The sequence below is a fragment of the Actinoplanes couchii genome, assembly GCF_016862075.1.
GTDB lineage: Bacteria > Actinomycetota > Actinomycetes > Mycobacteriales > Micromonosporaceae > Actinoplanes > Actinoplanes couchii.
Window position 1 is genome coordinate 1 of sequence record NZ_BOMG01000081.1, and the last position, 41883, is coordinate 41883.

Sequence of the window (41883 nt, forward strand, 5' to 3'; positions counted from 1 at the left end):
GGTCGGACTGCCGCACTGTTGTGGATCGCCGGCTGGGGTGCCGAAGTGGATCTCGGCGCCTGCCTCGGTCGCGGCGCGGTGCAGGGCGCCGAGCAGGGCCGGCCGGGACAGCAGGTGGGTGTGGTCGCCGGCGGTGGAGTCGATGGTGGCGATCCGGGAGCCGTCGGGGCGGCGGAACTCGCCGTGCCGCTGCGCCCGCCCGAGCAGCCGGACGTCGTTGCCGATGCCGAGGGTGTCCAGCGCCCGCAGCGCGGACGGCCACATGCCCAGCGCGGTGCCGGCCGCCGGTAGGGCCTCGTCCCGTTCGTGCACCGTCACCCGCCAGCCGTCGTTGCCGAGCGCCGCCGCGGCCGCCAGCCCACCGATGCCCCCGCCGATGATGAACGCGTGTCGAGCCATGCTCCGACCGTACAACAAATGTTGTTTTTGAACTATGGGTGTTGTGCTCGTTTAGGGTGTGCGGGTGCCATCCCGCCAAGAACTCCTGCTCGACGCCGCCATCGGGATCCTGGGCGATCAGGGCCTGCGAGCGCTGACCCACCGCGCCGTCGACGCCGCCGCCGGGCTCCCGGCCGGATCCGCGGCGAACTACTTCAAGACCCGGGACGCGCTGCTCGTGGCCGTCGTCGAGCGGTTCGCCGACCGCGACCGCGAGGCCTGGCGGACGATCGCGGCGTTCGTCCGCCCGGTGAACCCATGCGAACTCGCGGAGGCGCTGACCGCCTACGTGCAGCGGGCCCTCGGACCGGAACGGACCGTCACCGTCGCGCGGTACACCCTGTTCCTCGAGGCCGCGGTCCGCCCGGAGCTGCGCGAACCACTCGCTACGTCGGCCGCGGCGATCCGGGTGTGGGCGGCGGACCGGCTGCGCGAGGTCGGCACCGGCGACCCGGAACGTCAGGCCGCGGCGGTCCTCGACTACCTCGACGGCCTGATGCTGCACCAGCTCGCTTTCCCCGGGCCGCTCGACGACATCGAACGCAACGTCCGGCGCCTGTTCGACCGCGATCCGGGTGACTGACGGGACGAACTCCCCGGTACGCCTCCGCACCGAATGGGCGCGGTACCGACCCTGACGGGTGATCCCGGTTGCCGGGTCGGTGGACGCCGGTGACCGTGTCGGTTCGCATTCCGGACCGATCCACGGAAGGCGCCCGGGGCCCCGATCGGCTTGAGTGAGGGCGCGGTCGGGTGTTTGGACGGGGAACCGGCCGCGACCAGGTTCGTTCCTCGTCCGTGGAGACACCGACCTGTGACTGAGCAGCCGTACCCGCCCGGACCCGACCAGCCGTACGTGCCGCCGGCCCCGTACGGCGCGCCGCCCGGTCAGCAGGCGGGTTACCCGGCTTATCAGGCGGGCTACCCGGCGCCGGGCCAACCGGGCGCACCGGGTCAGCCGGGCTATCCGCCGGCACCGGGTGCGCCGGGCTACCCGGCCGCGCCGGGGCAGCCGGCCTTCGCACCCCCGCCGCCGCCCGCCGGCCCGGGCAAGTCCGGGACGAAGATGGGCCCGCACAAGCTGGGTGGCATCGTCGCCGGTGGTGTCTTCGCCGTCGCGGCCGTCGCCGGCATCGCCCTCGGCGGAGGCGGTGGCAGCACCCCCACCACCACGTCCATCGTGGCGAAGACGACCGCCACCACGGAGTCCGGCACGGCCGGAACGACCACTATCGACAAGCTCCAGCTGTGCATGGAGATCACCGGGGGCACCCGGGAGTACGACCCGAAGCTCTGGGACACCGCCCTGTGCGGCGAGTACCAGGGTTCGCTCGGCTCCACCACGCCCACCACCGAGCCGGCCGCCGACCCCACCACCCAGGCGGCCATCGACCAGGCCGGCAAGAAGCTGACCGTCTCCCAGCAGAACGCCGTCGACAAGGCGTCCAGCTACCTGGAGTTCAGCGCGTTCTCCCGGACCGGGCTGATCAAGCAGCTCAAGTTCGAGGGTTCTCCAGAGACTTTGAGATGTCTCAGGTGAGCCTCGGCCAACGCGCGTATCTGGTCCGGATCGAGCGCCGTTGAGCGATTGTCATGCTCATCGATCGCTCGCGAGGCCCACATGTACCTGTTTTTCACGGACGTGCACAAGACCCGTTCCGTTGGTGACGTTACTGGGCTGAGCGCGGCTGATGTCGTCGCGGTGCTCGGGCGATCGGCGCCGATTCCAGGTACTCCGGTGCTGTTGTCGAAGTCGATGTTGCCGGTCGAGCCGTTGTGCAGCTGGTTTCGGGAGCTGAGTCTGAACCGCCGCAGCGTCAAGACGATGCGGGCATACGCATACACGGCGTTGATATTGTTGCGGTTTCTCCGAGCGAGGGACCTGGACCTGAGCTCGGCTGCGGAGCAGGACGTCCTGGAGTTCCGCCGGTGGCGGCTCGACGACGGCGGCGAGACCGTCAGCGAAGCGGCTTGGGACCGGGACGCGGCGGCGATCGGTTGCCTGTACGACTTCCTGGTACGTCAGGGTGTGGTCGCGCGGCGGCCGTGGCGCAATACGCCGCGACGACAGACGTCGCTGGCGAGCCGAACGCGCCGTGACCTGCGCGTCCGGCATATAGATTTGCAGCAATACCTGCACTTACGTGACGTCGGCTTCGGCGGGATCGTCCCGGACGGCGGCGTGGACGACACGTTCCGGGGATGGCGGCCGCATCGCAACCGCGCGGCCTGTGAGCTGGCGTTGCTGACGGGGATGCGGCTCCAGGAGTGGTCGACGCTGCTGCTTCCCGAGCTGGGCTTAATCGATGGCCGGTCCCGCTCGGCTCACGTGGGGTTGGGGGCGTGCGCGAAGTCAGGTCATCCTCGGTCGGTCTACGTACCGACCGATGCGATGGATCTGCTGGACCCGTATCTGCGGCTTGAGCGAGCTGAGATTGTTGCCAAGGCGCAGAAGTCGCTACGGCGTGCCCGCCAGGATCTCTTTGTCGTCCGGCGGCTGGAGGCCGACGGAACGAGGGTGTCCGGGATCCTTGACGGCCACGCAGTCACCAGGTCGATCCGCGCCATGGACCCTGGGCTGCGCCGGATCGCGGTACGGGAGACCGGTGACGGCCTGGATCCGCTGGCGTTGTTCGTCGGAACAGGTGGCCGGATGCTGACCGCCTCGGGGTGGGACCGGGTGCGCTGGGCGGCGTGGTCACGGATGACCGGGCAAGCGGTCACCGGGGTGAGCGTCGTCCTGCCGCGCCGCTGCTGGGTTTACCACGATCTGCGGCATACCTTCGCGTTGCGGTTGCTGATCTATCTGACCCGGTTGGTGCTCGACGATGACCGCCGGCGGCGGACACCGATGTCGACGCTGCTGGACCACATGAGCGGGAACCCGCTGCTGCAGGTACAGCGCAGACTCGGGCACGCCAGTCCGTCCACGACCTACCGCTATATCCGCTATCTCAAGGACCCAATGCGTGAGGTTGACCAGGCGTTCCAGGACTGGACCGTGGCGGGCGGCGCTACCTACGCCGACATCGCCGGTCAGGCGATGACGCTGGGGGGCGACGATGCCACGCAGGGGTGAGCACCGGGCCGGGTTCCCGACGGCACGCGGGGTCACGCCGACGGTGCCGAGAATCGGAGTGCGGCAGGTGACAGTGCCAGCGACAGGACGGGCGGCGTTGGCCACCGCGACGGTGGTGCTCTCATTTCGGCCTGATGCGTTCCGGTGTGCTGGGCTGGCCGGCGAGCTCGCCGACGAGTGGGTCGAGCTGGTTGAGGCGAGCCGGGTGGGTGAAGGCGCGGGCCGGGTCTACATCACGGCGATGCGGGCGTTCCTCAATTACGTCGATGCCGAGGTCGCGGACGCTGAGTCGGCGTCCCTTAGCCGTCGCGAGCCGGACCTTCACCGAGCGGTCACCGAGTGGATGCGGATTCTGCCGTCTCAGCACGCCGCAGGCTCTCGGGCGCCGGGCTGGTATGCCGGCCGGATCCGGGCGCTGGTGGCCCGCCGGGTCCAGCATCCGTCGCGGCCGGTTGCCGGGCATCTGCACGGGTGGGTCGAAGGGGCGGTCGGGGTTCGCCGCGGTGGGAGCACGGAGCTGGATGAGTTCAGCCGCGCCGACAAAAAGAAGCTGATCCGGGTGGCTGAGGCAGCTCGGCTGGCCGCGAAGGCCAGGGTCCGGCACGGTCGGCAGCTGGCCGCCGCTGGTATGGACCCGGCCGTCGGTGGCTGGCTCGTCCTGGAGAATCTGCTGTGGGCCATGGCGCGTGACATGGGCGGCGCTACCGAAGTGCTGGCCCGGCTGCCGCAGCCGTCGTCGTCGTTACCGCGTTCGCTGCATGACTTGGCGCCAGAGGGGCTGGGCTGGCAGAGCACGGTGCAACTCGTGCGGTTCTTGGTGGCTCAGCTGTTTCTGACGAGCATGGACCTGCACGCCTACCGGATTCTGCTGATGGCCGCGACCGGGCGAGCGCCGGAGGAGGTCACAGCACTGACCGAGGACGACATCGAGTTCGGTGTCGGTGGCGTCACGATCGATTTCAATAAACGCCGCGCGCATGCCCGGATGCGACAGGCGTTCACCAGCGACGTCTCATCTGCGGGGTTGCTGCATCCGTCCGGGGCGAGACTGGACGCCGCCGAGATCATCCGGGAACTGCTGGAGCTGAGCCGGCCTCTGGCAGCGCTGGTGGGGATCTCGCCGGTGCCACTGTTCCTGCGAGCTTCCCTGGTCGGTTCGTCGCTGCAGGTCGCAGCGTTGAGCCGAACACGAGGGCAGAACTTCACTGACTGGCTGCGCAACAATGAGTTGACGGTCGACGGGGTCGCTGACATTCGCCGGCTGCGCAAGTCCGTCAAGGTGGAGAAGACGATCGCGTTCGGCGGCCGCATCAGTGATGTCGCTGATGATCACTCCGAAGCCACCTTCAGCGGCCACTACGCGCATGGCACGACGCTGCGGGTGATCGCGGGCAACGTCATCACCACCGCGCAACAGCGGTGGCTGGACCAGGCCCTGGCGGGGCCGACCGTGCTGGACGAGCAGGCGAGCGAGTCGCTGGCTGACCCGCAAGCCGCGACAGCGCTGGGATTGAGCGCCGCCGAGGTGGAGGCGTTGCGCACCGGACAGCTGGACATGGGTGTCACCGACTGCACGGATCCGTTCGCGTCACCGTTCGGCCGGCCAGGACAACTGTGCCCGGTCGCCCCGCTGCGCTGCCTGGAATGCTCCAACGCTTTCATCCTGCCGTCGAACCTGCCGCAACTGCTGCTGTTCGCCGATCACCTGGAGCAACTCGCCCTGCGGCTCGAGCCCCGGCACTTCCACGCCTTGTGGGGGCAGAGCCGAGCCAACCTCGCCGAAGTACTGCAGTCCCGCACGGACGTCGAGATCGCCCGCGCCCGGGCGCAGATCGCCGAGGAACGCATTGTGGTGCACCTGCCGCTGTCGAGCCGAGTGGAGTTCGACGCGTGACCAGCGCAGCCGCCCTCGAGGGCGAGCCGTCGGCCTTCTACCGCGACGACGAACCGGTGGTCTCGTCACACCCGCTGTTGCCCGGCGCGGTCGTGCCCCGGTTCGGCGACACCCGCTGCTGGGACTTCAACGGTGTGCTGCACAGAGCCCCCAATCACCCACCCAGCGCCGTCCGGGTGCTATTTCACAACCTGCCGCCGCGCTGGAACCTGATGGCCCGCGAGCTCGCCATGCTGTGGCTCAATCCGCGCCACCCGGCGATCCTGGCTGCCAGCGTGCACCTGCGCAGCGACCCGTTGTCGCCGATGACCGTCACCCAGCGAGTCGCTCGCCTGCGCCCGCTCGCCGCGTTCGGCACCGCCAACGCGCTGCCGACGGACCTGTCCGCCTGGGCCGCTGAGGACTTCCAGACCTACATCCGCGACCGCCTGGCGGCCGACGAACCGGGCAGCGCCTGCAACCACGTCGTTCTGATCAAAGCCCTATACCGACTGCGAGCAGCCTTGACGTGTGCGGGTGTCCCCAGCGATCCGTGGCCCGGCGTGTCGACGAATGCCGTGGTCAACCATCCGATCGTCGCGCCGTTGAGAACCCCGGCGATCCCACCGGACATCTGGTTCCCGCTGGTGCGCAACTGCTGGACCTACATCGACGTATTCGCCCTCGATATCGTGCGCGCCGGCGCCTACTGGAAGGAGATCGACGCCCGGCCGGTGACCGACCCGGCGGGTGAGGACCGCTTCCAGTCCTGGCTGCGCAGCTCTACGGCCAGCGTGCCGATGCGCCGGCCCCGGTCCAGTGAAGGACCCGGACCGATGGCGAATCTGCACGTGCTGACCCGCATTCTGGGTGTCTCCCCGTCGTTCTTTCAGCGCGACAGAGTTCACGGCCGGCGCCGCAGGGACGCGGTCGACCGGCTTGTCGCCGCCGGCCGCACCCAGCCGGGCCTGCTGGCCGACCTAGCGCAGGTAACCCGGCCCGACGGCACCCGCGGACCTTGGCACGACGGGCTCGGCTCGCGCGAGCTGTGGCTGGAGACCGTCATGCTGCGCAACGCCTGCTTCGTGTTCACCGCTGCCCTCTCGATGATGCGCGACAACGAAAACGGAGCGGAGTTGCATTTGACGCAGCATTCCGCTCGGGCTTGATAATCGCGTTTCACCAGGTCAGCGGTTCGCGGCACCGTCATCCTTCCGCAGTCGCAAAAGATCCACCAGCGACTCTTGCGTCCCGCCGATCTCACCCCAACAATGTTGCATCTAACGCAACGGAGGTTGGAGTGGCGGAAACGGCCGATCTAGCAGGTGCGGCACACCTGGTGCTCGTCGACGGGGTGTCCTACCTGGATCCTGCGCCCGCCGTGTTCGAGGCGATGCTCGAGGGCTGGACCAAGCAACAGCGGGCCCGCTTCCTCAAATGGGACGGGACCATCAAGCCGCGGTTGTCGCTGGTCCGCCGGTTCGCCGAGTTCTCCAACCTGTATCCCTGGCAGTGGCAGCCGGCGGAGTTCGAGGCGTTCATGGATCACCTGCAATCAAGGACGCCGACGTTCACGGTGTCGAGCGGCCGCAACTACCAGAATCACCTGCGGATGTTCTGCGAGTACATCACGGATCCGCGCTACGGCTGGATGGCTGTCTGCCAGCAGCGTTTCGGTGAAGTTCCGGTCCAGATCCTGCACGAGTGGAACACCGTGACCCACGTCAGCGCATACGAGGGCGACCCCCGCCGCCGGCCGCTGACCTACGACGAGATCCAGGCCCTGTTCGACGCCGCGGACGGACGGGTCGAACAGATCCGCAAACGCGGACGCAAGGGCGCGTTGACCGCGATGCGCGACTCCGCGCTGCTCAAGGCCTACTACGCCTACGGGCTTCGGCGTCGGGAGAACGTCGGCCTCGATCTTGCCGATCTGCGGCGCAACCCGAAGGCTGCGCAGTACAAGCGCTACGGCGCGCTGTTCATCCGCTGGGGCAAATCCTCCAAAGGCAGCCCGCCCAAGCGCCGCACCGTCTTCACCGTCCCGGAGATGGACTGGATCGTCGACGTCATCGACCACTACCTGACCGAGGTCCGGCCCCGGTTCGGTGTGGGGACCCACCCCGCGATCTGGGTCACCGAACGGTCCGGGCGCTTATCACGCCGGTCGGCGAACGAAGCGTTCGAGGCCGCTCGAGAGGCCGCTGACCTGCCTGAGGAGCTCGATTTGCACTGCTTGAGGCATTCCTACATCACGCATCTGGTCGAGTTCGATTACCCCGAGCGGTTCGTCCAGGACCAGGCAGGTCACGGTTACGCCAGTACCACGGCTATCTACACCGGCGTCTCGGACGAATACCGCAACCGGCTGCTGCACACCAAGCTGGGCCAGCGTTTCCCTGGCATCTGGGAGGACCCGAAGTGATCAAGAAGATGGGCTACCGCTGGAACCTACGCAAGCTCATGGCCGACCGCGACATGTTCCAGACAACCGACCTGGTCCCGCTGCTGGCCGAGCGCGGCATCAACCTTTCCCGTGAGCAGGTTTTCCGCCTGGTCACGCAGCCGCCCCAGCGGCTGTCGATGGACATCCTCGCAGCGCTCTGCGACATCCTGGCCTGCCAGCCTAACGACCTCATCGAGATCCAGGTCGTCAACGAACAGGTCCGCAAAACCGCTGGCGGTGACACGGGCGGCCCGCTGCCGGCGGTACGCCGGACCGCGATCCGGCGTCCGGAGGGCCTGTGAGCGCCTCCTGGCCGACGGCCCCGTCGACCGTCGCCCGGCTCGCCGCGCAGGCCGCGCGAATGGAAGCCGCGACGACCAGCGCCGTCGGCCAGCTGATGGTGGCGTTGCCCGTGCTCGACCAGCAGCAGGCCGGCGCCGCGTTGGTGGCCGCTGTGCCGATTCCCGTCCGCGGAGCGGCCCGCTTCCTGGAGGAACTCGCCGGCCACCTGTCCGCCCACCCCGATGCGCTGACCTCGGGCAGTTCCCTCTGCCCGCCGGTCCTGCTGCGGCTTGCCGAAGTCCTGCACACCGCCGGACACCCCGTGGTCCGTCCCGGCTGCGCGAGCTGCGGGAAAATACGCAGCGACCTGCGCCAACTCCGGCCCGAAGGACGGCTCTGCGCCGTCTGCGACGCCCGCAGCCGGTCCGCTACATGCGCCCGCTGCGGACGCGAAGGCGTACGCATCGCCGCCCGCCGCCCCGAAGGCCGCATCTGCTACACCTGCTACCACTCGGACCCGGAAGTCCTCGAGCCGTGCACCGAGTGCGGCAAGTCGCGAGCTCCGGCCGTCCGCCGCGAGGACGGGCAAGCCCTCTGCCGCAGCTGCTGGAAGCAACCGCTGCACACCTGCACGAGCTGCGGCAAGACCGCAGCCGCCGCACTCCTCAAGTCCGGCGGCGCGATCTGCCACCTCTGCTACAACCGCCACCACCGCCCTCGCCGTCTCTGCGGGCGCTGCGGGCAGCTCAAGCGCATCGCCCGCAACGCCCGCGACGGACAGCCCGATCTTTGCGACGGCTGCTATCAAGGCCCCGAGGTCACCTGCGCGAGCTGCAGCCGCGTCCGGCCCTGCGCCAGCCGAGACCAGAACGGTCAACCGATCTGCGCCACCTGCTACCAGCGCAACCGCACCGGCGAGCCCTGCGCCCGTTGCGGTCGGACCAAGCCAAGCACGACCCGCTGGCCCATCGGACCGGTCTGCCACACCTGCTACACCGCCGTGCTGCGCTCGCCCGCCCCATGCCCGCGTTGCGACACGGTCCAGCCCTTGATCGCACGCGACGACCACGGCACCGAGGTCTGCGGGCCATGCGTCGGCTTCGCCGCCGACTACAGCTGCCGTCAATGCGGCCGGGCGGGCAACCCGCACAGCCGCGGCCGATGCGCGTCCTGCGTGCTCGCCGAACGCGTGACAGCCCTGCTGACCGGGCCGGACGGCACCATCGCCCCGCAACTCGAACCGCTCGCCGCCGCCCTGGCAGCCGCCCCTTCACCGTTTCCCGCAATCCAGTGGATCAAGGAAAGCCCGAACACCGAGCTTCTGGCCCAGCTCGTCGCCGAAGGGCACAGGCTCACCCACCAACTGCTCGACGCTCTACCGCCCAGCCGCAACCAGCGCTACATCCGTCAGCTCCTCGTCCACACCGGCATCCTCAAAGAACGCCACGAGGATCTTGAACGCATCCCAGGCTGGCTCGAACACGAACTCGAGGACAAGCCGGCCGCCCACGCCAATCTCGCGCGCCCGTTCCTGCACTGGTTCCTGCTCCGACGCGCCCGCCAACGCGCCGCCGTCCGCCAACACCCCGCCTCCGCCGACCGCGACCTTCGGCGCCGCGTCAGCGTCGCCCTGGACTACCTGGCGTGGCTCGACCAACGCGGCCTGGCCCTCGCCGACCTCACCCAAGACCACATCGAAGACTGGCTTGCCGGGGCCACCAGCCAGCGCCACTATCTGATCCGCTACTTCCTGAAATGGACCACGAGCCGGCGTCTCACCCGCGAACTCAACATCCCCACCATCCCGGCACAGGAACCCCAAGATCTGCTCGATGACGACGACCGATGGCAACTCCTCCAGCGCTGTCTCACCGACGACTCCATGCCCACCGACGTCCGTGCCGCCGGCGCGATCACTCTGCTATTCGGCACCTCCTGCGAGCGCGTCTGCCACCTCACGCACGAGCACCTCACGTTCGGCGACAAGCACGCCCGGCTGCTCCTCGGCCGCCACCCCGTCCTGCTACCCCCGCGCCTGGCCGAACTGCTTCAACACCTCGCGGACCAACCTCAGCCACGGCCGCAACTGTCCCGAGCCCACCCAGGTCCTCGATGGCTCTTCCCGGGCATGGTCCCCGGCAAGCCGACCTCAACCCACGGCATGACCCAGAAACTAGGCCGCCACGGAATCCCAGTCCGCACCGCCCGCAACGCCGCGCTCGCCGCACTCGCGACGGACCTCCCCAGCCCGATCCTCGCCGACCTGACCGGCATGCACCGCCACACCGCCATCCGCTGGGTCCTCTACGCCCGACGTGACTGGGCCGAGTACCTTGCCGCCCGCGCAAAGGAGGAGGCCGACGTCAGCAAAGAGGGTAGGCCAACGCAAGGGGCGCCGGACTCCACCAAGACGGTCAAAGGCGCCCCACAGGACTCAGCTACAGATGGTGATGGTGACCCTCTTCGCGGGCGCCCGGATCTGCCGATGAGCGGATGCGGGCAGGACTCCTCCGGCATCATGATCGAATAGTTGGGCCGCGGTCACACGCCTGCGGGCTCGGCCATCTGTGAGCTGGCCGGGCATCAAGTTGAAAAGGAGTGGAGATGTCGTGACAGGCGCGTCTGATGCACCGGATATCACGATGTTGAGACTGCCTGGCGTCGACTGGTGGTTGCAGTGGCGCGGCGACGGTTTCTGGCGAGAACTCAGCGACCTGCAGCACCGCGACGAACTGAACGGCGTCCACACGCCAGACGATGATGAGTGGGTGCGCTGGAGCGGTCTGCCGCAGCCGCAGGCTCGTGGTGGGGCATGGTCCGGCACGCCGACCTGGTGGCTCGTCTATGGGGAGCTTCCCGGCAGCGTGGCTCCCACCGTTGAGCTCGCCGACGGCACACGACCCCCGGTACTGGTACTCGGGCGCGTCTGGGCATGCGAATGGCGCACCCACGCCCAGCCGGGAACCGTACGCGTGGAAGGCGAACAGTTCGAGCTGCCCTTTGCCGAACCGTTCTACCGGCGACCACCGAGTCCAACGACCGGACCTGGACGGCAGGGCCAGGAGCCACACGGATGGTTCCGCACCTAGCGCAGCAGCCCGTCAGACCCAGCGGCGGGCAAGCTTCGGAGGCTGCGTCCTACCCATCCGCTTCTGCCGCTGGTCGCGCGCCAGCTCGTCACGGTCTGTATGCAGCTCGGCCAGACAGTGTGCGTGGCGAGCCTGGTGCTAACGGGAATCCCGCCGAGTCGGTAGAGGCGGCCGTGCATGATGGCAGCGTGGCAGAGTTGACCTTGTTCGCGGACTACCGCCAGATTCACGTCTTCGATGAGGGCTCCCAGACGGATCTAGGCGATGCGTGGACAGACCAGGCGGATGAGGATCGTCTGGCGGTCGGCGAGGACTCCGTCGCGCTCGGCACGACGGTGAACGTTGACGTGACGGTCAGTGTAGAGGCGTTGGACGGGCCGCCGACGGACGACAACATCGACTTCGACCACGTCGTGGAAGCCAGCCTCCATTGTTCATCGGGCCGGCTGGTGATCATGGGGTGCACCGACTATGAGCCGGACGCGGCGCGCTTCTCGGTGTCCAAGGGATGGCTGCGTCTACGAGCGTCGCGATCCAACCTTGACCGGGCATACCAAGCAGACCTTGATTCCGCAGACGATTTCGCGACGATGGAACGGCTGCGTCTACAGGTATGGTCGGCAGGTGCGGCGGCTCCCTCCGTAGTGGTAAGGCGCTGGATAGAGCCGGAGTAGCACCATAGATCAACAAACGGACGACATCCGCTTCTGCCGCTGACCGCTAGCGCGGATCATTCGACTCGCAGCGAGTCTGTCGTCATAGCGCACCTCTATAGACCGCGACGTTGATGGCGAAGCCTGCGAAAGCTATGAGGTAACCAGCGCTGAGCCATGCCCAGCGGGCTCGACGGGGCCAAACCCAGGCTCCGAAGACAGCTATGCCGAGACCGCCGAAGGCTGAGTAAAGGTGTCCGTCTGAGGAGAACCAGAAACCACTTTCAGCGCAGCCGGCAGGCGGTCGGTCCTCCCTGTCACAAGAGGCCAGGGCAAGCCCGAAGAGACTCGTTCCCCAGAATGATATGACCGCGAGCAGCACCGTCGCCGCCGCAGCAGCGACTGGATTGAGCCTCGTCTTCCAATCGTCCTCAGCGAGACCGTTGCCATCAGCGAGCCATACCCAGCGAACCTCGGAGAGCAGGAATATCGGCCCCTGCGGCTGGTGCCTCCAAACATCGCCCGACCAGCCTGCCGGCCCAAACGCGCGCAGCTGGCCGATGCAAGCCGATGCGCTGTCGGTCGGTGTCAGATCGACGTTGAATTCCAGAAGCCGATGATTCTTCGCGTAAGTGCCGATTTCGTGCACCTGGACTCGACCGTAGCCGGCGAGGCGGTCGGCCAGCGCCGAGGCCAGTTCAGTGCTTCGGTCCGACGATGCCTCAACGAACAGGCGAATATGAATCCGGTCGGAGATGCCCACCAACGCAGCTTGACGCCTGCCGGAGGGCCGCCGCACTCATTTGCCGCGATCCGGGCGCCAGCCTACGTCCAACGACTACCGCATGTGATTGGCGCACGTCGGTCGCTGGCGCTGGGCCGCCGCCTTCGACCGAAGCCCGGCAAGGTGCCACCACGTCAGCCATCGGCTTGTCAGCGCTGGGCTGCTCGAGGATTTGCCTGTCGGACTGCTCGTCGGAAATACGCTCCAGCCCTCTGTTCGACGGAGAACAGCGCACGATTGGAATAACCCCCTCGCGCCAGTACTACGCCAGATCACCCGAGGCACCGTTGTCGACTACTACGGCAGCCCCGCGGTGAAGTCGACCAAGCAGAAACTGGATTCGAGCCTGCCGGTCAAACACTGGTGGATCACCCCGCCCGTGGCCCGCGCGATCGACCTGGCAGGCCGGCTGTCCCTGCACGAGAGCCTCACCTTCGCCGCGGTCAGCGAGCACCGTCCCGGCGACGGGTTCGCCAGCATCGCCGCGATCGAGGACTTCATCAACCACATCAACCGCTGGCGGCACATCAGCGGCCTGGAGCCGATCCCGGACTGCAAGATCACCCCGCACATGTTCCGGCGAACCATGGCCCTGCTCACCCGAGACTTCCCCGGCGCCGAGATCGCGGTCGGCATGCAACTCAAACACGTCACCACCCGCGCCCTGGCCAACCGTGTCACCAGCAGCTACATGGACAACAACCCGGCCTGGGCCCGCCATCTGGACGACGCCATCAGCGATCGGCGCTTCGACAGGCTCACCGAACTTTTCAACGCCGACACCAACGGGCAGAGCATCGGCCTCGGACCCGGCGCCGACCGGCTGCGCGAAGCCTTCACCGCAGTCCGGGCCCAGGCCGAACACCTGCGCGCCACCGGCCAGACCCGGCGCGGCGACACCCGGGTCGAGCACGACCTGCTGCGCCGCACCCGGATCTCGATCCGCTTCGGCAAACTCAACCACTGCACCATGAACGACGACGACCCCGCCGGCGCCAAATGCCTGGAAGACACGATCGTCCCGGACGGCCACCGCGGCCCGCTACTCGACCGCTGTCAGCCCGCACGGTGCGCGAACAGCATCATCGCCCCCGCACACCTACCGATCTGGAGCGCCGAGCAATCCTCCCTGCACCGCCTGCTCGATACCGGCACGCTCGCCCCCAACCACCGGCGCAACATCGAAGTCCAGCTCAAAGACGTCGACCGCGTCCTTGGCCGGAGTATCCAGTGAGCGGGAATGTATCGCCGGCCACCCGACAGCGGCTGCGGGAGGCGATGCAGCGCCTGTTCGCCGGCAAGCCACAGCACACCGACGGCACGCTCACCAAGAACAACCTCTGGCGCGAGGCCCAAGTCAGCCGAGCCACCATGAACCGCGCCGTAGACATCCTCGCCGAATGGGACGCCCTGCTCGCCGACAGCCCCGCCGGCGTAGCCGTTCGCCGCCGCGACGAAGAAATCGAGCATCTGCGGTCCCGACTGCGCGACAGCCACCGGGAACGCCGCCAGCTACAGGAGCAGCTCGACGCCGCCGCCACCGTCATCGCCGCGCTACATACCGAGAACACCGTACTTCACCGGCAAGCTGCCAACACCCGATCGCGTGTCGTCCCGCTCTCTCGGACATCGGGCCGTGACGGCAGCCGGCAATGACCACGCGGGCGGCGTTACTCGGGCAGTTGTACTGGCGGAGTAGCCGTACTTACCAGACACCGTATTCGTCATGGATCACTCGCTCGAGCTGCTCATCCCTAACCTTAAGCCGCATTGATCTTGTCGGGCGCTCAGGAGCCGCACTCTGCCCAATGCGCCAGCCGTTCTCGGCTCTGGACCCGTGCTGCTTGACGTCCTCGACGTCAGCTGGCGTGGGCGGCTGCTGGGGCACCACGTCGGGGCGGGGTGCGCACAGCACCGATGTTGGCGGCGATGACCAGCATGATGGCGAGCACTTCGACAGGGGCGAGTCGCTGGCGTAGGACGACGTAACCGGCAAGTGCAGCGATAGCAGGTCCGAGGCTCATCAGGACGGCGAAGGTGGTTGTGGGCATGCGGCGTAGCGCCAGCAGCTCCAGGGTGTATGGCAACACGGAAGACAGCAGCGCCACCGCAGCGCCAACTGCCAGGATGGAAGGACTCAAGAGCGTGGTTCCCGCCGTGCCGGCCCCCATCGGAAGGGTGATCATTGCGGCGCCGATCATGGCTAGGGCGAGGCCGTCGGCCTTGGGGAAGCGTTGTCCTACCCCCCTGCTGGCCAGAATGTATCCGGCCCACATCGCGCCGGCTGCGATCGCGAAGCCCGCTCCGGCCGGGGAGAGCCGGTCGAAACCGGTGCTGCTGAGCAGTGCCACTCCGGTAGCTGCGAGGCCGGCCCACAGCCAACTCGCCGCGCGGCGGGCGGTCGCCACGGACAATACGAGCGGTCCCAGCACCTCGAGCATCACTGCGGGGCCGAGCGGGACCAGCTCGATCGCGTGGTAGAACAGCGTGTTCATGCCAGCGAGCGCCACGCTGAACGCACCGATCAGTAGCCAGTCGGTGAGCCGGTATCCCCGGACGCGGGGCCGGCATACCGCCGACAGGACGATCGCTGCGATCGCCAGCCGTAAGGCCACGACACCGTCCACCCCGATCCGAGGGAACAGCAGCGCCGCGACGGCGCCGCCGAACTGGACGGAGAGCACCGCTGCCAGTATCAGGCCTACCGTCCCGGCGTCTGCGCTGGGGCGCTGCATCGTCGGTGCAGGCAGGCCAGAAGGCATGGTGGCAGATGAGCCGGGATTCGCAGCGATTGCCATGCCATTGACGTTATGAGCCGCCTCATGGCATCGGAAATGCCGCTTTCGCTGCGGTTATGCTTCGCAGTTATGACCGTGGAGCTGCGGCATCTACGCGCTTTCCTTGCCATCACTCATGAGGGCACCATTACCCGTGCAGCGTCCCGGTTGCACGTAACTCAGCCCGCTCTCTCGCGAACCGTGAGCCAGTTGGAAGCCCATCTCGGCGTCCGCCTGATAGACCGATCCACCCATCATCTACGACTCACTGCTGCCGGCCGGGCGTTCCAGCCGCGGGCCGCCGCCGCGGTCGCGGCCGTCGATCAGGCTCTCGACCCGGCCCGAGCCGGGGCCTGGCCGTTACGCCTCGGCCATGCGTGGTCAGCGCTCGGCGAACACACGCCGCCGCTGCTGCGACGCTGGAAGCAGGATCATCCGCAGATACCTCTGCAACTGCTCCGAGTCGACGATCGCACCGCCGGGCTCGACCACGGCACCGTCGACGTCGCCGTCATCAGAGGCGAGGTGAACTTACCCGCCGAGGTCGAGACCGCGGCTCTGCTGGCCGAGCCACGCGTCGCCGCTGTCGCGGCTGACGGTCCATTGGCCGGCAAGCCGCGACTGAGCCTGCACGATCTCAGCGCTGAGCTGATCGCCGTCAACACCGTGGCCGGCACCACGACCCTCGACCTCTGGCCCGCGGAACAAACCCCGTTCGACACCATCGAGGTCGCCATCACCGACGACTGGATCGCTGCGATCACCACGGGCCAAGCTGTCGGCGTCACCACCACTGCCACCGCGGCGATGTATCCCAACCCCGCGGTCGTCTACCGGCCACTGTCCGACGCGCCAGCCGTCACCGTCCGCCTCGCTTGGCGGCTGCCGCCGAGCCACCCGTCCGTATTGGATCTCGTCGCCCTCGCCCGGCAGATCGTCACAGCACCACAAACCAAAACCGGCGGCAACGGTTGATCTTGAGCCGAATGATGCGGCCAGCCCTCTCAATCGCCGACCACTCCAGCCCCCGTCGTTGAATCGCCCGGCGATGAGCCGTCGTCGGCCTCAGGACCACAGCGAGTCTGTGCAGACCCCACGGTTGAGCGCAGCCACCGGTTGCGCTCAACCGAAGATCTCGTGCCAGGTGTCGTACGGTCACCACCAAGGATGTTCAAGGGATCGATTGGTCCAGTTGGTGCGGTCGAGGGCGTCCAGGCTGGTCATGTCGTCGTCGGAGAGGTCGAAGTCGAAGACGTCGGCGTTGGAGGCTATGCGGTCGCGGTGGCTGGATTTCGGCAGCGCGATCAGGCCCCGTTGCAGTGACCAGCGGATGAGGATCTGGGCCGGTGTGCGTTCGAGGCGGTCGGCGATCGTCGTGACAGTCGGGTTACGCAGGTGCTGGCCGGTACCCAGAGGGCTGTAGGCCTGCACCGCCACGCCGAGCCGCTCGCAAGTGTCCTTCAAAGCGCGGCGGTACTCGAACGGGCTGAACTGGATCTGATTGACCGTCGGCAGGCTGTCGGCGACGCCGAGCAGGGTCTCGATGTCGGTAGCGCTGTAGTTGGAGACCCCGATCGAGCGGGTCAAGCCTCGTTCCAGCGCGCGTTGCATGCCGTTCCATGCCCGGGTCGGCCCCCCGCCGGGCCAGTGCACGAGGTACAGGTCGACGAAGTCGAGGCCCATGCTATCCAGGCTGCGTTCCAGCTCAGCTGCAGGGTCGCGGCGCCCGGGATCAAATTTGGTGGTGACGAATACTTCGTCGCGGGGCAGGCCGCTGTCGCGTACTGCCCGGCCGACACTGCCCTCGTTGCGGTAATACTGCGCGGTGTCGACGTGCCGGTAGCCAGCCTCCAGCGCCCACCGCACCGCGTCCTCGCAGGTGCGCCCGTCGCGGACCTGCCAGACGCCCAGACCCAGGATCGGGATCTCGGTGCCGTCAGCGAGAGCCCGCACGGTTCCCGCTGCCTGTCGTGCCGTCATCGCGTGCTCCTTCGTGTCGTCCGGCGTTTAGTCTCTCGTCACGGGCGCAGGAGCACCTTGATGGCGCGGCGTTCGTCCATGGCCTGGTAGGCGTCGGCGGCCTGGTCGAGAGGCAGTTCGAGGTCGAACACCTTGCCGGGGTTGATCTCGCCGCGCAGGATCAGGTCGATCAGGTGGGGAAGGTAGCCGCGCACGGGGGCCGGCCCACCGTGCAAGTGGACGTGGGAGAAGAAGAGCTCCTGACCGTCGAGTTCGACGCCGTGCGAGACGCCGACGTAGCCGACGTGCCCGCCGGGCCGGGTGGAACGGATGGCCTGCATCATCGACTCCTGCGTGCCGACCGCCTCGATCACCGAATGTGCGCCGAGCCCGCCGGTCAGCTCCTTGATCTTCGCCACGCCCTCGTCGCCGCGTTCGGTGACGATGTCGGTGGCGCCGAACTCGCGGGCCAGGGCCTGCCGGTCGGCGTGCCGAGACATCGCAATGATCCGCTCGGCGCCGAGTTGCCTGGCCGACAGGATTCCGAGCAGGCCGACGGCGCCGTCACCGACCACGGCCACGGTCTTTCCCGGTCCGACCTCGGCGGCGAGGGCGGCGAACCAGCCGGTGCCCAACACATCGGAGGCGGCCAGCAGCGACGCGATCTGGTCCGGGGCCGGCTGCTCCGGGGTGGCGACCAGAGTGCCGTCGGCCAGCGGAACCCGCATGTACTCGGCCTGAGCGCCACCGACGCCCTGGCGGTGTACGCAGCCGGACTGGTAGCCGGCCTGGCAGATCTCGCAAGTGTTGTCGGAGGCGAAGAACGAACCGATGACGAACTGGCCGGGCTTGATGCCGGTCACCGCCGAGCCGACTTCCTCAACGACGCCGACGTACTCGTGGCCCATCGGGGTCGGTTCCTTGACGTCCTCGATGCCACGGTAGGCCCACAGGTCCGAGCCGCAGACGCAGGAGGCCGCGAGTTTGATGATCGCATCGGTCGGTTCCTGGATCGTGGGCTTGTCGCGCTGCTCGACGCGGACGTCGCCGGCTGCGTAGATGATGGTTGCGCGCATGATGCTGTCCTTCGGGTTGATCGACAATTTTTCGGGTCGAGCACGCAGGGGGTTTCCCTACCGGCTCGAGTGCACTCTGTTCAGGGCGCTTTCGGTGGTTGTTGTCCGCGATGGGCGAAGACACCGAAGGCGAGGGCGGCTAGGGCGACGCAGACGGTGGCGACGACGCCTAGGGGCAGGATGGCAGTGGCGCCGGCGATACCGACCAGCGGCGCGGAGATGCCACCGAACCCGAACCGGACCACGCCGAGCAGCGACGAGGCGGTGCCGGCCATCTGCGGATACTCGGTTAGAGCCAGGGTGGTCGCCGGTGTGCTGGTGATCGACCCGCCGCTGGCCAGCAAGAACAAAGACACCAGGACAACCACGACGGGTACGTCGACGATCCCGGCCAGCACGACACCGAGCGCCCCCACCGCGGCCACCGCCAACCCGACGTAAAGGGTGCCGCGCAGGCTCCACCGCTCGGCGGTCCGGGCGGCCAGGAACCCGAACACCACCGACCCGACCGAGTTGAACCCGAACGCGAACGAATACTGCTGCGGCGACAACCCGTAGTGCCCCTGCAGGACGTAGGTGGCCCCAGCCAGGTAGGCGAACAGCGCGGCGAACACGAAGCCCTGGTTGAGGACCGCGCCGAGAAAAATCCGGTCACCGGCCAAGACCCGGAAGTCGCGGCCGGTCTGGGCCAAGCCACCGCTCGTGCGGTTCTGCGGTGCAAGCGTCTCCGGGAACCCGGCCAGCGTCACCACCAACAGGACCACGCCGATCACGGCAAGGAACACGAACAGGCCTCGCCAGTCGGTGACCTGCGCGAGTTGCCCGCCCAGCAACGGGCCGACGATCGCCGCGCTGCTGCCCATCACCGTCAGCCGGCCGTAGAACCGGATCAGCCGCGGGCCGGAGTACACGTCACGTCCGGCCGCGGAAGCGATGACGATCCCGACGCCGCCGGCCAGGCCCTGAACGAGCCGGGTGAGCACGAGCAGCTCGATCGTCGGGCTCAACGCACACAGCAGCGACGTGAGAATGTAGGCCACGATCCCGGCGATGAGGATCTTGCGGCGGCCGTACCGGTCGGAGACCGGCCCGGCGATCAGCTGCCCGGCGGCCAGGCCGATCAGGCACGTCGTCATCGTCAGCTGCGCCATCGACGGCACCGCGCCGAGCTCGTCGGTCAGCGCGGGCAGCACCGGCAGGTACAGGTCCATCGAGATCGGCCCGAACACCACCAGGACCACCAGTAACACCGGCAGCAATCGCGGCGCCGAAGCCACCATGCCGGCCGGCTCGCGTCTCGGGACCGTCACCTCACGCACAGGTCTACCCCATCAGTTTCCGCAGTTGAGCGCCGTAGGAGCCGCAGATCCGCGGTCGGCGCCTCACCTATGAAAGCCCGCCGGGTCCGGTGCCTGGGAGGGCTTGTCAGGACCCCCCAGCCCGCACGGGTGAGGGGTCCTGACAAGCCCTCCCAGCCTCAGCCCCGGGCGAGGTTCGATGGACGGGCAGGCAGATCTATCGTCGAAGCTGTGAGGTGAGGCTGTGAGCCACAAAGACGATGTGCGGGAATTCCTGATCTCCCGCCGCGCACACGTGACCCCGGAACAGGCCGGGCTGCCCGACTACGGCGGCGAACGGCGCGTGCCCGGGCTACGGCGTGAAGAAGTCGCAATGCTCGCAGGGGTCAGCATCGACTACTACACCCGCCTGGAACGCGGCAACATCCGCGGCGCCTCCGAAAGCGTGCTCAACGCGATCGCCCGGGCACTACAGCTCGACGACGTGGAACGCGAATACCTGTTCGGTCTGGCCCGCCCCGCGCCCAGCAAAGCCGAGAAACCGGCCTCGAAACCGGCCGGCGCGACAGTGCGGCCGTCGGTACAGCGGGTCCTGGACAACATGGCGGTGCCCGCACTGGTGTTCAACCCACAGCAGGACGTCGTCGCCTCGAACCTAATGGGCCGCGCCTTCTTCTCCCCGGCGTTCGAGGCCGAGCACCCGAACATGTGTCGGTTCTTCTTCCTCGACCCCCGCGCCGAGCAGTTCTGCACCGACCTGCCCCAGGCCCGCAGCATGAACGCCGCGATGCTGCGCTTGCACGCCGGCCGTGACCCGCTCAACAGCGAGCTCACCGCGCTCATCGGTGAGCTGTCGACACTGAGCCCGCAGTTCCGCACCGACTGGGCCGACCACCACGTCCACGAGCACCGCCACGGCCAGAAGGTCTACCGGCACCCCGTGGTCGGGGAAATCGAGATCACCTTCGACGCGTTCGACATGCCCGGCGAGACCGGCCTGATGATCTGCACCTACACCGCCGAGGAAAACAGCCCGTCAGCCGAGCGGATGGCCCTGCTCGCCAGCTGGGCGGCAACCCAGGATTTCAGCATCGACCCCGCCACGGAACCGACAGCAAGCACGGCGCAGAACAGCCGGAACGGCTGATCCCCGAGGTCGCCGACCGCGGCCAGTTCGCACCCATCACGCACGCCACCACCACGCGGGAGCAGCCCTCCCGCCAGTTTGTGCTGCGTCCTGCCCGCCGAAACCCGTCGGTTGCTGGCGACGAAGGAGAATCCGCAATGACCTACCGAGGACCGCTCGCCCTGCTCACCGCGCTTGCGTTGACCGCAGCCGGCTGTGGCAGCGCGGCCGGAGCACCCGAACCGGCCGGACCGGTGGCGACTATCCTCGCACCCAGCGCCGTATCCGGCACCCCGGACCTCGACGCACCGCAGGTGATGGCCGAGGGCCTCGATGTGCCATGGGGCCTGGGCTTCCTACCTGACGGCGACGCACTCATCGGTGAGCGCAACAGCGGCAGGATCCTGAGGCTGACCCCCGGTGCCGGACAGCCGCGGGAGGTGTTCCAGGTACCCGGCGTCACCCCGGCCGGCGAGGGTGGCCTACTGGGCCTGGCAGTCTCACCGGACTTCGCCCGCGACAACCTCGTCTACGTCTACTTCACCGCCGAGAACGACAACCGGATCAGCCGCTTCCGCCTCGATACCGGCAACCTCGAAGTCGTCTTCGACGGCATCACCAAGGGGACCTATCACAACGGCGGGCGCATCGCGTTCGGCCCCGATGGCATGCTCTACGCCGGTGTCGGCGACGCCCAGAACACCGCCACCTCGCAGGATCCGGACAGCGTCAACGGCAAGATCCTGCGACTTACACCCGACGGACAGCCGGCACCCGGCAACCCCACCCCCGGCTCGCCCGTGTTCAGTCTCGGCCACCGCAACGTCCAGGGCCTGGCCTGGGACTCGGCCGGCCGTATGTTCGCCGCCGAGTTCGGCCAGGACGAACTCGACGAGGTGAACCTGATCGAGGCTGGCCACAACTACGGCTGGCCCGACATCGAAGGCGAAGGCGACACCCACGGCGGCCGATACACAAACCCCCTGGTCACCTGGAAGGTCGCCGACGCCTCCCCGTCCGGCATCGCCATCAACGGGGCCACCGCGTATGTCGCCGCGCTCCGCGGACAACGGCTGTGGACACTCCCGCTCAACGGCGCCACAGTCGGTGAGCCGGTCGCCCACCTGCACGAACGGTACGGGCGGCTCCGCACTGTACAGATCGCCGCCGACGGCGCTCTTTGGGCAACCACCTCCAACACCGACGGCATCGGCAACCCGAGCGACGGCGACGACCGCATCCTGCGCTTCCCCGCCCGCTGAACGAGACGTCGTGACGCACAATCCCGCGACCCGGCCAGACCACCTGCGCCGCATACGACGACCTGCTGCCGCCGCCGAGTGGTGGGACAGGGTCTGCCTGAAGTAAACGGTCATACCGCTGCTATTGAAGTCCCGACCCGCCGCACCCCATTGATGTCTCGTGAGACACCGCCGAGTCTGGAGAACGACGGCTTCAGCACCAAGGACGCCACCGTCGGCGTGGACGCGCAGAAGGCGAACTGGAACGAGCAGGCCGCCAAGAAGGCCCAGCAGTACCTGGACTTCAGCTCGTTCTCCCGGGCCGGCCTGATCAAGCAGCTCAAGTACGAGGGTTTCACCACCGCGCAGGCGACGTACGGCGTCAAGAAGGTCGGCCTGTAACCCACGGATCAGATCAACAGCAGGGTCTTACCGACGGCGGTACGGTCCTCGACGGTGGCGTGGGCGGTGGCGGCCTCCTCCAGGGGGAAGGTCTGCCCGATGAGCGGCCGGATCTGTCCGGCCGCCGCCCGCGACATCATCCGCCGCGCCCACCGCCGGACCTGCGGGCCGAAGACGAAGAGCTGTTCGATACCGATCACCGTGACGTCCCCGCGGCTCGCCTCCGCGGCGTTGATCAGTGTGACGGCGCCGCTGGAGGCGCCGTGCACCGAGAACCTGCCGCCGCGGGCCGTCGCCTCGAACACCTCCCGGCCGATCTGCCCGCCGACACCGTCGAACACCACGTCCGGGCCGGTGCCGCCGGTCACGCCGAGCAGGTGAGCGGTCCACCCCGGCACCGAGTAGTCGACCACCTCGTCGGCGCCCAGGTCCCGGACCACGCCGAGTTTCCGGGTGCCGCGGGCCGCGCCGACGACCCGCGCGCCCATCGACCGGGCGAGCTGTACCAGAAGGCTGCCCACCCCGCCCGCGGCCGCCTCGACCAGCACCCGGTCGCCGGGGCGGATCCCGGCATTCTCGATCAGGCCCTCCGCCGTGCTGCCGTCGCTGTAGAGGGTGATCGCCTCCGGTAGGCCGACACCGTCCGGAACCGGGAACAGGTCGTCTGCCCCGGCTACCGCCCGTTCGGCGAATCCGCCGGTCTCGCCGGTGCTCGCCACCACCCGCCGGCCCCGCCACGCCGGATCCACCCGGTCGCCGATCGTGCTCACCCGCCCGGCCACCAGACCACCCGGCACGTACGGCAACCGTGGTGGCTCGTGCCATCGGTCGGTGCCGCGCCGGATCTGGGTCTCGACGAACGAGATGCCCGCCACCTCGACCTCGACCAGCACCTGACCCGGGCCGGCCACCGGATCCGGTGCCTGTCCCGGGACCAGCACCTCGGGGCCACCGAGTCGGGTCGCTCGCACCATTCGCATACCTGCCTCCCTCCGTTCACGCGGCATCATGCAATCTGAAGTTCGATTGAGGTCAATGCCCTGGGGGGTGGGAACGGTCCTGTCCTGCCGCCCGGCATCCTTGACGGTGTGATTCCGGAACCGGACGACCTGCCGCTCGACGTGTTGCTGCGGCTGGCGCTGCGCGAGGTGGAGGACGATGGGGATGCTCCGATGCCGTCGCTGGTCGCGTTGCACCGACGGTCTACCCGGGAGGTTTTCGAGCGTGCTGTCGCGCTCGCCGGTCACCGTGACTCCGCACGGCGTGAACTGGGGGTGCTGATCCTGCGGGAGTTTCCGGCCTTCGCCGCGGAGACGGTCGTGCTGTTGCGGGAGCGGCTCGCGGTGGAGATCGAACCCGTGGTGACACGCTGGATCGTCTCGGGGCTCGGCCGGCATTCTGCTCGGGTGGCGTTACCGCAGGTGGTGGCGCTTGCCGATCATCCGGACGAGCGGGTGCGTTTTCATGTGGCGGCCGCGTTGCCGAGCCTGGTCGACCTCGACCGGGTGGAACCCGAAGCCGTCGAGGCGCTGGTCCGGCTCTGCCACGATGCCGACGCCGACACCCGGTACTACGCGCTGTACGCGGCGACCCGCGAGATCGCCGGGCTGGACGTGGGCCTGGTGACGCGGCTGACTGCTGCACTCGCCGACGACCCCGACGACCAGGTCCGCTCCATGGCGACCCGTCACCACGAGGCGATCCACGAGGTCCGGCGGATGATCGCCGACGACAGCCTGATCGGTCCGGTGCTGGTGACCCTGGCTTGTGAGGGCGACGCCGCGATGCTGGCCGAGCTGCTCCGCCGCCACCTCGACCCGGCGGCCGCAGACGCACTTGCCGAACGACTGGTCACCTGGTGGACCGACCGGGAGAGTCGCGTCGTGTGGGCCTGACCCCACGTCGCGCGGATCAGCGTCCGCGGCGTGTGGGCAGGCCGGCCAGCAGGGCGTCCAGAGCGTCGGTGTCGGCCCAGCCGTTCACCGACACGTCGCCGGATGCGGTCACCGTCACCTCCAGGCGGTCCGGGCCGGACACGTTCCGCAGACGGTCGGTGAGATGCAGGAACTCCTGGTTGGTGGAGCCCAGCCACGGGCGTTCCCGGTCGACGAGATCCTGCCGGAACGGCCCGGCCACCAGCAGATCGGTGTGGTCCAGGAGGGCGGCCACGGCACGGTCGCCGTCCGATGCCCGGGTACGCAGGACCGCGTGCTCGTAACCGGTGAAGGTCATCACCGTGAGCCCGGCCGCCTGGATCCCGGCCGCGACGGCGGCCAGTCCGGCCGGCTGTTCGAACGGTTCACCGCCGAGCAGGGTCACCCCGCTGGTGCCCGCCTCGGTCACCCGGGCGACCAGGTCGGCGGGGTCGATCAGGGTGCCTCCCCGCGTACCGAAGAGGTGGGGGTTGAAACAGCCCGCGCAGCGGATCGTGCAGCCCTGGACCCAGATCGCGCTGCGCTCGCCCGGCCCTTCGGCGGTGGTCCGATCCAGGAACCGGGCCACCCGGACCGCATCCGGCGCCGGTCGCGGTCCGGCACCGGGGTCCGTCTCCGGTGGGCCGTCAGACATCGACGATGCGTCCGAACGGCTGGTTCTGCAGGTGTGGCGGGGGTGGTGGGGGACTGCACGACAACCGTTCCCGGATCGCCACGAACTCGTGCGGGGCCAGGTTCACCGCCGCCGCGAACTCGGCGATCGAATGGAAACCGCCGCGGGCCAGGCGGGCCGAGACGGCTCTGGCGGCGACGTCCGGGCCGATGCCGGGCAGGGCCGAGAACTGCGCCGCGTCCGCGCGGTTGACATCGACGAGCCCGGACGGCCCGGACCGGTCGACCGGGGACGGCGTCGCGGACCGGCCGGCCGGGGGCGGCGTCGCGGGCTGGCCGATCGGGGGCGGCGTCGCGGGCTGCTCACCGAAAGCGGGCATCGGGTCCGGCGGCACCGGTGGCTCGGGTGCGGCGGGAACCGGTGACGGGGCACCGGGGTAGGCCGGCGGCGGCGGGAAAGCCGGCCCGGTGGAGCCGGTGTAAGGCTGCGGCGGGAAAGGGGCCGGCGCGGGCGGTGCCGGGGCCTGCGAGTAGGGCGCGTAGAACTGATCCGGCGGCGGGACCAGACCCTGGACCTGTGGTGGCAGCGGCGCCGGCGGCCCGGCCGGAGCGGGCCACGGCATCGGTTGCTGCTGCAGGTACCACGGCTGCTGAGCGGCCCGCCACCGTAACCAGTCGACGTTGATGATCAGAGCGTGCACCACCGAGGCGATCCAGACGATCAGCACGCCGAACGCCAACAGCCCGGACCACACCGAATCCTTCGGTTGCTCAGGTCCCAGGAAGAAACAGACGTTGCCCACCACGGTGTAGACCAGCCCAAAGATCCACCACATCGGACGCCGGGCCCGGATGCCGACGTAGCAGAACCCGGCCGCGCTCAGGCAGCCGAGACTGAAGATCGGCAGCAGCACCCAGGCGCTGTGCCCGAGCCGCCACCAGATGCTGACCGGGCCGAGCCGGGGCCGGCGTTCCGGTTCAGGCGGGATCCACGTCACGGTTCACCTGCTGATCCGGTACGACCGAGGTCTGGCGTGTGTAGTCGCCGGTGAAGGCGCTGCTCTGCACCTTGCCGTCGATCAGGTCCTCGAGGACGGCGATGTAGTCCAGGCAGTTCTCGCCGAGGATGTCCAGGGTCTCGGCGCTGACCGTGCCGTCGGGGTTGACGGTCACCACGATCCGGGGTCGGTCGGTCATGTCCGTTCCACCTCGAAGACCAGTCGCACGCCGGCGTTGTCGTCGACGGTCTCCGACTCCAGCCGCAGCCCGGCGGCGGGCGCCTGGTCCCGCAGCCGCTCCAGCACGGCCCGCTGCACCCGCCGGCCGTACGCCCCGTCCACCGCGGTGACCAGCTCCATCGCCCGGGCCTGGTCGGCGCCGGTGAAGTGGGCGCCCCAGATCCCCTCGGTGTCGCGGGTGAAGACGGCCTCGACGGCCTCCCACCGCGCGGTGACCCGATCGGTCCCGGACACCACCGCGGCTCCGGTGTCGCGCAGAGCATCGGCCAGCAGAGTGACGTCACGCATCCGGGTGCGGACCTGGCACACCCCGTCGGCGCCCCGGTCGGACGCGGCCTTGACCGCGGCCGCCCCGGCCATCGCCAATGGCACCAGTAGTAGCGAAACACTCACCGGAGACCCCCCTCCGTCGTCGGTGTGCCGACACCCTACCGTCCGCCCAGGTCCCAGTCCTCGGTGCCGGTGGCGGAGACCGCCCTTGTCCGGGCCCATCCGCGCAGCGCGTCGAGCCGCTCGGCCTGGGTGACGCTCAACGGGACGATGCTCATCACCGCCCGGACGAGGTCGTCGCGGCGCACCGGCCGGCGCTCGGAGAACGCGTCGAACAACCCGGCCGTGACGGCCTGTTCGATCTCGGCCCCGGAGTAGCCGTCGGTCAGCCCGGACAGCTCGAGGAGCAACTCGTCGTCGACGGTCAGTTCCCCGGCGGCCCGCGGATGGCGCAGCGCCCGCCACAGGTGCACCCGCCACACCGCGACCCGTTCGGGCCGGCTGGGCAGGTCGACGAAGAACGTCTCGTCGAACCGGCCCTTGCGCAGCAACTCCGGCGGCAGCCCCTCGAAGTCGTTGGCGGTGGCGATCACGAACACCGGATGCCGTTTCTCCTGCATCCAGGTCAGGAACGTGCCGAACACCCGGGAACCGGTGCCGGAGTCGCCGGTCCCGGAGGCGAAACCCTTCTCGATCTCGTCGATCCACAGCACGCAGGGCGCGATCGCCTCGGCGGTGCGCAGCGCGGTGCGCATGTTGTGCTCGCTGGACCCGACCAGGCCGGAGAACACCCGCCCGATGTCCAGGCGCAGCAGCGGCAGGTTCCACACCGTGGCGACGGCTTTCGCGGTCAGCGACTTGCCGCAGCCGGGCACCCCGGTGATCAGCACCCCGCGCGGTGCGGGCAGACCGTAGTCGGCGGCGTCGGCCAGCCACGACCCGTTGCGTTTGACCAGCCAGGCCTTCAACTTCTCCAGCCCGCCGACATCCTCCAGCCTGGTGTCGGTCGAGACGAATTCCAGAAGACCCGATTTGCGTACGGTCTGGCGCTTCTCGTCGTGCACGATGTGCAGGTCGTCGAGGTCCAGGACGGTGCCGTTGACCATGGCCCGGGCGTACGCGTTCTCCGCCTCCTGCATGGTCAGCCCGGCCGCCGCCGTGACGAACCGCTCACGTCCCGCCTCGTCCAGGTCGACCCGCATCCGCCCGCCGGCCGTGTTGGAGCTGATCATCGTCTCCAGCAGGACGCGGCGCTGGATCTCGCCGGGCAGCGGGTAGTCCACGATCGTGACGTCCTTGGCCAGCTCCGCCGGGATCGCCAGCACCGGGGAGAGCAGCACCAGCGTGCGCGGGTGCGGGCCGCTGCGGAACACCTGGACGATGTCACGCAGCAGCCGGACCGGTTCCATGTTCTGCGGGTACTGCCCGTCCTGCAGCAGCGGGTGCAGGTCCCGGAAGACGAAGACGGCCGGCTCCTCGATGCGCTGGATCGCGTTCAGCGCGTCGTTGGGCCGCATGCCGCCGGGGCGCGGCTGGCCGTCCTGGTGGATCAGGCCGCGGGTGGCCGTCCACGTCCAGACTCCGCGGGGGATCCGCACCTGCTCGGGATCGCGGGCGATCACCGCGATCTCGTGCAGGGCGCGCTGCTCCTCGAACGATTCCAGATAGAGGATCGGGAACCGCGCTTTCAGCAGCTGCGCGAACGTCTCGGCGAAGGGCCTGTTCATCAGGTTATTTTCTCAGCTGGCCGTCCCGGTGCCGCGGATCGGCTGGATCGCCGGCCCGGTGCGCTGCAGGACCTGGACACGGCCGGTGGAGTAGACGACCCGGAAGCCCATCTGGTCGAGCTGCTGCATGACCTGCGGGACCTCCTTCTTGCCGATCGGGCAGCTGGGGTTGATCGTGTCGACGATCGCCCAGTCGCCCTTGTCGACGTTCGAGCCGATCAGGGTGACCTCGTTGGTCGGCAGCAGGGGGATCAGCAGGTTGTTGGTGGCCCGTACCGGCACGCCCGGAGGGATCTTGGCCAGCGCCTCCGGGGCTTCGGCGACGAGCGAGGCGTTGTTGAACGGCGCGGCCGTCCCCTGGTGCCACAGCTTGATCGGGTTCTCCCGGACGTCCTGCACCGCGAACCAGACGAAGACCGGCGCCGCGACAGCCGCCATGATCGTCGCAGTGCGCGGAACCCACCGCCGCCGAACCGCCGTTTCCGTTTCCTGTTCCGGTTCCGGTTCCGGCGCATCCGTCTTCTCGGCGTCGGCCGGTGGTTCCGGCACGGCCTTGCGCGGCGCCATCGTCGGATCGGGGGCCGGGCCCAGGCCGCGAACCCGGTCGACCAGGCTTCCGAGGCGGCGGAAACTGTCGGCGACCGCGGCGAACAGGATCGGGATCAGCGGCATGTCGTAGTAGAGCGTCGACGACCACTGGGTGTCCCGGGCCGACAGCATCCGGCTCAGCATGATCGGCACGATCAGCAGCACCAGCGGCGACGCCAGCGCCGCGAACCCGACCGGGATGAGCAGCTGCTCCCAGGTGGTGAGCTTGACCTCGTTGTCCACCATCAGCCCGAGGATCTCCCCGGGGTGCGACAGCATGTACGGGATGCCGGCGAAGATGCCGTCCGCGTGCAGGCTGGCCTGGTAGTCCTTGGCGTAGGTGAAGCCGCCCGGATTCAGGTTCGGGATGATGAACTTCAGCGTCACGATGAACCACAGCGCGCCCCACCCGATCAGGAACGCCCCGTGCCGCCAGCGCCGGTTGAGCAGCGCGTAGGCGCCGAGCATCGCGGCCATCAGCCCGCCGTCCTCCTTGACGGTGACCATCGCCGCGAACAGGATCGTCGCCTGGGTCCAGTGCCCGGCCAGCATCCGTTCCAGCCCCCAGGCCAGGAACAGTGCCCCGAACATGACCTCGTGCACCGGGAACTGGATGGTCCCGAACACCGCGTGGCTGCACAGGTACGCGATCAGCATCACCGAGCCGACGAGGATCCCGTGCCGCCGCCGGAAGATGTGGTAGATCGGCACCCCGGACAGGCAGATCAGCACCACCTGGGCGTAGACCAGGGTGATCGGCGAGTCGTGGATCCACACCAGCGGGGCGAGCAGTGCGAACACCGGGGAGAAGTGGTCGCCGAGCTGCACGTACCCCTTGATCGGCACCATCGGCCATCCGCTGTGTGCCCAGCCCTGCACCGCCTGGTAGAAGATGCCCAGGTCGCAGGCGCCGACGGTGAGGGCCTCGTACTGGGCGCGGGCCCAGGGGGCGAAGAAGTAGATCGCGAGGCCGACGATCCAGCCGCAAGGGGAGAGCAGCGTCCGCCGCACTGTCAGGAGCACGGCCGCACAACCTAGTCGATCGCCCTGCGCAAGGGGAAACCCGCTTGTGACGGCGTGTCGAATCGTGCGGGCATATCACGACCCGCATACCCGTACTGCGATCTATCGACCTCGATGTACTGGTCGGTAACGTCCGATGCCACAGCCGCCGGGGGCGGACGGCTCCTCTTCCACACCGATCGAGAGGAACAGGGGACGTGAAACTCCACCGCACGTCAGCAGCGAGCGCGGGCCTCCTCGCGCTGGGGCTGAGCGCGATCGCCGGCTTCGGCACGCCCGCCACCGCCGCCGAGCCCACCGGCGTCATCCGCGAGGCCGGCTCACCGGACGCCATCGAGGGCAGCTACATCGTCGTCCTCAAGGACAGCGCCACCACGACGGCCGGCACCCTCGCCGGCAAATACGACGGCACCGTCGAAGAGGTCTACACCAAAGCCGTGAAGGGCTTCGAGACGAAGATCGACGCCGCCGACGCCGCGAAACTGGCCGCCGACCCGGTCGTCGACTACGTCGAGCAGAACCAGGTCATCCGCCTGGCCGCCGGCACCCAGACCGGCGCCACCTGGGGCCTGGACCGCATCGACCAGGCCAGCCTGCCGCTGTCCACCACCTACACGTACCCGAACACCGCGTCGAGCGTGCACGCCTACATCATCGACACCGGCATCCTGACCACCCACTCGCAGTTCGGTGGGCGCGCGGTCAGCGGATACGACTTCGTCGACAGCGACAGCAACGCCACCGACTGCAACGGCCACGGCACACACGTCGCCGGGACCGTCGGCGGTTCCACGTACGGCGTGGCCAAGGAAGTGCAGCTCGTCGCGGTCCGGGTCCTCGACTACGAGGGCAGCGGCACCACGGCCGGTGTCATCTCCGGCATCAACTGGGTGACCAGCAACGCGATCAAACCGGCCGTGGCGAACATGAGCCTCGGCGGCAGCGCCAGCACCACCCTCGACACCGCGGTCGCCAACTCGATCGCGGCCGGCATCACCTACGGCGTCGCGGCCGGCAACGACAACGCCAACGCGTCCAGCTACTCCCCGGCGCGTGTCGCCTCGGCCATCACCGTCGGCGCGACCACCAGCACCGACGCCCGGGCCAGCTACTCCAACTACGGCAGCATCCTGGACATCTTCGCGCCTGGTACGTCGATCACCTCCGCCTGGTACACCAGCACCACGGCGACCAGCACCATCAGCGGCACCTCGATGGCCACCCCGCACGTGGTCGGCGCGGCCGCCCTGGTCCTGCAGGACAACCCGTCGTACACCCCGGCCCAGGTCGCCTCGACGCTGACCGGCAACGCGGTCTCCGGCAAGGTCACCAGCCCCGGCACCGGTTCACCGAACCTGCTCCTGCAGGTCGGCACCGGCGGTGGCGGCGGCGAGACCCCGACCGGCTGCACCGGCACCAACAGCACCGCGGTCGCCATCCCGGACGCCGGCTCCGCGGTGACCAGCTCGATCGCCATCTCCGGCTGCGGCCGCTCCGCGTCGTCGACGTCGACGATCGCGGTCAACATCAGCCACACCTACCGCGGCGACCTGACGATCGCGCTGGTCGCGCCGGACGGCACCAGCTACTCGCTGAAGAGCAGCAGCAGCTCGGACAGCACCGACGACGTCAACACGACCTACACGGCGAACCTGTCGAGTGAGGCCGCGGACGGCACGTGGCAGCTCAAGGTCCAGGACGTCTACTCCTCGGACACCGGCACCATCAACTCCTGGACCCTCACGGTCTGACCCGTGGGGTCGGACCGTGAGGTCGGGGGTCGATCCGCATGACCCGCAGCTACGTCTGACCCGCATCGGCGTTCGGGCCCGGGACTCCTCCCGCCGGGCCCGTTCGGCGTGTCCCCGCCCGTGTCGCCGCCCGGGATGCCCGTGTCGCCGGCCGGGACGCCCGTGTCGCCGCCCGAGATGTCAACGTGGGGTTCGGGTGACGTGCGCATGCGGATGACACACTCTGATCATGGGTCTGTTCACATTGCCGGAAGCACGACTCGAACTCGCGAACCTGCGACCCGTCATCGCCGAGATCATCACCCTCCGTGCCGACATGGTGGAACTCTCCGCAGCCCTGGTACCCGGCGGCGAACCCACCGCACTCGGCGGCCTGCCGGAACGCAAATTCGCCGAGGCCCGACTCAACGAACTGATGACCGAGATCCAGCAGACCGGCGCCGAACTCAAGGGCGTCGCCCCGCTGCTCCTCGACTTCCCCGCCGATCTGGACGACGTCCCGGTCCTGCTGTGCTGGCTGGAAGGCGACCCGGACATCACCTGGTACCACCGCGCCGACCTGGGTTTCGGCGGCCGCCGACCACTCCCCGACACGATCTGACCGCGTCTTGCCGCCGGACCCGAATACCGACAACCACATTTTGTACGCCCGGCGAACAGCGCTGCCTCGTCCCCGCGAGGCGGCGACGGCTCAAGGCCGGCAAGGCGACCGCCGGGCCGGATGCGACGGTCACCGCTCAGCGCGTCCCGCAGTCGGCTCGGCGCTCGCCACGGCGCGAACCGCCCGGCGAGCCGGTCGACCTGCAGCAGCTACGTCGCCTGCCGGTCATCGGTCGACGATCGGAGAATGCGGGCTGGTTGCCGCCGGATTCGGTGCGGCGGCTGAGGTCCGGGCGGTGCGTGCCGGCCGGTGACCATCGCGTCCGGCCCGGCGGTCGCCGGACGGTCTCGAGTTTCGCCTGCCTTGCGGGGACGGGCAGCGCTGTTCGCCGGGCGTACCGAAAAAAGGTTGTTGCCGGAAGCGGATCGCGCACCTCGGCCGTCGTGGTGAGGGTCGCGAACCGCTTCCGGTCAGCGGGACAGTGCGGCCAGCTTCTTCGGCTCGGGGCGGCGGATGGTGCAGCGGACCTCGGGCCAGTAGGCGGGGCGTTCGTAGACGAGTTCGAGGCCGTCCTCGGCGTCGATTCTCTCGCCGACCTGGCGGAACCCGAAAGCGGTGGCCAGCGAACGGGAGGCCAGGTTGTCGGGGGCGATGCTGACCCGGACGCGGGTGACGCGGGGATCGCGGATCGCGCGGGAGAGCAGGTCCTCCAGGGCGGTGCGGGCATAACCGTTGCCGCGATGATCGGGGTCGATGCCGTAACCGATCTCGACGACTCCGGAGGAATCCGGCGGGCCGTGGAATCCGGCGGCGCCGACCGCCTTGTTGAGGGAGCCGGCCCAGACCAGACCGGTGACCCAGGACGCGGCGCGCGGATCGGCGTCGCACTGGGCGGCGCGCCTGCGCCAGACCTGGCCGCACTCGGGGCCGAGAAGATATGGGGTGACCGGAACCGGAATGACGGTTGCGGCGGTGGCCGCATCGCCATCGGCGAGCGCGTGGAACGCCGCGGGGGTCAGATGCAGGATGCGAACGTCGGGGTGTGACTGTGGCACCGGGGAAGACTGCCACAATCCCGGCGACTGCGACCCTTCTCATAAGGAGCGTCACAGTCGCCGGAATCACACTTCTCAGACCGTGAGCGTCCAGGTGTTCAGATAGCCGCTGTCGCCCGAGTAATTGTCCTTGACACTCAGGGTCCAGGTGCCGTTCGCGGTCTCGCTCGACAGGTTCGCGGTGTAGGTGGTGTCGACGTTCGCGGCGCTGTCGGCACTGCTCGCCGATGTGAGCACGTAGTAGGTGCCGTCCGGGGCGTAGAGCCAGATCGACAGGTCGCCGCGGAACGGGTGCACGATGTTGACGTAGGCGGTCGACGTCGCCGATGCGGCGCTGCGGGAACAGCCGGCGATGGTGACGGAACTGGTCACCGCGGCGCCGGCGTCCGGAACCGTGACATCGGTGCCGTTACTACCGGTGCAGGTGCCACCGGTGGGCGTCACGGTCGGCGAGGGCGAAACGGTCGGTGACGTGGTCGTCCCGTTGCCGATGACGATCTCCACCGTGACGGTGCTGTTGGTGCACGCCGCGGCATACGTGGTCAGCGCGCTCTTCTCGGCGGTGTCCACGGTCAGGCCCCAGCGGGTCTTCACCGCGGTCCACTCGGTGACGTACCGGCAGCGGACACCGGCCAGTGACGGCACCCACTCGGCCGGGTCCTGATCACTCTTGGACTGGTTGACGTTGTCGGTCACCGCCACCAGTGCGCGGGCGTCACCCAGGTCGTTGGCGTACGCCTCCCGCTGCGCCGACGTCCAGTTGCGCGAGCCGGAGTCCCACGACTCGGCCAGCGGCACCATGTGGTCGATGTCCAGGTCCGACGGGTCGGTCCAGGTCGCGCCGTCGTAGTAGGAGAGCCAGGCCCCGCCGCTGAGCGCGCAGCCCGATCCGACTGCCGGCGCGGTGGTGGCCTCGGCGATCAGCACCTCGTAGCGGGTGTTGCAGCCGTCGCCGTCGGCGTCGATCCAGTGGTTGAACAGGTCACGGTCGTAGCCGGTGCGGACCTCGGTGGCGACCGGGAGGTTCGCGACCATCGTCTGCAACGGCTGCGAGACGGTGGCCGCCGCGGCGGGCCCGGCGGTCAGGATGACGCCGACGAGCCCGCCGGCCAGAGCGGTCGCAGCGGAGGTGACGAGAGCGATGCGTTTCCGGATCATGGGGGTCTCCGGTTCCTCAGGACTGTCGTGAGCTTCACAGTCCTCAGCGCATCGAAGGTTGTAAATGTTACATCCCGGCCGGGTCATCGGGGCCGCGGTATGTCACGGCCACCACGTCCTGTCGTCGCTGACCGAGATACCAGTCACCGGACTCCGCCACGTCGATCGTGTGCCGCAGCAGGCCGGGCGTTCCGGGCGGGAGTTCGGCCAGCACCTCGCCGCGCGGGTCGACGATCATGCTGGGGCAGTGCTGGTCCGGGTGCGGGATGTTCGCGGACAGGACAAAACGCTGGTTCTCGGCGGCCCGGCTGATCAGATGACTGCGCCAGACGCCACGGGGCTCGCGGGGGTTGGCGGCGTTGGTCAGGTAGGCGAAGAACCGGGCACCTGAGGACGCCAGGTGCTGCCACTGTTCCGGGAATCGGATCTCGCGGCAGAGCTGGACGGCGCCTGTCGTTCCCCGTACCCGCGTGGTGGTCAAGGTCTTGCCCGGTTGAAGACGGTCGCGCTCGTTCATCGCGAGATTGATCTTGTGATAGATCCACGGATCGCGATCCGGAGCCAGGTGCAGGGCCGCGTTGGCCCAACCGGACCCGGCCGGGAGCAGGGTGCCGACAAAGACGTCCACCTGCCGTTCCGCGGCGAGCGCGGCGGCCCGCCGGACGGCCTCGGTCACCTCGCCCGGATCCAGCGTGTCCATGGGCGACAGGTCCTCGCCGTAGCCGGAGAGCAGACCCTCCGGGAAGACCACCAGGTCGCCCGGCCGGGTGTCGTCCAGGACCGTCCGGAAGGCCGACAGGTTGGTGGACACGTCCCAGGCCGCCGGAATCTGGGCGATCAAGATATTGAGCAGCACGAACGCAATCTTGTCGTACCCCCGCACTAGCCTTCCGGCACAACGTGAGTCACGGGGAGGAAAGATGCGGAAGTTCGTGCCGCCCGACGAGAGCGCCTGGGGTCTGCCCGCGGCCTGGTGGAAGACAGTGCATCCACGCCGCGGTGGCCGGGCCTCGCCCCTGTCCGGACCGGTCGAGGCCCCGGACGACCTTCCGCCGTACGTTCGGGAGCGGTTCCTGCGACGGGCCGTCATCTTCGACACGTCCCTGCTCGATCGCGGGCTGCGGCACCTCGCGGAGATGAACGGCGATCCGCTCGACGCGGCGGTGGCACTGCTGATCGCCGACGCCGGCCGGTCCTCGATCGAGTCCCACCTGGCCGGTGAGTGGACCGCCCGGTTCGGGATCGAGTTCGTGACCCGCGCTGTCGCCGAGGCGTTCCGGCTCGTCGACTCCGGCGCCCTGTGGCGCGTCGACCCGGACGCCACAGAGACCCACGAGCGGCTGTGGCGCGCCGAGGAGCTGGAGCGGGCCTACGCGTTCGCCCGCACCGTCCGGCGCGAGCTGGCGAGTGCCTCGGACGACGACTACCGGGCGGCCACCGAGGTCATCGAGCGCTACCGCACCTGGCCGGCGGGCCGGATCATCGCGTCCTACCTGAGCCCGACCCGCACCGACTGGGTCGACGCCGACTGCGCGGCGATGGCCCACTGGCGGTTCGAGGGCCGCGCCGGATGGGAGTTGGGCGACCACCGGCACCTCAGCGGGCTACTCGTCATGGCCGCGAGCCGTCCCGAGCACCTCGACCAACTGCGCGGAGCGGTCACCCTGGCGGTCCTCGGCCACCAGGATCCCGGAGTGGTCGCCACGATCCTCGACGGTGTCGGCCCGGCCGCCACGGCGATGCTGGCCGACCCGTTCTACCGGGAGTTGCTGTGGCTGAGTGACGGCAGCCCGGCCAACCGCCACCGCCTCCGCCCGCAGGTTCTCCGGGTCTTCGGCGCCACCCCCGACGACGACGCCCTCCGGATCCTGTTGCGGGACACCTTGGACGACGAGCACCGCCGTCCCGGCCAGCTGCTCAGGACCAAAGCGCTGACCCGGTACCCGGTCCGTGCTCTGCGGATGCTGGCCGAACGGGACGACCCGATCTCCCGGGACCTATTCGGCGGTCTCGTCCTGACCGAACCACGGCTGGTGCTGCACCTGCCCCCGGAGATCCGGGAACGGGCCGCGGAGGTGCTGTCGAGTGGTGGCGCCGGCATCGGCACCGGCTGGGCGGCGATCATCGACACCAACGACCGGCGGCGGCCGCTGGACAGCGCCGACGACGTGAAACAGGCCGTCGGGGCGCTGGCCGAGATCCCCACCGCCGAAGCGTTCGGCCTGCTCGTCGACCGGGTCGATCGGCGGTACTTCCGGCCCGCGCTGCTGGCCGCCGCCAAACGTGACCCCGCCCTCGCCGCCCAGGTCCTGGCCGACCGCGCCCAGGATTCCGGCACTCCGGATCCCACGATCGCCGAACTGCTGCGCGACCACCTGCTCGCCTATCCGGGCTGCGGCACGGGCCTCGACTCGCCGGTTCTGGCCGTGACCGGCGGACCGGAACCGGTTGATCCTGTCGTTTTCGACCGGGAGCCGGAGCGGCGGGTCCTGCTGCCGGTCTGGCTGATACCCGCCAAGCTGCCCGCGGTCACGGTCCGGGACTCCGGCGTACCCCTCACCCCGAGGGCGGTGCGTCGGCTCTGCGAGTTCGTCGCCCTGTCGAAGCTCACCGTTGCGCGCCCGGAGATCGCCGAGGTTCTCGACGTCTGCGATCGGGGCGACCTGGCCGCGCTGGCCTGGGCGATCTTCGAACAGTGGCGGGCCGCCGGCTACCCGCCGCGCAGCCCGCTCGCCATGGCCGGGCTCGCCGCGTTCGGGGACGACACCACGGTTCCGGCGCTGACCGCCCTCTTCCCGGACTGGGTGACCACCGCCGGCCGGATCCTCACCGGCATGGACGTGCTCGCCGCCATCGGCAGCGACCTCGCCCTCACCCACCTGTACCGCCTCAGCCGTAAGGCCAGGACCGCCGGGATCCGCGGACAGGCCGAGGAACGGCTCGGTACGGTCGCCGTGGACCGGGGCCTGCGACCGGACGAGCTGGCCGACCGCATCGTCCCCGACCTCGGGCTGGACGCCGACGGGCGGGCCCGGCTCGACTACGGCCCACGGCAGTTCACCGTCGGCTTCGACGAGCAGTTGCAGCCCTGGGTGGCCGACGCGGACGGGCGGCGGCTGGCCCGGCTTCCGCGGCCGTCCACCGGGGACGACCCGGAACTCGCCCCGGCCGCCCAGCGCCGGTTCATCGAGATGCGCAAGGAGGCCCGGGCGGTGACCGGCGACCGGATCAGGGCCGTCGAGACCGCCATGGCCACCGGCCGCCGCTGGACCGTCGCCGAGTTCCGGGCCTTCTTCCTGGAGCATCCGCTGATGTGGCACCTGGCGCATCGTCTGCTGTGGGTGGCGTACCCGCCCGGGACGGCGCCGGACGGTGTCGTCTTCCGGGTCGCCGAGGACCGGACGTTCGCCGACATCGACGACAAGAGCTGGGAGCTGCCCGACGACGCGGTGGTCGGGGTGGCGCATCCGTGGCACTTCGCCGACGACCGGCGGGCCTGGGGGCAGGTGTTCCTCGACTACGCGATCATTCAGCCGTTCCCGCAGATCGAGCGGGAGCTGATCGCCCCCTCGGACGTGGATCCGGCGGCCATGACCGGGGCGGCGATCGACGGGCGGAAGCTGTTCGTGCTCACCTCCCGGGGCTGGCGGTTCGGTGGGCATCACGCCTCGGTGGTGCGGGACTGGCCGCCGGCCTCCGCGCAGATCTCGTTCACGCCCGGCTACCACTGGCAGGACGGTGACGCGGAGAAGACGCTGACCGGGGTGTCCGGGCTCGACGGGCTCGATCCGATCGGATACTCGGAGGTGATCCGCGACCTGCGATACCTCACGACGTGAGCCGGGGACGGCATCTAGGATCCTGGCGTGACATCGCGGGAGACGGCACTGGCCACCATGACGGAGCGGTTTCCGCTGGTCGCGGAGCGGGTTCGGGAGGTTTACGGGCTGCGCCTGCCCGGGCATACGGCGGTGTTCGCGGCACTGTGGGCCAGTGACTCGGCGGCCGTCGCCGAGCTGATGCACTCACCGTGGGGTGTCACCGACTACTTCCGGGACGGCGGGCTCGACCTGATCGGGCGCGACGGGCTGGACGAGCGGCTGCACGCCCGGTTCCGGCGCGATCCGGCCGAGTTCGTGACCGTGATGGGCGGCGGCAGCGACGGACTGCACTACGGGCTCTGGTACGACGATCCCGCCGAGCTGCCGACCGTCATCGCCCACAACTTCGCCCGGGACTCGGCCGAGACGTGGGTATCGGCCCCGCCGAGCCTGCTCGGTGTGCTTCGCGAGGAGGTCGAGAGCTTCCTGCGTGACTACGGCGACGAGGAGGAGGACGCGCGACGGGTGGATCCGCTGCTCGAAGCGTTGAACTGGTACTCGGCCGCCGACCAGGAGGCGCTCGACCGGGACGGTGCGCCGCGGTGGGCGGGGGAGCGCCGGTCGTCCACGGCGGTGTCGCTCTTCCCGGTCCTGCCGGCGTCGGCGGGTGACCCGCAGCTGGCCGTCTCCGACGCCCGGCTCGCCGCCTATCGGGGCGATCCGGCCCGCACCGCCGAGTGGATCGAGTCGGCCCGGCAGGAGCTGGCCGCGGGCCGGCCGGCCCTGGCTCTCGCCGTGGGCGGCGAACTCCACTGGTTCGACCACGACGACTACCGCGAAGCCGGGGTGGAACTGCTGGTCGGCGGCTATCGGGCGGTGGGGCGGGACGCGCTGGCCGAGATCGCGGCCGTGCACGCCGCCCATCGTGATCTTCCTTGGGTGCAGGTCCTCATCGCGCCTTGACGGCGGTCGGCCGGCTGGGGTGTTGTTTTGCGGGCGGCCTCTCGTCACAGGCCGAGCGCGGTGGTGGCCCAGTGGTAGCGGGCTGCCTCCTCCTCGACCTCGGCGGCGGGGATCTGGTTGGTGGTGGCCATCCGGAACAGCAGTGCCCTGGCCACCGCGGAGACCGGGACTTCCAGGCGGGCCGGGAGGTCGGCCGGTGCGTCGTGCCAGCACAGGGCGTCGGCCACGATCATCCCTTCGGCGAACGAGACCGGGCGCCAGTACGGGGACACGTCGATCACGACCGGCGGCAGGAGCGGTGCGAACAGGATGTTTCCGGCCAGATCCGCGTGGACGATCTGGGCGGGTTCCCGCAGGTCGGCCGGGCTCAGGCCGCGGCGCAACCGTGCCGCCAGCGGAGCGAACTCCGGCCGGAACCGGGCGTCCACCTCCACGGCCGTCGCTGTGTCGGATCCCGGTGCCGCCACCGCCGTCGTGTGGGCGCTGGTTGCCGCCTCTGATGTCGGCTCGGGTGGTGTCGACCAGGCCCAGCGGTCGGCTATCGCCCAACGATCCTGGCGGGTGTCGATGAACGGTGGGCGGTTCAGGTGGGCCACCGCGCGGTGGAAGGCCCGAGCAGCCAGAAGGATCTCGGCCCAGACGTGGACGTCCGTGAAGTTCGGGGTCGTGCCCTCCAGCCAGGTGGTGGCCGACCAGCCGTCGTGGCTCCATGCGCCGGTCACGGTCGGGGCCTGGGACACCAGGCGGAAACCGGTTCGGGGAATCGTGGCCAGGGTCTCGCCGAGCCAGTCCTGGAGCGGGCCCGCTTCCGGTTTGAACACCAGGCCGCCGGCGCGCCAGGAGGTCCCCTGACCGCCGGGTAGCCGCCGGGCCGGTTCGTCGACGCCGAACGCCTGAAGGACCGCGACGGGCGGCTCACCGGAACGCTCGACCGGGAAGGTGATGGGATCCACCGTCTGATGCAACTCTTCGTCGGCTGGCCGCGCGAGCACCAGTGATGGTCGTTCCCCGCGGGCGTCCGGCTCGCGGTGGTCATTCCGCGCGGGCATCCACTCGCGATGGCTCTTCCGTGCGGGTGGACGGCTCGCGGTGGTTGTTTCGTGCGGGTGGACGGCTCGTGGTTGTCGATTCTGCGCGGGTGGGCGCTTCGCGACAATCGATTTGCGACCGTGGTGGGCTGTGAAGCCGTGCACTTCGTCTTGCCCGGGTGGCAGGGTGGGCGTTGGATCGAGTCATGGCGATGATTGCTTACGGGGACGCGGACGCGGCGGCGTTCGCGGGGGAGCGGCACCTCGGCGACGACGGGCTGTCGGCCTGGCGTTCGGCTGTCGGGCGGTTCGTGCGGCCGGGCGGGCGGATTCTGGACCTCGGCGCCGGGACCGGGAGCTGGGCCCGGAGTTTCCGCAGCTGGTGGCCGGAGACCGAGGTCGTCGCGGTGGAACCGGCCGTGGCCATGCGGGACCGCGCCGTCTTCGAACCGGTCGTCGCCGGCGACGCGGCGGACATCCCCCTGCCGGACGGGAGCGTCGACGTCGTCTGGATGTCCACGGTGATCCATCACGTTCCGGATCTGCGGGCGGCAGCCGTGGAGATCCGGCGGGTTCTCGCACCGGGCGGTGTGGTGCTGGTCCGTGGTGTCTTCCGGGGGCGGCACCAGGGGATCAACCAGTTCCGGTTCTTCCGCGAGGCGGTGGCGGTGCTCGACGGGTACCCCAGTGTCGACGAGGTCGTGGACGCCGGGTTCACCCTGGTCGCGCTGGAATCCGTGTCGCAGGTCAGCGCGCCGTCGGTACGGGCGGCGTTCGACGGACTGATCCGGGAGGCGCACACCCCGTTGCAGTTGATCAGCGATGAGGCGTACGCCGCAGGGGTGGAGAGAATGCGCATCGCCGCCGACGAGGAGACCGGCCCGATGATCGACGTCCTTGATCTGCTGGTCCTGCGTTGACCGGAACGGCTGTGGTCACCGGAGCGAGCCGCGGCTTCGGGCGGGCCCTCGCTCTCGAACTCGCCGGCCGCGGGTGGGACGTCATCGCCGGTGTCCGGGACGGATCACTCGATCATCCGAGGATCCGCACCGTCGTCCTCGACGTCCGGGAACCGGTCGACGACACGTTGTTCGGGGACGGGCCGATCGACGTGCTCGTCAACAACGCGGGTGTCGGCGCGCCGGCCGACCCGATCGAGACGGCCGACCCGGCCGCCGTCCTGAACGCGGTGGACGTCAACGTCGCCGGGCCGATGCGGCTGGTCCAGGCGCTGCTGCCGCGGTTGGAGAAAGCGCCCGATCCGCTGATCGTCAACCTCACGTCCCGGCTGGGTTCGCTGAACGCCCAGGCCGAGGGTAGGTTCGCGGACCGGCGGACCAGCTACGCCTACAAGATCTCGAAGGCCGCCCAGAACATGCTGACGATCTCGCTCGCCCAGGAACTGGCCGGGCGGGTTCGCTGCTGGGCGGTGCATCCGGGGGCGCTCACCACGGCGATGGCCTCGATCGACGCCCGGACCGCACCGGAGGAGGCGGCCGTCCGGCTGGCCGATCTGATCGAGAAGGGCGGCCCGCCGTCACCGAGTTTCCTCTCCCTGGACGGCCCGGACCTGAGCTGGTGACGGCCTGAG

The 41883-nt window shown here is 69.2% G+C and carries 40 protein-coding genes; 23 read left to right on the forward strand and 17 right to left on the reverse strand.

Going from position 1 to position 41883, the window contains the following annotated elements:
- Positions 1–399, reverse strand: a 399-nt coding sequence (locus Aco03nite_RS32300) for an FAD-dependent oxidoreductase (RefSeq protein ID WP_203801659.1), incomplete at its 3' end; no start/stop codon positions are given.
- Between the two features lie 64 nt (positions 400–463).
- Between Aco03nite_RS32300 and Aco03nite_RS32305 the strand changes: the two genes are divergently transcribed.
- The 10 genes from Aco03nite_RS32305 to Aco03nite_RS32350 all read left to right on the forward strand — a co-directional run bounded on the left by Aco03nite_RS32305 (position 464) and on the right by Aco03nite_RS32350 (position 11881).
- Positions 464–1021, forward strand: coding sequence for a TetR/AcrR family transcriptional regulator (locus Aco03nite_RS32305; RefSeq protein WP_203801660.1), 558 nt, complete (start codon positions 464–466; stop codon positions 1019–1021).
- A gap of 231 nt (positions 1022–1252) precedes the next feature.
- On the forward strand, positions 1253–1978 hold the full coding sequence (locus Aco03nite_RS32310) for an Ltp family lipoprotein (RefSeq protein ID WP_203801661.1): 726 nt from the start codon (positions 1253–1255) through the stop codon (positions 1976–1978).
- Between the two features lie 81 nt (positions 1979–2059).
- Positions 2060–3517, forward strand: coding sequence for a tyrosine-type recombinase/integrase (locus tag Aco03nite_RS32315; protein ID WP_203801662.1), 1458 nt, complete (start codon positions 2060–2062; stop codon positions 3515–3517).
- Positions 3518–3614: 97 nt separating this feature from the next.
- Positions 3615–5411, forward strand: coding sequence for a hypothetical protein (locus Aco03nite_RS32320; RefSeq protein ID WP_203801664.1), 1797 nt, complete (start codon positions 3615–3617; stop codon positions 5409–5411).
- On the forward strand, positions 5408–6559 hold the full coding sequence (locus tag Aco03nite_RS32325) for a hypothetical protein (RefSeq protein ID WP_203801667.1): 1152 nt from the start codon (positions 5408–5410) through the stop codon (positions 6557–6559). Before Aco03nite_RS32320 ends, Aco03nite_RS32325 begins: the two co-directional genes overlap by 4 nt.
- A 170-nt stretch (positions 6560–6729) precedes the next feature.
- Positions 6730–7815, forward strand: a complete 1086-nt coding sequence (locus Aco03nite_RS32330; RefSeq protein ID WP_239145622.1) for a tyrosine-type recombinase/integrase — start codon at positions 6730–6732, stop codon at positions 7813–7815.
- Entirely contained in the window at positions 7815–8138 is a 324-nt protein-coding gene (locus Aco03nite_RS32335; protein WP_239145628.1) for a helix-turn-helix domain-containing protein, read from the forward strand. Before Aco03nite_RS32330 ends, Aco03nite_RS32335 begins: the two co-directional genes overlap by 1 nt.
- Positions 8135–10648, forward strand: a complete 2514-nt coding sequence (locus tag Aco03nite_RS32340; protein ID WP_203801670.1) for a site-specific integrase — start codon at positions 8135–8137, stop codon at positions 10646–10648. The genes Aco03nite_RS32335 and Aco03nite_RS32340 overlap by 4 nt, the downstream gene beginning before the upstream one ends.
- A 79-nt stretch (positions 10649–10727) precedes the next feature.
- Positions 10728–11207, forward strand: a complete 480-nt coding sequence (locus Aco03nite_RS32345) for a hypothetical protein (RefSeq protein WP_203801673.1) — start codon at positions 10728–10730, stop codon at positions 11205–11207.
- Between the two features lie 188 nt (positions 11208–11395).
- Positions 11396–11881: a hypothetical protein gene (locus Aco03nite_RS32350; protein ID WP_203801676.1), complete on the forward strand. Its 486-nt coding sequence runs from the start codon at positions 11396–11398 to the stop codon at positions 11879–11881.
- 82 nt (positions 11882–11963) lie between these two features.
- On the opposite strand, the gene Aco03nite_RS32355 is transcribed toward Aco03nite_RS32350, so the two are convergent.
- Entirely contained in the window at positions 11964–12623 is a 660-nt protein-coding gene (locus tag Aco03nite_RS32355; RefSeq protein ID WP_203801678.1) for a hypothetical protein, read from the reverse strand.
- A 334-nt stretch (positions 12624–12957) separates the two neighbouring features.
- Between Aco03nite_RS32355 and Aco03nite_RS32360 the strand changes: the two genes are divergently transcribed.
- Together Aco03nite_RS32360 and Aco03nite_RS32365 are read left to right on the forward strand one after the other, a co-directional pair.
- Positions 12958–13878, forward strand: coding sequence for a hypothetical protein (locus tag Aco03nite_RS32360; protein ID WP_203801680.1), 921 nt, complete (start codon positions 12958–12960; stop codon positions 13876–13878).
- 44 nt (positions 13879–13922) lie between these two features.
- A complete protein-coding gene (locus Aco03nite_RS32365) occupies positions 13923–14300 on the forward strand; it encodes a hypothetical protein (RefSeq protein ID WP_239145623.1) in 378 nt (125 codons plus the stop codon).
- Between the two features lie 203 nt (positions 14301–14503).
- Here the strand turns inward: Aco03nite_RS32365 and Aco03nite_RS32370 are convergent, their stop codons facing one another.
- Positions 14504–15328 carry an EamA family transporter gene (locus Aco03nite_RS32370; protein WP_239145624.1) on the reverse strand — a complete coding sequence of 275 codons (825 nt, stop codon included), beginning with the start codon at positions 15326–15328 and terminating at the stop codon, positions 14504–14506.
- A gap of 183 nt (positions 15329–15511) precedes the next feature.
- Between Aco03nite_RS32370 and Aco03nite_RS32375 the strand changes: the two genes are divergently transcribed.
- A complete protein-coding gene (locus Aco03nite_RS32375; RefSeq protein WP_203801684.1) occupies positions 15512–16396 on the forward strand; it encodes a LysR family transcriptional regulator in 885 nt (294 codons plus the stop codon).
- Between the two features lie 180 nt (positions 16397–16576).
- Here the strand turns inward: Aco03nite_RS32375 and Aco03nite_RS32380 are convergent, their stop codons facing one another.
- The 3 genes from Aco03nite_RS32380 to Aco03nite_RS32390 all read right to left on the reverse strand — a co-directional run bounded on the left by Aco03nite_RS32380 (position 16577) and on the right by Aco03nite_RS32390 (position 19775).
- Complete coding sequence (locus tag Aco03nite_RS32380; RefSeq protein WP_203801686.1) at positions 16577–17401, reverse strand: aldo/keto reductase; 825 nt, start codon at positions 17399–17401, stop codon at positions 16577–16579.
- Between the two features lie 38 nt (positions 17402–17439).
- Positions 17440–18456, reverse strand: a complete 1017-nt coding sequence (locus tag Aco03nite_RS32385) for a zinc-dependent alcohol dehydrogenase family protein (RefSeq protein WP_203801688.1) — start codon at positions 18454–18456, stop codon at positions 17440–17442.
- Positions 18457–18536: 80 nt separating this feature from the next.
- Positions 18537–19775 carry a multidrug effflux MFS transporter gene (locus Aco03nite_RS32390; RefSeq protein WP_203801690.1) on the reverse strand — a complete coding sequence of 413 codons (1239 nt, stop codon included), beginning with the start codon at positions 19773–19775 and terminating at the stop codon, positions 18537–18539.
- A 223-nt stretch (positions 19776–19998) separates the two neighbouring features.
- Here Aco03nite_RS32390 and Aco03nite_RS32395 point away from each other — a divergent pair, with 223 nt between their 5' ends.
- The 3 genes from Aco03nite_RS32395 (at position 19999) to Aco03nite_RS32405 (ending at position 22523) form a co-directional block, all read left to right on the forward strand.
- Positions 19999–20901: a helix-turn-helix transcriptional regulator gene (locus Aco03nite_RS32395; RefSeq protein ID WP_203801694.1), complete on the forward strand. Its 903-nt coding sequence runs from the start codon at positions 19999–20001 to the stop codon at positions 20899–20901.
- Positions 20902–21038: 137 nt separating this feature from the next.
- Positions 21039–22142: a PQQ-dependent sugar dehydrogenase gene (locus Aco03nite_RS32400; RefSeq protein ID WP_203801695.1), complete on the forward strand. Its 1104-nt coding sequence runs from the start codon at positions 21039–21041 to the stop codon at positions 22140–22142.
- 153 nt (positions 22143–22295) lie between these two features.
- Positions 22296–22523: an Ltp family lipoprotein gene (locus Aco03nite_RS32405; protein ID WP_203801696.1), complete on the forward strand. Its 228-nt coding sequence runs from the start codon at positions 22296–22298 to the stop codon at positions 22521–22523.
- Positions 22524–22531: 8 nt separating this feature from the next.
- Here the strand turns inward: Aco03nite_RS32405 and Aco03nite_RS32410 are convergent, their stop codons facing one another.
- Positions 22532–23503 carry a zinc-binding dehydrogenase gene (locus Aco03nite_RS32410; protein WP_203801697.1) on the reverse strand — a complete coding sequence of 324 codons (972 nt, stop codon included), beginning with the start codon at positions 23501–23503 and terminating at the stop codon, positions 22532–22534.
- A gap of 108 nt (positions 23504–23611) precedes the next feature.
- Between Aco03nite_RS32410 and Aco03nite_RS32415 the strand changes: the two genes are divergently transcribed.
- Entirely contained in the window at positions 23612–24418 is an 807-nt protein-coding gene (locus Aco03nite_RS32415; protein WP_203801698.1) for a HEAT repeat domain-containing protein, read from the forward strand.
- Positions 24419–24434: 16 nt separating this feature from the next.
- Here the strand turns inward: Aco03nite_RS32415 and Aco03nite_RS32420 are convergent, their stop codons facing one another.
- The 6 genes from Aco03nite_RS32420 to Aco03nite_RS32445 are packed head-to-tail and all read right to left on the reverse strand — an operon-like array spanning position 24435 to position 29915.
- On the reverse strand, positions 24435–25091 hold the full coding sequence (locus Aco03nite_RS32420) for a 4Fe-4S single cluster domain-containing protein (protein ID WP_203801699.1): 657 nt from the start codon (positions 25089–25091) through the stop codon (positions 24435–24437).
- Positions 25084–26067, reverse strand: a complete 984-nt coding sequence (locus Aco03nite_RS32425; RefSeq protein WP_203801700.1) for a ComEA family DNA-binding protein — start codon at positions 26065–26067, stop codon at positions 25084–25086. Before Aco03nite_RS32425 ends, Aco03nite_RS32420 begins: the two co-directional genes overlap by 8 nt.
- Positions 26048–26266 (reverse strand): DUF2997 domain-containing protein, encoded by a 219-nt coding sequence (locus tag Aco03nite_RS32430; protein ID WP_203801702.1) that lies wholly within the window; start codon positions 26264–26266, stop codon positions 26048–26050. The genes Aco03nite_RS32425 and Aco03nite_RS32430 overlap by 20 nt, the downstream gene beginning before the upstream one ends.
- Positions 26263–26679 carry a hypothetical protein gene (locus Aco03nite_RS32435; RefSeq protein ID WP_239145625.1) on the reverse strand — a complete coding sequence of 139 codons (417 nt, stop codon included), beginning with the start codon at positions 26677–26679 and terminating at the stop codon, positions 26263–26265. Before Aco03nite_RS32435 ends, Aco03nite_RS32430 begins: the two co-directional genes overlap by 4 nt.
- A gap of 56 nt (positions 26680–26735) precedes the next feature.
- Positions 26736–28304, reverse strand: a complete 1569-nt coding sequence (locus tag Aco03nite_RS32440) for a Ycf46 family AAA ATPase (protein ID WP_203801706.1) — start codon at positions 28302–28304, stop codon at positions 26736–26738.
- Positions 28305–28316: 12 nt separating this feature from the next.
- Positions 28317–29915 (reverse strand): DUF2079 domain-containing protein, encoded by a 1599-nt coding sequence (locus Aco03nite_RS32445; RefSeq protein ID WP_203801708.1) that lies wholly within the window; start codon positions 29913–29915, stop codon positions 28317–28319.
- Positions 29916–30112: 197 nt separating this feature from the next.
- Between Aco03nite_RS32445 and Aco03nite_RS32450 the strand changes: the two genes are divergently transcribed.
- Both Aco03nite_RS32450 and Aco03nite_RS32455 read left to right on the forward strand, forming a co-directional pair.
- Positions 30113–31666: a S8 family peptidase gene (locus tag Aco03nite_RS32450; protein ID WP_203801710.1), complete on the forward strand. Its 1554-nt coding sequence runs from the start codon at positions 30113–30115 to the stop codon at positions 31664–31666.
- A 229-nt stretch (positions 31667–31895) separates the two neighbouring features.
- Complete coding sequence (locus Aco03nite_RS32455; RefSeq protein ID WP_203801712.1) at positions 31896–32267, forward strand: DUF2203 domain-containing protein; 372 nt, start codon at positions 31896–31898, stop codon at positions 32265–32267.
- Positions 32268–32737: 470 nt separating this feature from the next.
- Here the strand turns inward: Aco03nite_RS32455 and Aco03nite_RS32460 are convergent, their stop codons facing one another.
- The 3 genes from Aco03nite_RS32460 to Aco03nite_RS32470 form a co-directional block, all read right to left on the reverse strand.
- Positions 32738–33322 (reverse strand): GNAT family N-acetyltransferase, encoded by a 585-nt coding sequence (locus tag Aco03nite_RS32460; RefSeq protein WP_203801714.1) that lies wholly within the window; start codon positions 33320–33322, stop codon positions 32738–32740.
- A 75-nt stretch (positions 33323–33397) separates the two neighbouring features.
- Positions 33398–34480 carry a proprotein convertase P-domain-containing protein gene (locus tag Aco03nite_RS54800; protein WP_373872649.1) on the reverse strand — a complete coding sequence of 361 codons (1083 nt, stop codon included), beginning with the start codon at positions 34478–34480 and terminating at the stop codon, positions 33398–33400.
- A gap of 67 nt (positions 34481–34547) precedes the next feature.
- Positions 34548–35336, reverse strand: coding sequence for a carbon-nitrogen hydrolase family protein (locus tag Aco03nite_RS32470; protein WP_239145626.1), 789 nt, complete (start codon positions 35334–35336; stop codon positions 34548–34550).
- Between the two features lie 64 nt (positions 35337–35400).
- Here Aco03nite_RS32470 and Aco03nite_RS32475 point away from each other — a divergent pair, with 64 nt between their 5' ends.
- Positions 35401–38319, forward strand: a complete 2919-nt coding sequence (locus Aco03nite_RS32475; RefSeq protein ID WP_239145627.1) for a DUF4132 domain-containing protein — start codon at positions 35401–35403, stop codon at positions 38317–38319.
- A gap of 27 nt (positions 38320–38346) precedes the next feature.
- A complete protein-coding gene (locus Aco03nite_RS32480; protein WP_203801723.1) occupies positions 38347–39264 on the forward strand; it encodes an ADP-ribosylation family protein in 918 nt (305 codons plus the stop codon).
- Positions 39265–39308: 44 nt separating this feature from the next.
- Here Aco03nite_RS32480 and Aco03nite_RS32485 read toward each other — a convergent pair whose 3' ends face one another.
- A complete protein-coding gene (locus tag Aco03nite_RS32485; protein ID WP_203801724.1) occupies positions 39309–40217 on the reverse strand; it encodes a hypothetical protein in 909 nt (302 codons plus the stop codon).
- A gap of 281 nt (positions 40218–40498) precedes the next feature.
- Here Aco03nite_RS32485 and Aco03nite_RS32490 point away from each other — a divergent pair, with 281 nt between their 5' ends.
- Both Aco03nite_RS32490 and Aco03nite_RS32495 read left to right on the forward strand, forming a co-directional pair.
- Positions 40499–41212, forward strand: coding sequence for a class I SAM-dependent methyltransferase (locus tag Aco03nite_RS32490; protein WP_203801725.1), 714 nt, complete (start codon positions 40499–40501; stop codon positions 41210–41212).
- Complete coding sequence (locus Aco03nite_RS32495; protein WP_203801726.1) at positions 41209–41874, forward strand: SDR family NAD(P)-dependent oxidoreductase; 666 nt, start codon at positions 41209–41211, stop codon at positions 41872–41874. The genes Aco03nite_RS32490 and Aco03nite_RS32495 overlap by 4 nt, the downstream gene beginning before the upstream one ends.
- The last annotated feature ends 9 nt before the right edge of the window (positions 41875–41883 follow it).

Coding starts and splice junctions, on each gene's coding strand:
- Aco03nite_RS32400 (WP_203801695.1), top strand. CDS start 21,039: ATGACCTACCGAGGACCGCTCGCCCTGCTCACCGCGCTTGCGTTGACC.
- Aco03nite_RS32490 (WP_203801725.1), top strand. CDS start 40,499: ATGGCGATGATTGCTTACGGGGACGCGGACGCGGCGGCGTTCGCGGGG.
- Aco03nite_RS32380 (WP_203801686.1), bottom strand. CDS start 17,401: ATGACGGCACGACAGGCAGCGGGAACCGTGCGGGCTCTCGCTGACGGC.
- Aco03nite_RS32365 (WP_239145623.1), top strand. CDS start 13,923: ATGCAGCGCCTGTTCGCCGGCAAGCCACAGCACACCGACGGCACGCTC.
- Aco03nite_RS32455 (WP_203801712.1), top strand. CDS start 31,896: ATGGGTCTGTTCACATTGCCGGAAGCACGACTCGAACTCGCGAACCTG.
- Aco03nite_RS32385 (WP_203801688.1), bottom strand. CDS start 18,456: ATGCGCGCAACCATCATCTACGCAGCCGGCGACGTCCGCGTCGAGCAG.
- Aco03nite_RS54800 (WP_373872649.1), bottom strand. CDS start 34,480: ATGATCCGGAAACGCATCGCTCTCGTCACCTCCGCTGCGACCGCTCTG.
- Aco03nite_RS32315 (WP_203801662.1), top strand. CDS start 2,060: ATGTACCTGTTTTTCACGGACGTGCACAAGACCCGTTCCGTTGGTGAC.
- Aco03nite_RS32430 (WP_203801702.1), bottom strand. CDS start 26,266: ATGACCGACCGACCCCGGATCGTGGTGACCGTCAACCCCGACGGCACG.
- Aco03nite_RS32410 (WP_203801697.1), bottom strand. CDS start 23,503: ATGCGAATGGTGCGAGCGACCCGACTCGGTGGCCCCGAGGTGCTGGTC.
- Aco03nite_RS32375 (WP_203801684.1), top strand. CDS start 15,512: ATGACCGTGGAGCTGCGGCATCTACGCGCTTTCCTTGCCATCACTCAT.
- Aco03nite_RS32440 (WP_203801706.1), bottom strand. CDS start 28,304: ATGAACAGGCCCTTCGCCGAGACGTTCGCGCAGCTGCTGAAAGCGCGG.
- Aco03nite_RS32420 (WP_203801699.1), bottom strand. CDS start 25,091: ATGTCTGACGGCCCACCGGAGACGGACCCCGGTGCCGGACCGCGACCG.
- Aco03nite_RS32475 (WP_239145627.1), top strand. CDS start 35,401: ATGCGGAAGTTCGTGCCGCCCGACGAGAGCGCCTGGGGTCTGCCCGCG.
- Aco03nite_RS32405 (WP_203801696.1), top strand. CDS start 22,296: ATGTCTCGTGAGACACCGCCGAGTCTGGAGAACGACGGCTTCAGCACC.